Origin of the sequence: Vibrio eleionomae, from assembly GCF_009874545.1 — a bacterium.
Classification (GTDB): Bacteria; Pseudomonadota; Gammaproteobacteria; order Enterobacterales; family Vibrionaceae; genus Vibrio; species Vibrio nitrifigilis.
On sequence record NZ_WEKT01000012.1, the window covers coordinates 1 to 57,671 of the forward strand.

A 57,671-nucleotide genomic window follows, 5' to 3' on the forward strand; every position below is an offset into this window, starting at 1 on the left:
AATAAATGTGGCATAGATCTAAATAATAATATATTTAATAGTATATCTATACCATTTATTAATTTGTAGTGATAAAAAGAGTCAATAAAAATTACAAAATATTACAATAGTTGGCTTTGGCTGTTATAGATAGGTTCAAATTACTCATCTGTTCGTATTTATAGTATCTCATGCGTTTTATCACATAGGAAATAACAATGATGTTACCTTCTTTATTCACCAAAAGAGCGGTTGGTTTGGCAATCAGCTCTGTATTCGCTATTGCTCCTGTACATGCAGCATCTTTATATACCAATGAAGCGTTAACTGAAGCAAATATTGGTTATGCTACACAAAATGGCGGCACCACAGGTGGTGCTGAAGCAACAAGTTCTCATATTTATCTTGTTAGCAATATCGACGATTTTAATACTGCACTTGAAGAAGATGACGGCGAAGCGCGAATTATTCAAATCAGTGGCACTATTGATATAAGTGGTGGCGAAGAATACACCAGTGAAAGCGACCAAAAGAAACGGTCACAAATTAAAATTCCATCAGATACCACTATTATTGGTGTTACAAGCGATGCCGGATTCACCAATGGTTCATTGGTGATGTCACATGTAAACAATGTCATTATTCGTAATATTAGTATCGAAACACCGGTTGATGTCGAGCCTCACTTTGAAGAAGGGGACGGTTGGAACGCTGAGTGGGATAGCATGACCATTACCTATTCAAAAAATGTTTGGGTCGACCACGTCTCATTTGATGATGGTTCGTATACTGATGCTGATTATACGGAAGTTGATGGTTATGAATATGTTCGCCATGACGGCATGTTAGACATTAAACACGGTAGTGATTATGTGACTGTGTCATTTTCTGTGTTCCAAAACCATAATAAAACCATGCTAATTGGGCATAGCAAAAGTAATAAATCTGAAGATAGCGGCCACCTTCGAGTGACTCTAGCTGATAACATTTTCAGCAAAATAACACAGCGTACTCCGCGTGTTCGCTATGGTAAAGTTCATGTGTTTAATAACCTATTTGAAGGTGATTATAAAGATGATACTTACCCATATATGTATTCTTTTGGTCTAGGTTACGATGGTTCTATTATTTCTCAATACAATATCTTTGATATCGATAACCTAAAATCAAGCAAACAGTACAAAGTGGTTAAAGTGTATAAAACAAACTCAGAGCTAAGTGAAACAGGTTCTTTATTTAATGATGAATCTTTGGATCTTTCTGATGCTGATATTCCAGCAGAAGCATCTTGGAGTGTTCCATACAGTTATACACTGTATTCAACAACTGGGTTATCAACTTATCTAAAAGCAGCAGCTGGCGCAGGTAATTTGTCTCTTTAATGACCATTAACGTGTGTTGATATATCTTTATTTGAGAGGGCTTTTAAAGCCCTCTTTTTAATAGAAGATACTAAAATGGGTCAGACGTATATACCCAAATGACCTCAAGATGCAGGATTCAGAGTTTCATCAACGAGCCTAGGTCAAGCTCAATCACGGCAGGAATGGTCATTCCCTTTTAACGTGATTGGGCGCAGAAATAGGTTTGTTGATGAGCTCCCGAAGGGCGAGTTTTATTCGCTCCTAGGCTGTGTTACTGATTTTCTACGTAGAATGACTATGTCTTCAAATCAGTGCCTTGCCTAAGAGCGAATACATTCTCGCTGAAACAGCTTGCTCGCGAATACCCAGGCCATTGTCTTTGATTGTCAGGGTTATTTTATGATCGTCATAGTCACCAAGAATTTCAACGCGCTTGTCTTCCTTTTCACTTTGTACACAAGATTGTACGGCATTTTTAATTACTTCTTTGCACAATCGGTCTATTTCGCGCGGAATACCTAAAAAGCGAGGCAGGTTTTGCAGGCCAGGTGAGAGGGTTATTTTAACGGAATTATCTTGATACACTTGGTTGATGGCTCGATCGATGGAAGGAAAGAGTTCCACCGGAATTAAACTTTCTCGTTTTTCATTACGATCAGTTGAATAGTGCTGAAGCGCTTGAACAATATCGTGAATTCTATCAACACAGTGAACGGCATCATGGATACTGTCATGTATGTCTGAATCGATAAAATCAAAATCGTTCATTTTTCGCCATTGATCGATCGCTTGTGAGTCGGATTTATCCAGATGTTCGTTAATTAATTCATCTTGTCTTTTTATCAGTTCTTGATATAGCTCTATGTAGCTTAAACAAACATTGAGGTTGCCACTGATCACGCCTGCAGGATTATTAATTTCATGAGCAAAACCTGAGGCCATGATACCTAGAGACGCAATTTTTTCCGTTTCTACTAATTTAGTTTGGGTTTCTTTTAATGCTTTATTGGTATCGGTTAATCGTGAGTTCACCAGGACTAATTCGGAGGTACGCTTGGCAACCTTATCTTCTAGGCTGTCGTTGATGCTTTCAAGTTGCCTTTGGTAGGTCTGATTTTTCTCTTTGGTTGCTTTGAGTTCTGCAATCATATCGTTAAACGCTTGCGATAAGCTCGATACTTCATCTTTTCCTCTGGTATCTAAATTGATATCGAGATCGCCAGCGGTGACTTGTTTAGCGGCAACATTTAATTGATTAAGCCGCTGCGTCAAAATATAACCGAGAAAATAAGAGAAGATGGCCACCAGAATGATCTCTGAGGTGATAATGATTAAGCTCCAGTGTTTAGCGTTATCTATAGTATGGTTGAGCGCTTTCATGCTAAAACCTATCCAGATAGTACCAAAATGGACGCCGGAAGAGCTTAAAGGGATAGAAACGTCATACACGCCATCTTTCACATCAGTCACACTTTTTTCTAGCATCGATTGACTGAATGTGGCAGGGAAATCCCCCGCGGTAGATAAGACTAAGCCATTTTCATTGAGCACGGCAACGTAGTCAATGCCTTCATTTTGCATTAAGGTTTCGGTGAAATCGTTGAGTGTCGCTAAATCGTAGCTTAATACAGGGTTTTCGATTGCACTACTGTACAAACTTAAGGTAGAAGCGACTCGTTGTTCTAATCCATCGTAGTTTGTAGACGTAAGATATTTGAATGTTAACGTCAATAAGACTGTTAATGAAATCAGCTCAATAAGTGCAATCCCTATGATGGTTTTAAAGCGTAGAGACATCCCAACATATACCTTATATGGCTATTTACTGATAAGTTGCTAGTGCATTGATATTAAGTGCTCTGATAGAATCCCAGTCACTGTCTTTTGCGTTGACTAAGTTAGGGAAACCTAAATTACGAAGTAGAGCACGTCCTTTTTCGGTAGTATTTAAATCAAGTAGTGCCATCTTAATATCATTGACAATTTTAGGATCAATATCACCTCGATAAGCGAATGCATGGGGTGTGTAACCTTTACTTGTCCATAATACTTTTAACTGATTGCGTACCGCTTCCGGCGTATTATTGAAGGTTCGAATCACGCCGCCTCCTGCAATAAAAAATCCTTTTGCAACATTAAGATATACAGAATCGTGCGAGGAAACAAACTGTGCATCAAAATGAATGTTTTCACTGGACAACTCTGCACTAGTCACTAGTGTAGCAGCGAACGCAGCGGGGGATGGGAAGGCAATCGTTTTACCATCTAATTCTTGAATTGATTTGATTGGCGTATCTTTTCGTACCACCAAAATACCTTTTAGCTGTTTATTACCTTGACGCAGCATGGCTTGATAATTAGCTCGATCATGGAATACAACATAGTGGTAAGGGTTCATATAAGCAAAATCATACTCACCATTGGCCAACCTTTGCTCAAACTCAGGGATGTCTTTTGCGGTACGAAATTGCACGTTATACCCTGTTTTTTCAGAAAGATATTTAAGCAGTGGTCCCCAATTTTTTACCAGTTCAATAGCGGATTGTTGTGGCACGATCGCAAATGAAATGTGCTGAGCAGAGACGGGAGTCACGATTAAACAACACACTAACCACCACAATACTTTCATGTTTCATCCTCGATATTATGTTCGCTACTTATATAGATTAGTGCATGTGGCAGTGTTTTTCTTGGTTTGCCAATAAGATAAAGCCAAGTAATGTGGCTGTGCTAACGTTTATTCTCAAAATTCACTTAAAGCGAAAGGACTGTGCTACTTTTTGCGCTGTTAGTACTACTCGTCGGTGCGTTGGAAAATACCATAAGCAATTGTCTGCCACTGTTGGTGTATCAGTTGTTGGTGCCGCCAATGAAAAGTTCGCGGTGTAATTTCTGACAGGCAGATTTGATTGGCAAGGTGCTCTTTATCATAGAAGTCTTCAATAACCTCATTGTTTGCTGCGTAACCGATGCGGGTATGAGTGTCGTTGTTAAGTGGATCGCACCACTGCACATGCCACTGTTCGGTTTCAGGGTTGTAGCTACGTAGCGTTGTTGCTTTATATGAGTGACTGTTTGTTGAGGAGTCTTCATTGATAGTCGGCGTTACTAGCCATACATCTTGAATGGCTTGCCCTTCTAATACCCAAGCAATATCTATCGTTATATTCAAACTCGATGAACCGTCTGTCTCTGAACGTATTTTCCCTTGCCATGAGCCGATAAACTGCCCGTATAGGTGCTTTGCTGCAAGATGAGGTTGGGACGCAATAGGGGAGTAAAGCGCTTTGATCATCGAATTATCGATATCACACATAAGTTAGTCCTTTGGTTTTATATACCCAAGTCACCTTAAGATACTGTTTTAGCGAGAATGTATTCGCGCTTACGCAAGGCACTGATTTGAAGATAGAGTCGTTCAACGCTTAAAATCTATCATTCTATTATCAAGGTAAAAAAACGTATGAAACGTGATATGAAACAGAACTTGGCATGATGAGTGATAGCAAAACTGGCAAAGATTAAGGGAACAAAGCCCCTCGATTTGAATGCAAGCTCAATATCGTGGTGAGTCGATATATAAAAACATCGGCGCTTAGCGCCGATGTTCGAGTGGTAATGCATCTATTTTTATTGTTTTGTTACTGAACGTTGTCAGTGAATTGTTTGGAACACTTATACGTGAATGGTACTGTCTTTAGGATTAACTGCACCACTTGCTGCTTTTTGGCCGCCAGTAGAGCCAGGGTAATCAGTTGAAGCAACACTGACGATGTTGAAATCTGGGTAAGAGTTTGCACCATGTTCCGCAAAATCTAGACCGTTCATTTCTTCTTCTTTAGTAACACGCATTCCGATGGTGAGGTCGATACATTTGAATAGAATCAAACCGGTACCAAATGCCCAAATAAAGCAAGCGATAATACCTATTAATTGCACGCCAACAACTGACCAAGAGAAACCACCCATATCGAAGATACCAGCAGCTAATGTACCCCAAGCACCACACACACCGTGCGCCGAAACCGCACCGACTGGATCGTCAACTTTAATACGATCAAAGAACTGAACAGAAAGGACAACCAATACACCAGCGACAATACCGATAATAACAGCTGACAGTGGTGATACGTTTGCACAACCTGCAGTAATACCTACTAAGCCGGCAAGTGCCCCATTGAGAGTCATACCCACATCACTTTTACCAAATTTCATCCAAGTAAATAGCATGGCTGAAACGGAACCAGCAGCTGCTGCAAGTGTTGTAGTGACAGCGATGGCGGCGATAGATGTGTCCCCAGTTGTGGTTGAGCCAGGGTTAAATCCGTACCAACCGAACCACAGTAAGAAAACGCCAAGTGCGGCTAATGGGATGTTATGACCAGGAATTGGGCGAGGTTTACCATCTTTGGTGTATTTACCAAGACGTGGGCCAACCACAATCGCGCCAGCCAGTGCTAACCAACCGCCAACGGAGTGAACGACTGTAGAGCCGGCGAAATCGATGAAGCCTAGGCCTTCTAACCAACCGCTACCGTGGTATAAGCTACCCCAAGCCCAGCTACCAAAGATAGGATAAATCAGCGCAGAGACAAAAACGGAATAAATAAGGTAAGCGCTAAATTTAGTACGTTCTGCTACAGCACCTGAAATAATAGTGGCTGCTGTTGCACAGAATACAACTTGGAACATCCAAAATGCGAAATTCCATGGTGCGTCATCACCGGTTGCACCGCTGAAGAAAAAATCAGACGTACCGAAGTATCCGTTAGTGGTGCCGAACATTAAGCCGAAACCAATCGCCCAAAACGCTAATGAACCGATACAAAAGTCCATCATGTTTTTCATCATAATGTTCGCTGCATTTTTGGCACGAGTTAGTCCGGTTTCCACCATGGCAAACCCGGCCTGCATTAGGAACACTAGAAATCCAGCTATCAGTGTCCATACAAAGTTCAGGTTGTTCTGCACTGCATCTGCGGTAATTGGATCGTCTGCGGCCATCGCAGCGACTGGCAGACAGAGCAGGCAGCCGACTAACATCCTGTTAAAAACGATTTTCATATTTTATAGCCTCTCTACTGATATATAAAAAGTGTTCGTTCAAATGATAGGTAATTAGCACGCATGCATAGTTGATTCCCAACTTGTGTCAAATAGAAAATAAAAAACAAAATAAATATTTTAAAAATAATTTACATTTTTTAACTTAATGAAAAATAAAAGAATAAAAATTCACCTAGGAATATATTTTTTTGGTGCAATACACCTTTTTATTGGACCAATCTCACTATTTTTTGGGGTGTTATGAATGCAAATGCACAAAATGGGTGCATTTTTGTTCAGTTATGGACGAAATTGGGGAGACACTAAAATAGTGTGATTTTACCGTGGGATAGACCTAGAGAGTGCTTTATCTTGGCGCAGTAGATTGTGCCGTTTGAACAAAAAAGAGTCGAATTAGAGAGATATATAGCACAAGGTGCACGTGAGATAGGCAAACGCCTGATTAAGAGCTAGATCATAGGAATTACAGAAGGTGCGGTTTAGCATTGCGGATCATGATATGCTCTCGTCACGAATAGATGGTTGATGCCATTGCCTTTATCAATTGAGCCTTGGGCGAATACATTCGTTATCGGCTTACGTTACGCACAGAATTTTGCATGAAACTTCCCTGTTTCGGGCAGATCCTTTAATTCTATATGTGACAATTTGATAGTCATCATTGGCATGGTGTAATTTGGTTTTGTAACCGGTTACGTTAAAAGCCACGGACACAGATAATTTAATACCCATCCTAAAGGTAGGAGTGAATACATGACGGTTAAAGCAGTCGCTGTCGATATGGACGGCACGTTTCTCAACCCGAATCAGAGTTACGATAAAGCTAGGTTTAATAATTTATATCAGCAACTTAAATTGCAAAACATCGAATTTATCGTGGCCAGTGGTAATCAATATTACCAGTTGGCTTCACATTTCCCAGACATCGTTGACGACATTTCCTACGTAGCAGAAAACGGGGCGTTACTGTATTTACATGGTCAAGAATTGTTCCATGGTGAGATGAGCCAAGACGTGTTGAACAAGGTTTATGACATTTTAGATGCCGATCCGACCATAGACTATGTTGCTTGTGGACTCAATGGTGCCTATGTGCTGCCACGAGTCAGTAAAGAGTTTGCTGACATTGCTACTCACCATTACGCTCGCCTCGATACCGTAACAGATATCCGTGCTATACAAGACGTGATGTTTAAGTTTTCGATTAAGACAACCGTTGAACATGCTGATGAACTGATTGGTGAACTGAACGGGAAGTTAGGGGACGTTGTACATACAGTCTCTAGTGGGTTTGGCTTTATTGATTTAATTATACCGGGACTACATAAAGCAAATGGCCTAACTAAAGTGCTGAATAAAATGAACATCTCTCCTGAAGAATGCGTCGCGATAGGGGATAGCCTTAACGATAAAGAAATGCTTGAACTGGTGGGGTATTCATTTGCAATGGGAAATGCGGCGGAAAAAGTCAAAGCCGTTGCCAAATACCAGACTCAATCAAACAGTGAAGATGGCGCGCTTAATGTGATCGAAAAAATTGTACATGGTGATGCGCCGTTTAATCGTCAATAAAGTGTTGTCTGCTCTGCTCTTTAGAATTTAAATACGCAGATCTGTCTGCGCCCCAAGTGACCTTAAGATGTCGGTTTAGCGAGAATGTGTTCGCTCTAACTCCTGCATCTTGAGGTCATTTGGGTATTATCCCTCCGCAATAAATATTAAACCCACCATCATTGATATTTCTAATAGCGTGTTTCTATTGGTTGTTGCTTGAAACTGTTATGTGCATCAAGTTTATGAGCTCTTTTTAGAATCTTACCTCTATTTTTCATGCAGAACTGGTCTTCTCAACTATTCTCTTCGAATAAATGCCGTAATTCAGAGGGTTGCCTAAATATTATCGGTAGTTAGTTTAGGCGGATACGCAGGGTCGTATACAAACATTCGAGGTGTTCCCATTAATCAATTCGTTACTCTATCAATTACAGAGGCCTGGAATTGTTGTATTAAGTGTGCACCAGAAATAGCGGCTTTATCGGCAATTTTGTTCCAAAGGATGAAAATACCCATTTAATTATCCAGTTGGGTAATTAAATGGTGTGAGTCATGTTTTTACAATGAGTTTAACTGAATACAAAAAAGCACTTTTATATGAATTCTTCTGTTTGCTTATGGATTGAAATAATGCTGCAGCTAGGTAATACGATGGCATCGGAGTTATGAACTGTATGGTAATTCGTGTGAATGTTAGGTCTACGCTATTAATGATGAGTGGTTGTCTATTGAGTCCACTTACACAGGCGAAAAGTGAAACATTGGAACAAACGGGTGATATTTTGCAGTGGGCCATTCCGGCTGGTGCTGGATTTATCTCCGCAGCTAAGTGGGACGGTGAAGGGTTGGGGCAATTACTGGAAGGGGCACTGTGGACATCGCTTTCAACCCACGTACTCAAAGTAGCCATTAATGCTGAACGTCCGAATGGTCGTGATTATAGTATGCCTTCTGGGCATACATCAGCAGCAGTGCAAGGGGCAGCCTATTTACAATTTCGCTATGGTTGGGAATATGGCGTGCCCGCTTATGCTTTAGCTGGGGTGGTGGGCTACTCTCGTGTTGACAACAAATATCACTATTGGCGTGATGTTGCAGCTGGCGCTGCTCTGGCTACCGCAATCCAGTATGCAATAACGGTTCGTGGCGCAAGTATTGCTAATCTTGCTGTCGCTCCCACGTTTGATGGCGATAGTGTCGGCGTTTTTGCATCGATGAATTTCTGATGTCAATCTCAGTGATAATAAGCATATAGTGGTATAACGTTTTCGTGCAAATGGAAAAACAAAGGCATCGCTTAGGTGTGAAAGGGACAGTATGAAAAAACTTTTGTTAACGACATTAATGGTGGTTGTGTCTGCTCCAGTAATGGCAGATTCATGGATTTACGGTGGTGTTTCTGCTGGTAGCTCTGAATTTAGAGATGATAATTCCATTGCCCACTCATTTTTTGTAGGAACAGGGATCATGCCTTGGGTTGGTCTTGAAGGGGGATACGCTGATTTTGGTAAGTTTGATTTAGGTGGAGGAAAAGTCTGGACTGAATCTGTCTATGGAGCGATTAAACCTAACTTAAATTTCGGACCATTACAGCTTTATGCGAAAGTTGGGTTGAATTCTTGGGTGACTGAAGGGGATGATGATACCAGCTACGACGATGATGATGGTTTAGATGCGATGTGGTCCGTCGGTGTTGATTACACGTTTATGGGCCCGGTAGCTTTAGGGTTGGAATACAGTAACTACACTATTGGAGATCACGATTTGAACACGATTAATGTCACAGCGACTATCTATATGTTCTAAAACCTTTCTATGTTGCTACGCGTGGTCATCTGATCAATATGAATAAGGCGAACCTTTCGATTCGCCTTATTGCGTTTTACATGACATAGACAATCATGAATTGACGACTTAGCTACGTGCTTCTTGTAATGATTCATCCAAGGCGCCCACTAGCCAGTCAATATCTTGTGTTTGGAATGCAAGAGGTGGACGCAATTTCAAGACATTTCCATGAGGACCTGCGACTGAGGTTAATACACCTTTATCACGTAGTCGTTCAATGAGATCGAGTGCCAAGGCTTTATTTGGCGCCTTGCTTTCTTTGTCTGTAACCAACTCAAAACCAATGAATAACCCGGCACCACGTACATCGCCAACGCATTCATAACGATCAATGAGTTTACTTAATTCCGCTTTTAGCTGATTACCTACCGTTAAACTATGTTGTTGCAGTTCTTCAGTGCGAATCACGTCTAACACGGCTTCAGCTGCCGCCATGGCAACCGGGTTACCACCAAAGGTATTAAAGTACGGGATTTGATCGCTAAAGGCGGCTAACACATCGGCTTTAGCAAATAGTCCTGAAACAGGAATACCGTTGCCCATAGGTTTACCTGTGGTCACAACATCCGGCACGATATCATGGCGGGCAAAGCCCCAAAAGGCTTCACCGGTACGAGCAAACCCTGGCTGAACTTCATCAGCAATAAAAATGCCACCATTTTGGTGAACGACATCAATCGCAGGTTTGAGGAAGCCTGGCTCTCCAGGTAACACGCCGTCAGATGAGAAGATAGAATCGGCTAGGAAGCCAGCAAATTTAATTCCGTTGGCTTTCATATCATCGATCTGCATTTGCATTTGCTGTGCAAACCAAGCACCCACATCTTTGCCTGCTAATCGGTAATGATCGGGTGTGGCGATTAAACGTGTTGTCGCAGCCAGCGGTTGACCAGAACCTAATGCTGGTGAGCAACCAGAAGTCAGTTGACTTGTTCCGTGATAGGCTTCTTGAGACACAATGATCCCGGTACCACCGGAATAGGATTGAGCCACACGGATAGCCAAGTCATTCGCTTCGGAACCAGTACACATGTACATGGCTTTGTTTACTGCTTGTGGCATTGTTCCCAAAATGTCTTCGCTGTAATTTAAGATGCGTTCATGCAGGTAGCGGGTATGGGTATTGAGACTACGCATTTGTTGATTAACCGCTTCAATCACCGCTGGGTGACAATGACCAATGCTGGCAACGTTGTTGTACACGTCAAGGTATTTTTTACCGCTGGCATCCCAAAGGTATTGGCCTTCACCTTTTACGAGATGAACTGGGCGACGATAGAATAAGCGGTACGATTCGCCCAATAAACGCTCGCGTTTATCCGTTAAAGCGCGTGTTTCGTTATCAAGTGAGTCCGCGTCTTCGGCGCGAAAACTGTTGGTATCCATGATAGTGGAACGTACGACCATAAGTCCTCCGGTCTTTAAATCAGTCACTGGCGCATTGGGCGTCGTGAGAAGTGGTGCGTAACTCGTGACATTGTCACGGGTTACGCCAGTTAATAAATTATTGAATCAGAGTGTTCATCGTTATTGATTCGCTGCTGCCAGTTCGGCATCAGCCGCATCTTTGCGCTGCGCATGAGTAGTTAGAAAATAGCCGTAGCCAACGGCCATCATGGCGGCAAAAATGATGGCGATAATAGGGTTAAACCATACCATTGCAATCAGACAAACGACTGACAGTGCTAGCGCGATAGCCGGTACAACAGGGTATCCTGGCGCTAGGTAGCTGCGTTTCATGTTCGGTTCTGAGCGGCGAAGTTTGAACAGGCTTAACATACTCATGATGTACATGACGATGGCGCCAAATACGGCCATGGTGATCATCGCTGCGGTTAAACTCATACCTTGTAGGTTAATCACACCATCACTAAAGATGGCGATAATGCCGATAACACCACCGGTGAAAATCGCGCGGTGCGGTGTTTTAAATGCCGACAGTTTGCTTAGACCAGCAGGGAGGTAACCGGCTCGCGACAATGCGAAGAATTGACGTGAATAGCCCAAGATGATGCCATGAAAACTTGCGATTAAACCAAATAAGCCAATCCAAACCAGCATATGTAACCAACGTGAGTTATCGCCTACGACCATCTTCATTGCTTGTGGCAGGGGATCGTTAATGCCTGATAAAGCCTGCCAATCACCCGCACCACCTGCAAAGATCATCACGCCAATGGCGAGAACGACAAGCGTTAAGATACCAGTGATATAGGCAACTGGGATGGTGCGTTTCGGATTTTTCGCTTCTTCAGCGGCCATTGCAGCCCCTTCAATGGCGAGGAAAAACCAAATAGCAAATGGAATCGCAGCGAAAATGCCAGTAATAGCGGCACCACCAAAGTGATCAAATCCAGCCCAGCCTTTTGCTGTGAAGTTTGCCATACTGAAATCTGGAGCCACGACACCCATAAAAATCAGCAGCTCTATGACGGCGAGCACTGTCACACATAGCTCAAATGTGGCAGCCAGTTTAACGCCCAAACAATTGAGCGCCATAAATACAACGTAGGCTCCGACAGCGGCAAGTTTTGGATCTAAGTTAGGATATTGAACGTTGAGGTAAGCACCAATTGCCATCGCAATCGCAGGCGGTGCAAAGACAAATTCGATTAGAGTAGCAAGTCCTGCAATCAATCCTCCGGTGTCGCCAAAGGCGCGGCGACTATAGGCAAAAGGCCCACCCGCTTGAGGTATCGCTGCTGTTAATTCGGTAAAACTGAAGATAAAGCAGGTGTACATTGTAGCAACGATAGCGGTCGTAATTAAAAAGCCAAGTGTGCCTGCGACACCCCAGCCATAACTCCAGCCAAAGTATTCACCGGAAATCACTAAGCCAACGGCAATGGCCCAGAGATGAATTGTCCCTAATGTGGGTTTGAGTTTTTCTGTCATTGCGAGTCTCCATTTCGTGTTGAGTGCTGCGTATGGTGATAACCTCTCCATCGGTTACCTACGTCAGCGTAATGACCTTTTCATCTTGCTTAGCCAGACAGAAAAAAACTTGACCTGAAAAGAACCATTCGTTCATTTCAGGTCAACTTTGTTACTCAGTTGACTTGAAGTGTTCACGAATCAGATTTATTGGTTATTTCAAGTCAAGCCAAGTGAAGGTGGTTCGCTTCATGCTAATGATGAATCAATAAATGAGGGATGATTAGCCATGTTGACGGAACAAAAATCACCGCTAAAACCACACGAAATAAATGAAGCTGAGCAATACGATACCTTGACTGATGAGCAAGTGATTGCTTTGGCACAGATTGTTATCAATCGCTATGGACCAGACCAGCAGGGAGAGATTTCTTTGTTGTGTCGATCTGAAAATGCGACGTTAAAAGTACAAACGGATACAACCCAATACGCACTGCGTATTCACCGCCCCAATTATCACGATAAACAAGATATCCGAAGTGAACTTCATTGGCTTAATGCGCTACAAGAGTGCGGTATGGTGGTGCCTAATGCGGTCGCAGATGCCAACGGTATTTTGGTGCAAGAAGTACAAGTTGATACCAATGAAACCCGTTATGCGGTGTTATTTGAGTGGATTGCTGGCGAAGAGCCGACCACCGATGTTGATCCCAAAGCGTTCGAGGAATTAGGACGAATCATGGCCCGCTTGCATCGTCAGGCCATTCATTGGCAGCGACCCACTGAGTTTAAGCGTATTGTTTGGGATCATGAATCGATGGTGGGGAACAGAGGCCACTGGGGGCGATGGGATGCCGTTGAAGGTTTAACGGCTCAGGACATTCCGATCGTTAATCGAGTTTTGGAGGATGTGGCGCAAAAACTGAAATTTTACGGTAAGGCACCTGATCGTTACGGTTTAATTCACGCTGATTTACGTTTAACCAATCTTTTACTTCACCCAGACGGCACGCGTGTGATCGATTTTGACGATTGTGGCCTTGGTTGGTTTATGCATGATGCGGCAGCGACTGTCAGCTTTTTTGAGCATCACCCAAATATGGCTCAATGGATGGATGCTTGGTTAACGGGTTATCAATCGATACGTCCGTTAACCACCCATGATATCAATATTTTGCCGGTCATGATTATTCAGCGCCGTATTCAATTAATGGCTTGGGTAGGTTCGCATCAACAAACAGACATGGCTCAGAGTTTAGGAAGTCACTGGGTGCGTGAAACCATACGTTTGTGTGAGGAATATTTGGCCGACCAAACACAGTTATTGCGTAAAGCTGGGTAAGCAATCGAATCGACTGAACCAATGGGGCTGAAAGAGGAATAACATGAACAATGGGTGTGCATGTTATTCCCATTTATAGGGAAGTCGGTAAATAATCGCGCAGACGTATTTTTCTAACTCTTTGAATATATGAAAATTTCATGGTGGCGTGTTTCTTGCAATGCACCAATAATGTGCCACAAAGAGCTGAGAAAGCGTCATGGAACCATTAAGCATTACGTCTAATCACGTTGTTGATGCTATGCATCTGGGAGCCAAAGCAAACCAAGGTGTTTTGGCTGCCGCAGCAACGGGTCTTGAATCCTTCATTTTACAAAATGGGGGAGATATCGATACGATATTGGGACGTAGTGGGGTTAATCCAGAAATTCTGCAGCAACCCACATCCAGTTTAAGGCTCGCCAATTATTGCCAAGTGTTGGAGCAAGCGGCTCAACAAACAGGTTTTGAACACTTTGGTTTATATTACGGCAAGCAGTTTATGCCACAACAGCTCGGATTAATCGGTTATATTGGCTTATGTTCTGCAACCGTTGAAGAAGCGCTGAAAAACCTTACTCGGGCGTTTCATTGGCATCAACACGACACATTTACTCAACTGGTAGATTTAAAAGATGCGTGGCGTTTTGATTATCAAATCCGTCATGGCGCGATATTAACGCGACGTCAAGATGCGGAACTAACCATGGGTATGGTATTGAATTTGGTACGTCAGGGAGCGGGTGCTATCTGGGCGCCAAGAGAAGTACATTTTGAACACCCATCACCCGGTAATTGGCACGAGCACTGTAAAGTATTTGATGCACCTGTTTATTTTAATCAACCATTTAACTCAATAATCATTCCAAAGTCTGTGTTACAGCGACCGATGCCCAATCATGACCCTTTGTTGTTGCAATTAATGCTTGAAGCACTTAAAAAATTAAACGTTAGTGAGCCACAGCAGAGTGTGGTGGAGCAAGTCAAATCAACCATTCAACTGAGCCTACCCAGCGGTGAGCCTGAAATGGAGCAAGTCGCGGACCAAATGGGCTATTCACGTTTGACGCTGCAACGCCGTCTAAAACAAGAGGGGGTGACCTTTCGTCAGTTGTTAGAATCGGTGCGCTGTGAAATGGCAACCAGTTATTTGCAACAACCAAAATTGTCGATCACTGAAATGGGACTGTTACTTGGTTATTCGGAAACGAGTGCGTTCTCGCGAGCTTTCCGCCGCTGGTTTGGTGTGAGTCCAAGCCAATACCGTAAAGGCGATTGAGTTACGTTATACCTAAATGACGTCGATTATCGTTCAACTCTCATTTTTGACATCCGTATATTTTGAACGGGGTAGCTTTATCGATGTTATGAGTTGGGGGAGTGGACGTGGGGATAAAAGAGGTGAGCAAGTCACCTCTTTCTATTTTTCCATTACTTGGATTTGAGCCGCAGGTTGATTTTTGCGGGTGATCCATTTACTCGTTACGAAATCAAAAAATTGGTAAGTGGCGACACCTTTCCCTTCTTTTTCATTGAGCGTCAAGCTGATTAGCTTAAAGATGCACGGGTCTGCAGGGCCGATACCATCTTGTAACTTTCTATGGCTGTTATCGTAAAAATAGCCATTACCAGCCATACGCAGCGTTTGCGTATTCTCGAATGACTCTTCACACTGATTGCCTTTGAAATAGGCTTTACACAAACATTCGTTTGCTCCTTTTGTCGTGACAATGGCGGTGCCATGTACAACGAATTCATCGGCAATCAAAAATAAGTAGCAAATCGGATCGTCAATCGCTACATCTAAAGGAGCGATGCAATAGCGCTCGAAGTTTATATTATCTGGAATGTTTACATTCATGAATCTAAGCCTTAATTACCCACCAATGTTAAACAGAGCTGTGCGTAGATGTCTTCGCATCATTGATACATTTCGTAACTGCTTAATATCTGACTGTCATCATAGCGGTCCAGAAAAATTGTTCAGTATCATCTTGGTATCAAATTAATGATACTGCGTATTATAAACGTGGTTTGAGCGTTCAGAGGATGGAACGATGGTCAAATTAGTGTTTTTGTGACATTGTCACTATTTTACGAGGGCTACATTACTCGGGTTATGAGACGATCGTTAACGTATAAACCTGTATTTCTGAGTGCGAACGGTGTGTTATTTAGATTAGAGGTATCAGTAAGTGAAAGTTCGCCAATCTTGCGGCTCTTCTTTACGGAGTGTTAGTACTTCAGCCCCGCTCGCAGTCACTAATATAGTATGTTCAAATTGAGCGGATAGTGAATCATCACAGGTGACCACCGTCCAACCATCTTTTAGGGTGATGACACGGTTTGTTCCCAAATTAACCACGGGTTCAATGGTAAATGTCATCCCTTCTTGGAGAACCAACCCGGTGTGAGGTAATCCGTAATGCAATATTTGTGGTGCTTCGTGCAGTACACGTCCAATGCCGTGGCCACAAAATTCACGCACCACACTGCAATTGTTTGCTTCGACAAAGGTTTGGATGGCATGGCCAATATTCCCTAACTGATTACCAGGGCGTACTTGCTTAATCCCTTCCCACATTGCCTGATAGGCAATATCAGTCAGGCGGCGAGCATCCTCTTTAGCATCAGGGAAAACATAGGTTTTATTGGAATCAACGATAAAGCCGTTTTTCTCTAAGGTAATATCGATATTAACAATGTCGCTACTGAGGATATTGCGCTCTTCGTCTGGCATGCCGTGACAAGCCACATTATTGGGCGATACATTGATAGCAAACGGATAACCATAAGCTCCAAGACTGGCAGGGCGAGCGCTCAACTCATGACAAATATACTGTTCGACTCGTTGATTAATCTCTAAAGTGTTGGCGCCAATGACCATCCATTGATCGAGTTGGGCAAAAACATTAGCCAATAACCGGCCTGATTCACGCATATGTTGAATCTCGTAACCGGTTTTGATAGAGACTTCTGGCCTCACAGGATTGTCCTTATAAATCGTATTGCTATACGTATGTATGATAATGTTTTGTTACTACAGTTTGTGAGTATAAAGTGGGACTTAACAACAAAACAATTATTATTCTTCCATATTATGACTGGCTATCAGACTCATAATGAGAACGTTAACTTGCACTACAAAATTGTTTGGCTTAAGAAAAGTTTAGGTCTAAGTTGGTAATTTGTGTAGGAAATTCTAATAAACGCAATGAACGCGGCTGCAACCCATGATGGTATTGTGTTTATGGTAGGTATCAAATGATGCGATTAATTAATATTTTTAGTAAAGGCACTTTGGTCTTAATCAGTGGTGTATTGACCAGTTTAAATGTTTGGGCGCAAGACAGTTGCCAGTTGGCAAATAATTATGATTCTTACGTACTCGCCATGAGTTGGCAGCCTGGCTTTTGTGAACATGTCTCTTACCAAGGGGTAAAGCAGGAGTGTGACCATCTTAATCAAGGTGATATTACCGTTAATCACCTCACGATTCACGGGTTATGGCCAAACAAACAAGCATGTGGCATTCATTATGGCAACTGCTCTGATTCACCTTTAAATTTGAAATCTGACACGGTCAAAGCGATCGCCCCTTGGATGCCGAATTTTTACTATTCAACGTCGTTTGGTACCCATGAATGGAATAAACATGGCTCTTGTCAGAGTTTGGATGATGATGATTACTTCCTGTTAGCAAAACAGCTGGTAGAAAAATTCGATGCTAGTCATTTAGGGGACTATTTACGTACGCATCTTGGGCAGAATGTCCAAACAAAACAAATGCGTACAGCATTAGATGCAACACTGGGTCGCCGTGTGGTGAGTCGTATGCGTTTATCGTGCAGTAAACAAGGTGCGCAACGTTATTTAACCGAAATACGGGTTCAGTTACCCAAGGTACTGAATACCCGCGGTTCGCTTGATGACTTAGTGCAAGGCGCCACTCAAGCCACTCGCTTTGCTGGAAATTGCGGAAATCATTTTTACATAGAAGATTCAGGGCGTGAATAACATTAAAATTGCAAAGTTATATTCAAATGTATCGATGCTAATTCTCTGATATGGTGACTTTTTAACAATTTGTAACCATACCTCAGCGATCCCAAAATGCTTGACCTGCACTGGTTGAGAAAACTCTGAACCCTGTATTTTGAGATCATAGGAGTATGAATTATCTAATACAGAGAGAGTTGAATGAAAACAGCGTTAGTGACAGGGGGATCGAAAGGGATCGGGTTGCAGCTTGTACTGCGTTGGCTCGAAAAAGGCTATCAAGTGATTACTTGTTCCCGAGATAGCCGCACATGGCAGAAAGAAGTACGCGCCAATTCAGATTTAAGTCGAGTCGATTATACTGAACTGGATATTAGTGATGACACGCAGCTTATCGCATGGTTTAAAACAATTGAGGAACGCTATGGCGCGTTAGATGTGGCGGTGAATAATGCATCACCCATCTTGTCGTCCAATGGCGATTACCGCCATGTGGAATTAAGGGCATTAAAAGAGACATTGGATTTGGATTTTTGGGCACAAGCGATGTGTTTGAAATACGAATTGAACTTGATGTCAGCGGGAGCCAGCTTAGTCAATATGAGTTCCGTTAATGGATTGAGACCGACACCCAATGCATCAATGTACAGTGCGACGAAGCATGCAATTGAAGGATTAACCCGATCTTTAGCGCTCGAAAACATCAGTAGGGGCGTACGGATTAACGCTGTCGCTCCTGGAGTAACATGGACATCTCGCTGGGAACTGAAAAAGGGCGCGAATCCTAACATTCGTCAAGATGTAGAAAAAGAAGTGCCACTTAAGAGGTTTGCTCAACCTAAAGAAGTCGTGGATGCGATAGAGTTTTTACTTTCTCCGCAAGCGAGTTATATCGTTGGTCACACCTTGGTAGTTGATGGTGGCTTATCATTAGCAGGGTAGTCTCTTTAATCCTGCTGTCGTAAGGAAGTGAATTTGTATGAAAGACTCTCAATCTAACGTAAAGTCACCTTGTATTAGACGCTGTTGTCTTGATGAGCATGATGTCTGTGTTGGTTGTTTTCGTACATTGAATGAAATATTGGCCTGGAATGAAGCGAACGCTCAAGAGCGCCAAGATATTTTGCAATGTTGCGCGCAGCGGGCGAAAAATAGGCCCCATTTTTCTTAGTTTGCCCCATTTTTCTAATTTCATAGATATATATCAGTTCGGTCATTTGTGTATAGCTTAAGATTATTAGCTGGTGGTTTTTCATAATTAACTATCATAACTAATTCGATGATTTTTCGTTGTGAGATAAAAAACTATCTGATACTTTGACAAGCATGAATACGAATATTATATCCTCACTATTAACCAATCTTTCTTGGTGGCGCTCTTAAATAGAGCGACGCTAAACGCCTGTGTTTATACGTCGCCGGAAGGTAACGTATAAACTAACATTTCTCTACGATATCTCCGGCGATCCCAATTTGGAGATGAATTATGGAAATGACAACTGCACACAAAACCTCGACTCAGCCGATAAGTCACACCGCAGTGAAAACCACTATTTTAACCGGTGATAGAGCGACAGGACCTTTGCACTTAGGCCACTATGTGGGTTCCTTAAAACAGCGAGTCGAGCTTCAATATACCCATGACCAAACGGTGTTAGTGGCCGACATGCAGGGCTTGACGGATAATGCTAACGATCCTAAAAAGGTCTCAGCGAATATTTTAAATGTGGTCGCGGATTATTTGGCTGTGGGTATTGATCCTGAGTTGACCACCATCTGTTTACAATCACAGTTACCCGCATTAGCGGAGTTGACCATGTATTACAGTAATGTGGTCAGTGTTGCGAGACTGGAGCGCAATCCTACGGTCAAAACGGAAATTCAAAGCAAAGGGTTTGGTCGATCTATCCCAACCGGATTTTTAACCTACCCCATTTCTCAAGCTGCGGATATTACCGCGTTTAGAGCCACCTGTGTTCCGGTGGGAGATGATCAACTGCCCATGTTGGAACAAACTAATGAAATCGTACGTAAGATCAACAACCTGGCGGGTAAAGAGATTTTGGTTGAGTGCGAGGCGATGTTAAGTAATGCGTCACGTCTACCCAGTACTGATGGCAAAAATAAAATGTCTAAATCGATGGGGAACGCGATTAACCTTGGCGCGAGTGAAAAAGAGATACGTCAAGCTGTCAAATCGATGTATACCGATCCTAATCACTTACGAATTGAAGATCCCGGTCAAATTGAAGGGAATATCGTGTTTACCTATCTTGATGCTTTTCATCCTGACCAAGCTTTAGTGGCAAGCCTTAAAGAGCATTATCAAGCGGGAGGATTGGGTGATGGGCAAACCAAAAAAGTGCTTGAAGCGTGTTTGCTTGATATGTTGTCGCCAATTCGCCAGCGTCGTGAACGTTATTTAGCGGATAAAGGTGAACTCATTGCTGTATTGCGCCGCGGCAGTGAAAAAGCACGCGAACGAACCCAAAAAGTCCTATTTGATGTGCGTGATGTGTTTGGTTTGAATTTATTTTGATAAAGCCACATACCCTAAGTAAGAAGTGAAACTTGCTTTTGTTCGTTGATAAAGCTTTAAATCTGCCATTTGGAGATCATTTAGTGATATTTAGGACAATTTTTACAATCAACCATTATGTCAGGCTAGTGAGGGGCATTGAGCATGATTGCGTAGATTGTGTCCGAGCAAAGTGCGGCTAAAATAATATTAAAATCAGTAATGTTTGGCTGTTGTTAAATATTTTATTTGTATCTATCGCTGCGTGAGTTGTTAAACTGTGCGGTAATGGCGCTCAATAAGTCGATTGTTTAGACTCTCATCACTCATTTCACCATGATGTTTCTATGGTCTGGAGGCGTATGAGACTCTATACACTCGATAGTTTAAAAGCAGTGGCGGCATTTTCCGTCGTCACTTTACATGTGGGGCTGTTTGATGAATTCAGTCAGTTTTATGCGGAAATTATCCGCTTGTCAGGACGTTGGGCGGTGCCATTCTTCTTTATGGTGACTGGCTATTTTATTGGCATTAAAAACGCCGAAAGTCAGTTGTCTCATTCGGTGCTGAAAATAGCCAAAGTATTTGTTGTCTCCTCGTTACTCTATCTTCCTTATTATTTTATTCACCATGATTATAGTGTGAAACAAGTGGGTGAAAGGGTACTGTCTGATACCATAATTATTTCCGGAATGTCCTTTCATCTTTGGTACTTATCATCGCTCATCTTTGGCTTACTGACGTTTAAATTATTGCATCAAAAGTTATCCCAACGTGGCTTGTTGATGATCAGTATTGCGATTGTTCTGTGCTACTTTACCGTGGATCTGCTGCCAGATCTGACGGATAACGACAATTGGGTGCGTCACTTTATATCGGTCCCATGTATTGTATTTGGCTATCTCGTCAGCAAAATTGATCAGGAAAGAATCAACCTGCGCCTGTGTGGCATCGTGCTATTAGTGAGTGTTGTGGGTATATATCTGTTGCCTTATGCACTGGATGGGGAGGGGACTCGGTCTGTCATTCAGCGCCAGTTCCCACTGTTTGTTATTCCCTTCTGTTTGGCCCTGCTGCTCATTGCCGTGCGGCTCAATGTGAATAACAATGCGTTAGCGCATATTGGTAAAGATTACTCTTTAGTGATCTATACATGCCATCCTTTATTGATGGCACTTTTGAAGTATCAACTGTTACCTTCTGATTGGCAACCTGACTGGTTAATTGCCATTTTAACTTTTGCTTTAGCGGTTAGCTTTGCTATCGCGTTAAAAAAAGTCTGTTTACCTGCTTATCGATTGCTAAATGGTCAATAAGGTGGGTCTAATGATTCTGAACAAACGTTTCGAATACGTGAGTCTTATTCATTGTTCGAAATGTTGGTTTTAGAATAAAACCACTAATGAATCATGGGTATTGATAATATTTGACACAATTCTCACTTTAACTTCGCCTTTTGCTAATTTATTAAGAAATAAAGTGTGTATTGGCTCTAATTCTTCAAAGCCTAATAAAATAATGTTTTATTTATAATGTATTGATTTTTATGTATAAAATAGTGTTCAGAATACGCCTGTACGCCCGAAAGTATTTGCGCTATAGCGTGAACTACTTCAAAATTAGGATGTTAGTATTTCTTCCTAGTTGAGAATGAGGTTTTGATGAAAGTCGCGGATCTTTTGAAGCATCGTGCTGAAAATCTAGTGAAGCACACTGAATTCAAGCAATGGATGTCCCCAACAGTTCGTGAGTACTGGGGTGAGTTTTTAAATAAGGCGAATAATCGTCAACTGTTTTCGTGGGTGCGTGATTTTAAACAATCTGCCAACGAAGATGTTGTTGCGCCAGACCCAATTGTACTGAAACCTGAAGCTCAAGAACTCTATGATGAGTTATCAGCTCAAATTGGGGAAGTCATCCATACTGGTGAATGGATGACGATTGATCAGGAAAGAATCAATCAATTTGCACAAGTTACGGAAGACCTGCAGTGGATACACACTGATCCGGAAAAAGCAGCAGAGCAGTCTCCTTTTAAGACCACTATTGCTCATGGGTTTTTAACATTAGCAATGTTGCCTAAGCTAACGGACAGTGTCGACCCTGAGAATCCTTTGTTTCCTACGGCCAAGATGGTTGTGAATATCGGATTGAATTCGGTGAGATTTCCATACCCAATTAAATCGGGCAGTCGCATCCGAGCAGTGAGCACTTTATCTAAAGTCACGCCTGTTCGAAAAGGATTGGAAATAGAAAGAGAAATTAAAGTTGAGATTGACGGTATTCGTCGTCCTGGCTGCGTTGTCATGTCTGTGATTCAGCTGCATTTTTAATCACTCTCTATCTGCTTCAAACACATCATATAAAAAGAGCGCTTCACAATATGAGCGCTCTTTTTTGTTTGTATGGCACGGGTTACTCTTGTTTCGGCGCTGGGATATAACCATATTGCGCGATGGTTTTTTGCGCGTCACTAGAGGATAGATACTGCAGAAATTCATTAGTGGCCACCGTATCTTTATTTGGGTAATGCAGGATAAGAAATGGGCGAGCTAATGGATATTGATTAGCGGCAATGGCGATGGGAGTCGGCTGCTCTCCATTAATACTGATTGGTTGAATAGAATCATCAATAGAGCCTGTTGAAATAAACCCGATTGCTTGCGGGTTGTGGGAAACTAAGGTTTTCACCATACCATTACTGTTAACCACCAGAGCTCGGTTGTCGATAGTGGAAACCATGTGCTCATTAATGATTTTTGTGAGTCCCAATAGTGTTTCAAAACTGTATCGTGTTCCTGATGCCACTTCGCGAGTAACAAGAGCGATTTGCTTATCTTGTCCACCAAGCTCCTTCCAGTTGGTGATTTCGCCTTGATAAATACGATAGAGATCGTCTTTTTTAATGTCTTTAATCGGGTTTTCTATGTTCACGACCACTGCAATACCATCGAGTGCGAGCGTGTAGACAGTTAATCCTGCATCTTGTTCGCTTTCAGTCAAATAACGAGAACTCATCGCTAGTTGAGATACTCCCATTTTTAGTAGTTGTATACCGGCGGTGGAATCTACACCATGCACGGCAATAAATGTGCTGGGGTGTTGTTTGTTAAAATGCTCCGCGAGCACATCCATCAACCTTGCTACAGACGTTGAGCCAGACACGTTAATTTCGTTCGCGGTTGCAATAGAGGGGGCGCTAACGAGTACCAGACAGCAGGCGATAATGAACTTCAACATAAATGAACTCCAACACAGTAATAGAGATTTCGCTATCGGTAGAATCTGAGATAACGATGAGTATGTTATCGATTAATCATAGCTGCTAACTGAAATGAAATCCTCATACCATGCGGGTATAAGTCGAAGACGCAATATCAATCTATTAATTTGTAACAGATGTCGTTGATTAAAATGTCCTTTATGACGATACTGCTTATTTAGTGCATAACGAAAGAGGTTGAATCATGGCGGTCGTGGACCTAATACAACGTCAGATTGAACGGCGAGCTGAATTGGTGTGCCAGAACCGAAATCAGAGCTTGCCTATTGAAATGGGTAAGTCGGGTTTTGAGTCGATAGAGCAGGGGGTTCACTTTGTTCAACATCACTACAAGCTGGATTCGACTCGTTGTGATTACAGTTCTCTTGTTGCTAAATTGGTTTGGCAACAAACAGATAATCAGTGGGCCTTGTATGTTGCCGATAACGACGATGATGCGGGCAGTGTACAGTGGCGCCCATACCCCTATTTATCCAAAAGCAGTGATTTAACGGCGCTGATTCGCGAAGTGGAGAAAGACCCCAAATCCATTTTCTGGAGTTAGTATACCCAAGTAACCTCAAGATGCTGTTTCAGCGAGAGTGGTTTCGTTCTTAGGCAAGACGCTGATTTGAAGACATAGTCATTCTACGTTGAAAACTATATCGTCGCTCAACAGCCAATGACACACATACGTTAATGCGCATTGGCTTGTTATTTTCCTTTCGATATCGTTACTCATTCTATAAGTCAACGCTCTTAGCTGACTCACAGAGCTGTAGTTGTCATTCTTCGTAGACAATCGATAAAGTGGTTATCAGGATTGGTATCACTATGAAAAATCGGTAGTATACCCGCGTACAGAATTTTCATCATTGGTATCTCTGAACCTCTATGGTTTCTAGTAAAGCAATATCAACTGGTGTTGTGTTGACAGCCAATGTAACCCTATTTTAGGCAACGAATATGACCAAAACCCGCATTCTAATCTCTCAATCGACCAATCCCTGGTTCAACCTTGCCGTAGAAGATATTATTTTTCGCTCGATGTCTGCTGATCAGCGGGTACTCTTCCTATGGCAAAATGCTGATACCGTTGTCATTGGTCGTGCTCAAAACCCGTGGAAAGAGTGTAAGACGGATAAAATGGAACAAGATGGGGTGAAATTAGCTCGCCGACAAACTGGCGGTGGGGCGGTGTTTCATGACTTAGGTAATACCTGTTTTACTTTTATGGCGGGAAAACCTGAATACGATAAAGCGGTGTCGACCCAAATTGTACTCAACGCGCTCGCAAAGCTGGGGATTGATGGTGAAGCAAACGGCCGCAATGATTTAGTCGTTAAAGATGAGAACGGGATTCGCAAGTTTTCTGGTTCTGCTTACCGTGAAACTATTGACCGTGGCTTCCACCATGGCACCATTTTAATGAGTGCGGATATGACGCGGTTGGCTAATTATCTCAACCCAGACCCGAAAAAACTGCAAGCCAAAGGAATTACTTCGGTAAAATCTCGGGTGATTAACTTGAATAGTATCGTTCCAGAGATTGATTACTCGATGATCTGTGATGTGATGATGCAGGCCTATAAAGAATATTACAACAGCGCTGATGTTGACGTGGAATATATTTCTCCTGAAGCCTCATCCACCTTACCGGAGTTTGAGACAAAGTTTGCCAAACAGAGTAGTTGGGAGTGGAATTTCGGCAGCACTCCACAATTTAATCACCAGCTCAATGAACGATTTGGATTTGGCGGGGTAGATGTTTATCTTGATGTGGTCCATGGTGTGATTGAAAAAGCGCAGCTGTACACGGATATGTTAGACCCTTTACCCATTGAACATTTCGCCGCGCAGATGCAAGGCGCTCAGTACAGTGAAGTGGGTATTCTGCAAGTGAAACAACACGTCATTGCACAATACCCTGCTGAACAAGAAATATTGGACGAACTTTGCGCCTGGTTGATTACCCAAATTAGTTAACATTGTCGCGACCTTATTTCCCCAAGTTTTATCGTTGAGCTTGGGGCGTTTTTTTAACAGGAAAGAAAAATGATAATACATTCACCGCGGGTCATCTTGCGCCCTATTAGCGTTGATGATACGGATGAATTTTATGCATGGGGATGCCAGTCCGATGTTACGCAATTTAGCTTATCAGCATACCGTTATCCTCAATCGAAAAGGGATGTAGAGCAGTGGCTTACATCAATAAACCAAGATAAACGTACGATTTCTTTTGGAATAGTTGAACCGCACAACCAAACCTTAATTGGGTTCGCTGGGATCGCTTCGATGAGTACCCTTAATCGCAGTGGCGAGTATTTTATCTTAATAGGTAATAAAGAATATTGGGGGCAAGGATTAGGCACTGAAGTGACAAAACTGGTGGCACGTTATGCTTTTAAAGATATTGGGTTACATCGGTTAAGTTTAACTGCATTCGCTACAAACCCTGCAGCGATTAAGGCCTATGAAAACGCCGGTTTTCAACACGAGGGAGTTTTACGTCAGTCTGGTTTTCGAAACGGAACATTTCACGATAAAGTCATGATGTCATTGTTAGCAACAGAACAACCCGCAGAGTAATGACCCACCTCGTATTATTGAGCTTTGCTTGTGTTCGCTGGTGAAGCTCTGCATTCTGTATTTCACGACCATTTGAGGGATATACTCATTAAATTGCCTCTGTTAACTGATTGCTTACTTGTTCAGTTGATATTTGTTTTTGACTTCAACGTTCACAAAAAATTCTTATTTTAATGTACCAATAAATAATGAAACCGCGTTCATGGTCTGTTATTATTCGCGGCTTTATGCGCACGCCGCTCCATATCAGACAAAAAGTTCAAATTTTAAATAGGGACTTTTTATCTGCTAAGCAGTTAATGGTTAGATGTGGTGTGCTGAATTTTTATAATCTCCCTCTTAAGAGGGGATAATGTTGTATGTTGAACCTGTCGTCAGGTGTATTCATTAGTTGCAGCATTTAGCAGTGTAAATAACCCTAGGAGATGGCTAATATGAGCGTTAGCGTCGAGTGGCAAAAAGACTACCAATTTGATGTCGTGACTGATCAAAATTTTACTTTTACGATTGATGCCAATAGCGAAAAGGCACCGAGTCCAACGGATGTACTACTTTCTTCATTGGGTAGTTGTTGCGCTAGTGATGTAGTAGCAGAGTTGCGTGCTAGAGGCGCAGAACTGTTTGGTTTGAAGACCACAATGTCTTACAAGCTGACGGACACAGAGCCACGTGTATACGATAGTGTGAATTTACACTTTGTCATTAAAGGTACTGGAGTCAATGAAACGATGGTGACAGAGGTAATAGAAAACTCGATCGAACATCAATGTCATGTGTGTCGTATGTTGAAATCTTCTATGAGTATTACCTATACCTATCATTATGTGAAATTAGCGGCCTAATTTATTCGGTAATCTAGCGTAATAACGTCAACATAAATCCTCCGTAATCTATCAAATACCCTCACATTGAAGTCAGCAATGTGCGGGTATTTTTACACATTGTTGTCGAGCAGTACGCTTTTCTGGCCGAACTGCAGAAAACTGTTTGGCCTATTACTGGGTTTGGCATTTGCAATTGAGATGATTAATGTCATGTGTTATTACCACACCTTAATGATGCGTTAATTCCTGTCTACGCAAATGAGACCAAGATACAGCGTCCAGAGCATTATCAACTCCCCTAATAATGGGAGGTTAGATCATTACTGATATACAACAGTTGGCATTTAATAGCAGCCTGTATAGCATAGCCGCGTTTAGCCCTTATACGGGGTTGAGTTACACTTCACATCGAATCAATCTTTTGAGACACATTAACTAACTTCTTGTCTTGTATGATTAATATCCTTCTGGCCCTATTTTTTAACACTGGCCCCATAGAAGAGATGATTGGCCTTAATTTCATTTTTTTTTGGCTCTATGCCAATCTTCTCCTGTCAGTAATAGTGAAAGCATGTTGTTTAGTAATACTAATTGTTATGAGCATTCATGACATAAGGATAAGGTCCACAGGAGGTGGTTATGAAATTAGTAAATCAACAGCTTAAACGTATAGGCCAATTAACTCTTCTCTCTCTTGCATTAGGTAGCTTCGCTGCACACGCCAATGATCTTCCCCAGATCAAGGAAAGTGGCGTATTAAAAGTCGCAACTGAAGATAACTACGCACCATTTAACTTCATGAATGACGGTAAACCTGACGGTTTTAACAAAGACATGCTTGATGAGTTAAAAGTGTATGCCAAGGACAAAGGCTTTAAAGTACAACAAAGCATTATGCCATGGACAGGTCTGCTTGCTGCCGTTTCATCAGGTCAATATGACGCTGCGATTACTGGCGCGAATGTCACCGATCAACGTTTGAACGTATTTAACTTTGTAAACCCTCTTGCGACTGCGCAAAACTACTTTGTCAAACGTAAAGGTGATGACAGCCTTGATAAAATTGAAGATTTAGCAGGTAAAACTCTAGGTATTCAAGCGGGTAGCGCACTGTTAGCTCGTCTTCCTGAACTTGAAGATATGTTAAAAGAAAAAGGCCTTAAATTGGGTAAAGTGGTGCAATACCAATCTTACCCAGAAGCTTATGCCGATTTAGCTAATGGCCGTTTAGACTATGTTATCAACGCATTGATTTCTATCAATGACTTAGTGAACAAACGTCCGGACGTGTTTGAAAAAGGTCTACCGGTTTCCGGAAAAGGTTTTGTCTCCTGGCCTGTTCCTAAAAACAGCCCAGAACTTTTGAAATTCCTAGATGGATTCGTCGAGCATCTTAAACAAACTGGCAAACTGTACACACTACAGAAAAAATGGTTTGGACAAGAGTTCCACGACGTTCCAGCTCAACCGATTACTAACGTGGCTGAATACCACAAGTTAGCCGGCCTTAAGTAAGTCTCGATCACGTCAATCATATCAAGAAAACCATCCGGCTCAGCCCTTGGGCCGGAATATCAGAACAAAAATAAGGAGCACGACTAGATGGATTTGAGTGCTTGGATTCTATTATTGAAAGGTGCTGTGACAACAGTTTGGATTTCCGGTGTCGCGATTATTATCGGAGTATCACTAGGGTTGTTGATTGCCATTGTTCGTCAGAAGAAAATTCCTATTATCGACCAATTACTGGCTCTATATATCAGTATTGCTCGTTCCACCCCATTAGTAACATTAGTTTTGTTTATTTTTCTTGCCATGCCGGCGTTAGGATTACAACTTAATGTTACCGTTGCCGCCATTATGTCTTTGGCATTAAATACGGCAGCATTCAATGCCGAAATCTGGCGCTCTGCAATTCGTAACTTCTCAAAAGATCAAAAAGAAGCAGCGTTTGCCTGTGGTATGACGGAATGGACTTTTTTCCGCCATGTCATGTTACCTCAAATTATCTCGGTAAGTTTGCCTCCTTTAGTGAATGAAATGTCTTTCCTGATTAAAGGTAGCCCAGCCGTCGCTATTATCGGCTTAGTCGATCTAACTCGTGTAACCAACCGGATTTCTTCAGTGACCTATGAACCACTGTATCCAATCTTAGGGGCTGGCTTGATTTATATGATTATCGTTGGCCTGCTAGTGAAAGCACAATCAGTTGCCGAAATTAAAGCTCGCCGTTTAGCGATGTAAGGAGAGTCAAATGAATGAATGGGCAGAAATATGGAATGCTAGGGATCTTTTCCTACAAGGGTTTGAAGAGACTCTGTATCTATTTGGTATTGCGGCCGTCATTGGCTTTTTCTTCGGCATATTATTGCTTTATATTTTAGATGCTGAAATTCCATATTTAAGTCGCGGTGTACGTTTTTTCATGACATTTATGCGTACATTGCCATTTCTAATCCTTGCGTACTTATTGTATTACGGATTAGGTCAATTTGGTTTTCGTATGGAAGCGGAAACCGCAGGTTTGGTGTCACTGATTGTTTACCATGGAGCCTACTTTTGTGAGATTCTCCGAGGCCAACGTTTGGTGATGTCTAAAGGTTTGATTGAAGCTGCACATGCACACGGATTTCGTCATCACCAAACCTTTTTCTACATTGTTTTACCCAATGTAGTGCTTAACGCACTACCTCTACTGGGCAACCAGTTGATTATTACGCTCAAAGATACAGCATTCCTCTGTATTATTACGGTACAGGAAATTACCGCATCGGCGAATAGTGTTCAGTCAACTTACTTTATACCGTTCAAGGCATTCCTCGTTGCTATTCTGCTTTACTGGATTGTTGGCCTAGCGATAGAAAACGGCATTAAATTACTTGGACTGATTGGTAAGAAAAAAGGATTTTATCATGCATAACGACTCTGCAATTGAAGTACAAAAACTTTCAAAACAATTTGATGGTATTGAAGTATTGCGAGATATCAACCTAACCGTTAATCGCGGTGATGTAGTGAGTATCCTCGGCTCTTCAGGTTCAGGTAAATCAACGTTATTACGGTGTATGAACTGGCTTGAGACACCAGACAAAGGCAAAATTTATGTGGGTGACGAGCGCATTGGTGTTCGCGATGAAGATAACTTGCCGATGTCTAATAAACAACTAGCCAAAATACGTGAACGAGTAGGCATGGTATTCCAGAACTTCAATTTGTGGCCACATTTAGACATTTTACACAATGTGATGCTGCCGCTGTTGAAAGTGAAACATATGAAAAAGCCAGAAGCAGAAAAAGTCGCTCTGACTCAGCTGGAAAAAGTAGGGATGTTGGATAAGAAAGACGTCTATCCTATAACGTTGTCTGGTGGTCAAAAACAGCGTGTCGCTATTGCGCGTTCTTTGGCACTTAGCCCTGACGTCCTACTATTTGATGAACCGACGTCTGCACTTGACCCAGAAAGGGTGGGTGAAGTTCTTGGTGTGATGAAACAGTTGTCTCAGGAAGGCTATACCATGGTTGTGGTGACGCATGAAATGGATTTTGCTCGTGCTGTCTCCGATCAAGTGGTGTTCCTGGAAAAAGGCAAATTGATTGAGAAAGCACCACCAGAAGAATTCTTTAATAATCCAAAATCGGATCGGGTCAGACAGTTCTTAACGTCTTTCGCTTAAATTTGATTGAGTAAAAACCGCCAAGTGTGACTTCACTTGGCGGTTTTTTGTTTGGCCCAGCAAAGCTGGAAAAGTCGTCCACTTGAAATAAAGCGGAGTCACCCTGAATAAGGGAAAGACAATCCCAATGGCAAGTTAGAATTTAACAGTTTTGTTTCTAAGTTGAATAGCCTAATTCGAGAAGTTGTGAGCTTAAGTACTCAGGTAAAAGGCATTGCTGAACAAACGAACTTACTGGCTTTGAACGCGGTAATTGAGGCAGCATGTGCTGGTGAGCATGGGCGAGTTGGTTGGCAAGTTGAATCTATAACGATGAAAGGGCTTGCATTTGCTAGCCCTTCGCTATGAATCTCAATCGGTTTACGAGGCCGGATGGATAGTGTGAATTCAGTGTTGGCTACGATGCTATTTCGTCCAGCATAATCAATTCCACGTCATGTTGTTCAATTTGTTCAAGCAGATTTTGGGGCGGTTTTTTGTCGACGATTAGGCAATCTATCTGCTCCCAACCACAAGATTGATACATTAGCTGGGTATTGAACTTAGCCGATGTACTAATACAGATCACTTGAGTCGATTGCTCTGCCATGGCGAGTTTAAGCCGTGCATCCATCTCGCTATTGGTGGTTATCCCTGCGTCCGAGAGCGCGCTAACGCCAATAAACGCGCGGTTGGCACGATATTTACGGATATGTTCAATCGTCATTTCACCTAAAATGGTGTGAGAGTAATCATCAAATCCACCACCGAGTACGCATTTGCGAATTTGCGTTTTGTTGGTCAGTTCGGTCACACATTCCAGTGAGTTAGTGATGACACTCGATTCCACGTCAAGAAAACTGGCTAGTAAGCTATTAGTTGTCCCAGCATCCAAAAAGACGACGTCATTTTTTTCTATTAAAGAAGCGCCAAATTCAGCCAGTTGTTGTTTGCCAGGGTCGGGTTCACTACGTTGAGAAAAGGAGAGATAGCTTTTGCTTTCGTTAAGAATCGCTCCACCACGAATACGCAAAATTCCCGGCTGAGATCCTAACTTCACTAAATCACGACGGGCGGAGTCGTAGGATATATTAAAGTGTTCACAGATAAACTCTAAGGTCACTTTACCGTGATTACGAATATAGGTTGCTAGTTCGATTAAACGCTCGTCTTGGGTCATTGCTGGTTACTCATCACTTATCTTTGCAGATTATCATAAGGTTTTGTAAGTGATTGTGCACTATTTTTATCTTTATACTGGTTTGTAAGTGGTATTAATAGATTACATTGACTTATGCCTTAAGATGTTGGATATTGGCACTTAACGTATTCGTGAATGTAAGTGAAGGTAAGTTTTTATGCGTATAGGTGTGGTAGGGGCAGGTAACATCGTCAACATGTGTTTGGATGCTTTGGCACAAATCGATGACGTAGTGTGTGAAGCGTTGTGCGTTCGCGAAGCGAGTAAAGCCAAAGGGCAACAGCTGTGTGATCAATATGCGATTAACAAACTGTATACCGATTACGCAAGCATGCTGACGGATAGCCAGATTGATTTTATCTATATAGGCATTCCTAACAATATGCACTTTGACTATGCGCTTCAAGCCCTGAACGCAGGCAAACATGTCGTGTGTGAAAAGCCATTTACCACCACAGTAGATGAACTCAAGACATTGACTGAGTTAGCAAAACAGAAAGGACTGTTTTTGTTCGAAGCCATTACGAATATTCATTCACCTAACGTGAAGCTATTTAAGGAAAAATTGCCGCTGATTGGCGATATTAAATTGGTTCAAGGTAATTACTCTCAACTTTCAAGTCGTTATGCAAGCTATCTGAAAGGGGAAGTCCATCCTGCTTTTGATCCGAAAGCATCGGGTGGTTCGTTATACGACATTAATATTTATAACATCCACTTGGCTTGCTTCATGTTAGGTGCGCCAACCTCGATTCAATATACGTTTAATCGTGGATTCAACGGTATCGATATGTCGGGTGTGATGATGATGCAACACGAGCAGGCAATCTCAATCTGTGCGGGTGCAAAAGATTCCGACAGTGAAGGGCGTTTTGTGGTTCAAGGCGACAAGGGCTATTTGGCGATCAAAGGCATTCCGAATGTGGCTGCTTCGTTTGAACTCTGCTTGAAAGGTGAGGAAGTACAAACTTTCAACGTGAATTATGCAGAGAACCATATGGTTTGCGAATTCGAGGACTTTAACCACATGTTCAAAGAGAACGACTTGGAAGGATGTTATCGCTATCTTGACCACTCATTAGAAGTGATGAAGGTATTGCAGGTGGGTAGAGAGCAAGTTAACGCCGCCTGATAGCGTTGTGACGGGAGTAGTGACTTGCCACTCCCGTTAGTTGCCTTGTCGCGTTTAACCACGCTTAAGTGCGGGTAACACGTGTGTTCCCATTTCATCAATCACCGACTGTGCACTGCGCTGCGACGGTTTGAGATTAAGAGCCACATGGCTGACTCCTAACTCTTGATGTTTCAGCAGGCGTTCAATGAGCGCATGACGACCAATTCGCACCACGTTGTAAAAACGTTGGTAAGGTGCGTCCGGATTGTCGGCCAAATCAAAAAAGGTCGCGTAGCCATATTTGGGTGGGGTTTTATCCTCAGCCGCTATTTTTAATGAAGCGTTGATCTCTTGGATCGCACGTTCATCATCGACAGACCAAATCCAAGCATCCATATTTTGAGCTAGCCACTCGATTGGTTGGCGTGAACGTCCTACGGCCATCATTGGAATTCGCCCATGAACCGGTTTGGGATGAAGGTCTAGGTTTCCGGTTAAGTTACCGTAAAACTGACTATTCATTCGCGGATAATGCTCTGTATGCAGACATTGAATCATCTCGATTGAATCCCGATAACGTTCTGCACGCTGTTCAAACTCCACGCCGAACGCTGGGTATTCTGTCGGACGGTCTCCCGTGGATAAGCCCAAAACGAAACGTCCATTGGTTAGCATATCGACAGAAGCCGCTTGTTTCGCAACCGAAATTGGATCGCGTAATGGCAATACGATGCCTGCCGTTCCTAAGGTAATCTCTTTGGTCAAGGCACTTAAATATCCCGCATACACAAACGGATCGAGAAGCTGTGCTGCATCACCAAAGTTTGGGTCGTAAAACGGAACGTCCCGTAGCCAGATACTTGCAAACCCGGCATCTTCGGCGGATTTAGCAAGCTGTTGATGATCATTCAGCGTTGGAAATGGCGAGTTAGGATACGCTTCGATAGGGGTGAGCAGTCCTATCGATAGCTTGTTATCGGCAAACACTCGGGTAAAACTGCGTGGCAGTACCCTATTATTATCATTCATGAAGGTGACTCGCTTAATGTGTTTATTGTTCCGGCCAAACCACGTCTAGCTCGCTATGAGCAATACGCCATTCGCCATTCACACGAACATATTGATCCACATAATGACCTAATAAAAGGAATGGGTGCTGTGCTTGTTCACGGTCAGTCACAAAGTCCAATAGGTAGCAGCTACCATGGGCATGATCTTCATCGACCAAAGTAATGGTGTGGTTTGTCACGGCATGGACAAAAGGGAAATGCTGACGTTTTTTGGTATCAAACAGATGGTAAGCGTCTTTGAGGCTTTGTTTGATTTCTTCAATCCCTTTCATCGATCCGACAGTCACTTTGACTTCGGCATCTTCGATAAAGACTTCATCCATTTTCTCTGCTTGACCGCTGTCTAACAGTTGGCTGTAACGTAGACGCAGTTGGCGGATCTCTTCGCGATCAAGTAACGCATTGATTCGTTGTGTGTTATTGGTCATGACCTATACCTCATCTATAAAAGTGAACGATTTATCGTATGAAATGGCCATCTAACATCATTGGTGTGATAGACATTGGTAAACCGATAAATCTTGAACATGACTATTGTATTATTTTGTTTAAAAATGATAATGGAGTTTAATTTCCATTTATTTAGTCCTGTGGTTCTGTAATGAAATTAAATGAAACCCAATTCTCTGGCGTGATTGAATACGTTGAAACCTTAAGAACTGGCTCGTTTACGTCAGCGGGAGAGAAGCTTGGTTTGACAGGCTCTGCCGTCGGTAAAAGCGTGACTCGCTTGGAGCAGAAATTAGGAACTAAATTATTGCATCGCACCACGCGCAGTTTGACACCCACTCCCGAAGGTCAGCGTTATTTCGATGGTTGGATTGCGATTTTGGATGAAATCGAAAGCCTAGAGCAAGGGGTCGTCGCGGGGAGTATTAAAGTCTCTGGGCGACTGAATGTACATCTGCCTGCCGCATTCGGGCGTCGTCATGTGATGCCGGTGTTGTTGGAGTTGAGCAAAACCTATCCTCAGTTAGATTTGGCCGTGGCATTTAGTGAGCGTCGTATTAACTTAGTGGATGAAGGGGTCGACTTAGTGGTACGCATTGGTGCTTTAGAAGATGATGCCGATTTGGTCGCAAGATGTTTAGGTCGCCAACGACTTGTGGTCTGTGCCAGCCCCGAATACCTCAAACGCAAAGGTACACCGCAATCGGTCAACGAACTCTCTGGGCATGATTGCATTTTGGGTAGTCAGAGAAGCAATCAACCCGCGTGGTTATTTAAACGGCGTAATGGCGAGGGCTTCTCGCAAGTGATCCGTGGGCGATACAGCTTTACTGATGGTGACGCGATGTTGTCGGCGGTGCTGGAAGGTATGGGACTGTCTCAGCTGCCTACTTGGCTTATAAAAGACCATCTTGCGACGGGGGCTTTGGTGACGGTATTGGATGATTTTGCTGGTGCAGAAATGCCAATCCATGCGGTTTGGCCCCGTTCTCGATATTTAAAACCAAGACAACGAGTGGTGATTGATGCTTTAGTCGCTGACGCAGAAAAGGCGACGTCTGTGTATCGAATGTAGTTTTTTAGCGAGCTGCTAAATGGCCAATGCCCTAAGGCATTGGCGTCGGATTATTTCACCAGCGAATCCAAAAGCTGATGCCACTGCTCTTGTTTTCCATAGAATTGCTCGTGAGGCAATTTAATGAATTGATTGTTGATATTGGCAATTAAAGTCGGGTAACCAGAGACAGACCAGTGTGCCATCAATTCATGGCTATCTATTATCTCTAGCTCAATGTGGTCGGCGCTCTCTTGCATTTTGCGTTGCCATACAACTTCATCCAGCCCAAAGCGCTGTGCCAGTAAAGTGAGGGTTTCTTCATCAGACACCACCAAACCTTCTTGATAATGAGCCGTTTGAATGGTTTTGATCATTTTATATGCTTCGATACCCATCGATTGTGCGACCGAGATGGCGCGAATCGGTAAGTAGGAATCCAAAATGAAAGGCTGCTTGCTTTTTAAGCGCTCAATGTAAGCTTCACCGAAAGATGCCCCAGTCAAAGCGGCGATGCGGGGATCGGCCAGCAGAACATGCTGCTTAAAGCCCTCGGTAAGCGCTTTTCTTTCGATCATCCCGCCAGGGTGATACACCAAGGTAAATTGTGGATGTTCGGCAATGGCCTGAATCAACGAGGTCGCGCCGTAACACCAGCCACACATAGGGTCATAAAAATAATGGACTTCATTCATCTTGTTTTCTCCTTAAGATCGATACGCTCGCAGTGTTGTGCTTTGGGCTTGGACACCTGTTTTAGTTGCTGCGTTATGTCACTACTATAGAAAATTGATTCGCTCAGATAAATATATCAATATAGACAATAGTGTTTCTTCAATCGTACAAATAAGATGGATAGATTAACTGCCGCCAAGGTTTTTGTAGACGTAGCACATTCTGGTAGCTTTACCGATACCGCAGACCGATTAAATATGTCTCGTCCGATGGTGACGCGCTATGTCGAAGCGCTGGAAAACTGGTTGCAAATGCGCTTATTGCACCGTACCACCAGACGAGTCACGCTAACAAAGGTGGGGCAACAGAACCTTGAGAAAATCGAGAATTGGTTGAATGTGGGCGAAGCGCTTACTGATGTGGTTGGAGATGCGACCCTGTTATCAGGGCAGATTAAAGTTTCGACCAGTATGTCGTTTGGTTTTGCGCAGTTGGTGCCAGCAACCAAACATTTTATGCAGTTGCATCCTGAGATTAACATCGAGATATTTGTTGATGACTCTCATAACGATCTGGTTGAGCAGCAGATCGATTTATCCATTCGTATTGCCTCTAATCCAGACCGCTCGCTTATCGGTAAACCGATTGGCACATGTCGCTCCTTGCTGGTGGCTTCACCTGAGTATCTCAATCACGCAGATCCCGTTGAAAAGCCAACTGATTTGTTACGGCACTCTTGTTTGGGTTACAAACATTTTGAACGTCATACATGGCATTTAACCAATGGCGAACAGTATGAAGCGATTGAGATAAAACCAAGGTTATCAGCAAATGAAGCGACGGTGTTAAGGCAAGCCGCCTGTGAAGGGATAGGCATCTCTTTACAGCCCACTTATTTGGTGGCAAACGAGCTAGCGTCGGGACAATTAGTACACATTCTTCCCGAGTGGAAACCCAATGACTTACAGATCTACGCGCTGTACTCCTCGCGTAAGCATCTTTCATCCACTACCAGAGCGTTTATTGACTATTTGGCGGACTATTTTCAAGAGTCTTTATCTCTTTAATTAGCAGCAGCTTAGAGATCGATAGCGGATTATGGGTGTATGGCGCTCGAGCTCTTCTTACTTTTAATACTAATGTCATAAGTGGCTTATCTCTGTGGTCTTTTCTTATAAAAAGCGAACTAGTTAACTATCAATAACGTGTTCATAGGCTATGGTTAAATCAGTTTTATAGCTCAATACCTTACGTTACTTCCTTTCACTATCTGTGATGACAACGCTAAAAAGCGATCTGTTTTGGCCCTCTTTTGGAGAGTTTTTAGTATGACTAGGTACGCTAACACATGGTTTAAATCTCTTAAGAATGAGTTGATTAATCGAAAAAACGACAAGCCAACAGTCAGTACTCAGCATGAAAAAATGCCACTGATAACTCAGTTGGGGGCGCTCTTTAATGCGTTGAAATCTGGAGTGATCTTTACGCTGTGCTTGTACGGTATTCTTTTTGTCGCAGCGGGATTATTAGCATTTGAAGGTGAAGGGAGTTTCTACGAACAATGTGATCGTATCTTTACGACGGATATGATGGTGGCGATTGCTTCATTGGGTGCTATTGCAGCGCTTATCTCATGGCTGAGTCATATCTGGGCAATGCCCAATAGGAGGCGAAAATGAGTGAGCATTTAGCGCTTCCTGCCAACTTTGTTCTATTAGAAAAGAAAAGCCAGCAATATTACATTTGCTGGCTTTTGATTTTATCGACCTAAGTACATTGCGGTTTTATCTGACCATGTCAGGCTTAAAAACACGCTTCCAGTACTTGTTGAATTTCTTGTGTAGTGATTGCGTGGTAACCGCCACCAAGAATGATGGTGGATTCTGCAATCTTAGGCAGCATTTCTTTCGTTGCGCCCAGTTCTTCTAGAGACGTCACAATGCCACACTCTTTAGTAAAGGCTTCTAGTGCATCGATACCCGCAAGAGCGATCTCTTCGTCTGTTTTACCTTGTGCAGAAACACCCCAAACTTGAGTCGCGAAGCGAACGAATTTTTCTAGGCCAAATTTGTAGATTAGGCGGTAGTAAGGCAGAGAAATCGCCGCTAGACCCATACCGTGAGCACAGTCAGTATAAGCACCTAATTGGTGTTCAATCATGTGTACTTGCCAGTCTTGTGATTTAGACAGACCAGTTAATGTGTTCAATGCTAAGGTCGCATTCCACATTAGGTTAGAACGAGCTTCGTAGTCTTGTGGATCTTTTAGCGCAACACGTAGGTTGTCGATTGAAGATTTAAGCAGACTTTCGATTACGTAATCGGTGGTGTTCGCGCCTTTATCAGAGAAGTACTGTTCCATCAGGTGAGACATGGTATCGAATACACCGCTGACCATTTGGTATTGAGAAACAGTGAATGTGTACTCTGGGTTTAGGATAGAGAATTTAGGGAATACGTGTGCAGGGAAAACACGACCTGCTTTGTATTTGGTCTCTTCGTTAGTGATAACTGAACCACCGTTCATTTCTGAACCCGTACCTACCATGGTAAGGATAGAAGCAACTGGAACCACTTCATTATCAACGTCTTTGAATTCACACCAGTATTTTACAAACGGGTCTTGATCTTCACAGTAAGCAGAAACAGAAATGCCTTTCGCACAGTCAATAACAGAACCGCCACCGACAGCAAGAATCAGGCTAACGTTGTTTTCACGAACGATTTTTACGCCTTCGCGCATTTTTTCTAGAGTTGGGTTAGGCATAACACCAGACAGTTCAACGACTTTTTTGCCCGCTTCTTCTAGGATAGCGACAACTTTGTCGTACAGACCATTCGCTTTGATTGCGTTACGACCATAAACCAACATCACGGTCTCACCGAATTTAGGTGCTTCTTCTTTGAGTTTTGCTAGTGAGTCTTTACCAAAGTGAATGGTGGTTGGGTTGTAGTAAGAGAAATCTAATTGCATTGTCACACTCTTCTTGTTTGATGAGTTATCAGCCTTTTGGTGTGATGGTGGATGCTCATCACTGGCGACCTATAGTGCCGTTATCAAGGCATTATTATTGGATAAATCTATATCGGATGTATCCGTCGATGTGGGTATATTACGAATAACTAATGAATTGGTTAATATCCAATCATCCTTGATCATTGCCTAAAATTCCAAATCAATGGATCTTGGTTTGCGCAGCCGCTCGATACTCTTTGTCTGAAACTTTTTCTTTCCAAACCACATTTTGGCCTTTTTCATCGGATGCGGTCACGACAAAATGTGTCATAGAAGCATCAGGAGTCGCTCCGTGCCAGTGATCAATACCTGGTGGACACCAAACGGCTTCACCTGAACGGAATTTAACAACTTTATCATCTCTGGTTACTGTCAGTGCCGTACCTTGAGTGACGATCATATGCTGACCTGCGGGATGAGAGTGCCAAGCGGTTCTGGCCCCTTTATCGAAGGTAACGAATGCGCCAGAGTAATGAGCGATTTCGTTAGCTGGGAAAGCCATTTTGACATGAACTTTTCCTGAGAAGTACTCGGCAGGACCTTCAAACTCGCCTTGGTTTTCAGCAGTGTAAAGTGATTGTTCAGCTGCTAGCGCCTGAGTGGCGGTGATGCTAAATAGCATAGCTACGCTAGTCAGTAGCCATCCTTTAATTCGTCGTTGCATGATGATTCCTTATCGATTGATGAACTAGAACGTATCTCAACGTGTTGACTGCAGTCCGTTAAGATATGACTAGCTTAAGGGGGCATCATGTAAGTCGTTATCTTGATAATCCAAGATTGTTGCCTAATTGATTTAACCAAGACATTGTTGTGTAACAATATGTAACAATGATGAACTAGTCGTTCAAACATGGCCATGCTGCGCATGCTTTGTAAATATTCTGTCGTTAAACCTCATTAATTCTTTATTTACACCTCTTTTATGGAATTTTATTCCACAGTCAATCAACTTTTAGCGGGTTTATCTTTACACGATAATTGTGGATATTGTTGCAATCATTACAAAGAGATAGCACATAGTTCCCTGCTCATGTTGCTCTCTCTGAGTCAGAATCAAACCGATGATGTGTCAACATCATTTACACACTTTGCAATAAAAGCGGAAATAACATGATGAAATTGTTCTCTCCAATAACGATGGGAAAACTTGAGCTCAATAACCGTATTGCTATGGCGCCGATGACCCGCGCTCGAGTCAATAACCCATTTGATGCTGCCGACGACGATACCGCGACCTATTTTGCGCAGCGCGCTTCTGCGGGACTGTTGATTACAGAGGGCTCACAAATCTCCAAACAAGGTCAAGGTTTCCTCTTCATTCCAGGTATTTACAGTGAAGAACAAGTGCAAGGTTGGCAAAAAACCACTCAAGCCGTGCACGCCAAAGGTGGCAAAATCTTCATTCAAATTTGGCACGTAGGCCGCATGTCGCACACCTCACTGCAACCCAACAACCAAGCTCCAGTGAGCTCTGTGGCTGTGAAAGCAAAAGGCACCTGTTTTGCTTATGATGAACAGGATAACCCGGGCAAAGTTGACGTATCAGAGCCAACAGCATTAACACCAGAAGGCATAGAAGCCATCAAACAAGACTATGTTAATGCGGCAAAAAATGCGATTCGTGCCGGTTTTGATGGCGTCGAAATTCACGGTGCAAACGGTTATCTGTTAGAGCAGTTTATCAATGCGGGTTTGAACACCCGTGATGACCAATACGGCGGTCAAACCATTGAAAACCGTCTGCGTTTGACACTCGAAGTTGTCGATGACATTGCTGCGGCCATTGGTTCAGACAAAACCGCTATTCGTATAGCTCCATTTGGCCGCTTTAGCGATATGCCGGCGTTCGAAGGTGAAGAAGAGACTTGGTTAGCTTTGGGTGATGAGCTAAACAAACGCAATTTAGCGTACGTTCACCTAAGTGAACAAGGCACCATTGGTGATGCGTTTACCATTCCGAAAGGATTTACGACTAAATTCCGTCAACACTACAAAGGCATCATCATGATTGCGGGCGGGTTTACTAAAGAAACAGCGGAAGAGTATATCCAAAGTGGTGATGTTGACATGGTCGCTTTTGGTCGCCCTTATATCGGAAACCCAGACTTAGTGGAACGAATGCAAAACAATTGGCCATTAGTAGAAGCCGACCGCGCTATCTTTTACGGTGGCGATAGCCATGGTTACATTGATTTTCCTGCATATCAGGTGGAAAGCGCCTAGTTCTTCGCTAATCTTTAAAGCCCCTACAACAAGGGGCTTTAACCGTACTGGAATTTTATAAGGAGGAATTTTATAAGGACACACGTGTTTAGCTGTGCCGAAAAGGTTACAACAGTGTCAGAAATACTCAAGGTATAGATTACGCGGGAATATGAATAACAAGCTGAGACGATGTTGAACCCACAATAGCCGTATACGATGTTCGTACGTACGGTTCTATGAGAGGGATGAGGCGATAACGCCTCACCCTTCTGGATGTTTCAAGTCATTATGACTGACGTTTTACCGTAAATGGCGACCAAGCTTGCGTGGTTGGCATGATCTCTAAACGGTTGATACAGACATGGGGTGGCAACGTTGCGAGATAGAACATCTGTTCTGCTATATCGTCAGCAGATAAGGCGTTTGCTCCTTCATAAAGTGCATCAGAGGCGGCTTGATCGCCTTTTGTTCGCACCAAGGTAAATTCGGTTTCAGCCAATCCAGGTGCCAAATCCGTCACTCGTACACCGGTGCCAAGTAAATCACAGCGTAAGTTGTAGCTAAATTGCTGAACGAATGCTTTTGATGCACCGTAAACATGACTACCCGGATAGGGCCATTGGCCCGCGATCGAGCCGACATTAATAATAGACGCGCCTGCACCTGTTTCGATCAAACTTGGTAGTAATGCATGAGTCACATTGACTAAACCGGTGATGTTGGTATCTATCATGGTGTGCCAATCAGAAAGGTCAACGTTTTGTGCGGCTTGTGGCGCTAACGCTAACCCTGCATTATTTAACAGGGAAGTAATAGGTAAGAAATCCTTTGGAAGTGCTTCAACGACAGCGTTTACAGCCGTCGAGTCACGAACATCTAGAACATGTGTATAAACGTCTGTTAGGGAGCTCAGTTCCTGTTGCAGCGTATCTAAACGCTCTTGTCGGCGTCCACATAAAATCAGTTTCCACCCCGCTTTGGCAAAACGATGAGCAGCAGCGCGACCAAATCCAGAGGTTGCGCCGGTGATAAATACTGTCGAAGTCATACTGGGTCCTTTAGTTGAGCAGTTTAGGTTATGGTGAATTGGTGTTATTAGGATAAAAATACGGGATGTGCGCAAGGCAACATCCCGTGATGTATGATTAAAAACGTAATGCTATGAAAGCCAAAACGTCTCATTCTCTTTGGCCTGTTGACGAATAATTTGACTCAATATTTGAATGCCAACGTCGATATTTTCGGCTTTGATCGATCCAAACCCTAAGCGCATATAGTGATGGGTAAGCTTTTCTGGATTCATAAAAAGAACGTCGCCATCTTCTGCTATTACGCCTTGCTCTCGGGCCAATTTTGCTACTTGTTTACTTGATACGCCTTCTGGTAGGCGGAGCCAAAAGGCACTTCCGCCTAATGTATCTGAGGTAATACATTCAGGAAGGTGGGTTTCAAGTGCTTGGCGCAAACATTGCCACTTCTCACAATAAGCACGCTTAATTTTGCCCAAATAGGTATCAAAGTAGCCCAAGGAGATAAACAAAGCGCAGGTGCGCTGGTTATTGGAAGGTGGATGACGAAACATTAAACGGCGCAATTGGCGCGCTTGTTTTATTAGTTGTCGGTCGGCGACCATAAACCCGATACGTAAACCTGGCGATAACGATTTTGATAAACTCCCAACATAGATCACACGGCCATTTTTATCCAAACTTTTTAAGGAAGGATGCGGTTTTTGGTTGATGTTTATCTCGCTGTCGTAATCATCCTCGATGACAACAAAATCATGTTTGTCGGCATAAGCAAGTAGCTCCTCTCTACGTTTTAGTGACATTGTCACATTAGTCGGAACTTGATGACTTGGTGTTGCATAGACATAGTCGCAACCTGTTAACTCGGGCGTTAAAGCAATGCCTTCATGGTCGATACGTAACCCTTGAACCTTTGCATGGAAGGTTGAGAAAATATGTCGGGCATCTGGATAACCAGGGTCTTCAATCCCCACGGTCGATTGTGCATCAGTAAGCAATTGTGCCAAAATAAACAACGAATTTTGCGTTCCTATCGTTAATAAAATCTCGTCGCTTTCTGCAATGATGCCGCGTTTACTCAACACATTTGTTTGTAACTGCTTAATTAACATTGGATCATCGTCGTCCACGTGATCCGCTAACCAATCTTTTATAACATTGGTGCGTTGAGCTAAGCGGCCACATTCACGCCAATGACTAGCAGGGAAAAGGCTTTCATCCGGTTGACCATAAATAAATGGATAGGGGAAGTCTTGCCAGTTCTCTAACTTAATTCGACTACGCTGTCCTTTGAAGTCACATTTAAACTTTTTGCCCCAATCTGGTGCGTTGTGTGCATTTTGGTGCACACAGGTTGCCAGTTTAATGAGTGGCACTTGTAATGCGTCGATCTCCGGATTGGCAAAAAAGCCACTGCGTTGATGGGAAACGAGAAAGCCTTCATCGACTAATCGCTCATATACTAAAACGATAGTATTGCGTGATACATTGAGCATTTGTGCGAGCTTTCGACACGATGGTAGCGCTTTATCCGCAAAGATCCCTTGATGAATTTTTTCCAGTAGATGTTCTCTGATCTGTTCTTGGAGGCTTCTATCAGGAGAAAATTGAATGTGAATTAGGTGGTCATTCTTCAAAATCAATCCCTCGATTCTTCTTGTTTTTATACGTAAAAGCACAATATGTGCCAAATGCGCATATTTACTCATTGCTTATGCTGATATAAGCAATAAGTAACGTATAAAAGTGGTGCTAAAAATATTGAAAACTGGACCTAATCGGTTGGATAAAATTGCTCTAACGTGAAATTTTCGCGTTCGATATCAATGAGGAGTATGACGAAATGGAATTATCGTCAGTCGCACCGATTGCCGCAATAGACCAATCGGTAGAAAAGGACCAACAATGTGTGTGGCACCATATGATGCAGCATGCGAATCATACAGCACCTATGTTTATAAAGGGTGAAGGTAGCTATTTATGGAACGATAAAGGCGAACGTTATCTCGATGCGGTTGCTGGTGGTGTATGGTGTGTTAATGTCGGTTATGGTCGAACGCGAATTGCTGATGCAGTAAGAGATCAGTTGGTCACTCTCAACTACTACGCCGGTTCTGGTGCCACACCTATTGCGGCAGAATTTGCAGATAAATTGTTGAGTTTTCTTCCTGGAATGAGCCGAGTGTATTACTCTAACTCTGGTTCTGAAGCCAATGAAAAAGCATACAAAATGGTGCGGCAAATCGCTGAGAAGAAATACAGCGGTAAAAAACATAAAATTTTATATCGCGATCGCGATTACCACGGAACCACGATTACTTGTTTAAGCTCTTCAGGCCAAGAAGAGCGCCGTAACCAATACGGACCATTCACTCCCGGTTTTGTCGAAATTCCACACTGTTGTGAATATCGCTCACAATATGGTGATGTTGAAAATTATGCTGAGCTTTCTGTCGCCGCTGTCGAGCAAGTAATATTGACTGAAGGCCCGGAAACCATTGGTGCAATTGTACTTGAGCCTATTACTGCGGGCGGTGGTGTGATTGTTCCTCCTCAAGGTTACATGAAAGGCATTGAAGCGCTGTGCCGCAAATACGATATTTTGCTGCATATCGATGAGGTGGTATGTGGTATCGGGCGCACAGGCAAATGGTTTGGTTATCAACATTTTGATATTCAACCTGATATTGTGACCACTGCCAAAGGATTAGCCTCAGCTTATGCGCCGATCTCTTGCACCGTGGTGACAGAAGAAATCTTTCAGTTACTGAACGATCAACCTCAAGAGCGTGAAAGCTATTTCCGTGACATCAGTACCTTTGGTGGTTGTACTGCAGGGCCAGCCGCTGCATTAGAAAATCTTAAGATCATTGAAGAAGAGCAACTGCTGGAAAACTGTGTCACAGTCGGGCGCTACTTAAAAGCGCAACTCACCTCTCTTAAAGATAAATACCCATTGATAGGCGATGTTCGCGGTGAAGGGTTATTCATTGGTTTGGAATTAGTCACAGACCGTGTAACAAAAACGCCCGTTGATGAGAGTGTGTGCATGAAGTTGGTTGCTCTCTGTTGTCAAAAAGGTGTGATGATTGGCCGAACTAACCGTTCGTTTATCAAATACAACAACACGTTATGTTTGAGCCCAATGTTAACCTTGTCCAAAGAACAAGCGGATGAGATTGTGACCGCTATTGATTACGCATTTGCCAATCTTGCTTAATCGTGTTTAACGGCTTTATCTAACCGAATGGGTGTCTCATCCATTCGGTTTTTCTTTACAAGTCATTGGTTAAAAACAATAAAATAGCCATTTTTATAAGGACACACGCGCTTAGGAGCTAGGAGTTTTATAAGGACACACGTGTTTAGTTGTGCCGATAAAGGTACAAGGGGGTGAGAAGTTCTCAAGGCGTCGGTTACGCGGGAACATGAACAACAAACTTAGACTAGCTCGCGTCTTAACATCGAAATACATTAATAAATTGAGTAGATTCACTGAATTAGAGTAATTTATCTAACTTTGGATTTATTATGCTACAGTATTAATATCAATTTAACTGCTGTGGACGCCTATTATGTTTGTGAATCAGGTATCTATAAGGAACCAAGCGTGTGATTTGTATGGGGAACTTATAGTACCAGTGAATGCAGATTCAATTGCTTTAATCCTTCCTGATTCAGGCAATATCGATCGTAATGGTAATAAACCAAATAATAAGCACAATTGCTTGCAGTGGTTGGCTGAAGCACTTGCAACGATGGGGTATGCTTCGCTGCGTTATGATAAACGCGGTGTAGGAGCAAGTAGCTTTCATGAGCTGGATTATCAACAGATGAGTTTTGATGATTTACTTCAAGATGCAAAATCATGGGTGGAATTTATTGCTTCTCGTTATTCTGAGCTACGTAATGTCATATTAGTGGGTCAGGGGGAAGGGGCTCTGATCGCCACATTGGTCGCTCAGTTGCCCATGGTTAAAAAGGTGATTGCTATTTCCGCTCCGTCTCTTAACACCTATCAATTGCTTTCTCTACAAGTTTCTATGTTTCCACGCCCGTTTCGTACCCAAGCTGAGACGATGTTGAACCATCTCTCTCAAGGAAGATTGGTGACAAATGTCCCTGAAGCGCTTGAAGCTTTATTTAGCGTTAATCAGCAACCGTATCTTATTTCTATTATGCATCATGAGCCTTCGCAAATGGTCGCAGGGTTAAATGTCCCTCTATTACTTGTTTATGGCAGTCATGATATTGAAGTCGGAGAGTTAAATGGGTTAGCGTTAGAAGAAGCCCAGCCTAATGCCGTTTATCATTGTATTACTGGAATGAATCATGTGCTAAAAACAGTCGGAGAAGATTATGATTCAAATGCGGCTTCCTATCATAATCCCTATTTACCCTTATCGAGTGGCTTTCTTCGCGTGATTCGGCGGTTTTTATCAAGCTCACACGATGTGTCATTGAGAGCCAGCGGTCCAAAGAAGTTGGACCGCAGCTAATTGATGATTGAGCTAGGCTGGTTGATTGAGCTCTAAATCCTGCATCTTGAGGTCACTTTGGTATAGGTGACACGCAACCCAATGGTTACGGTTATCGTCGTTTGTCGCTAATTGCGGCGTATGCTTAGCGCATTGCTCGGTGGCTTTAGGGCAACGAGTACGAAACGTACATCCGCTTGGTGGAGCCAATGGGGAAGGGACGTCACCTTGTAGTAAGGTTTTCTGTTTGCGCTTGGTCGGATCTGGGATTGGGATTGATGCGAGTAACGCCTGCGTATAGGGATGTTTGGGGTTGCTGTAGAGTTCATTGGCAGGCGCTTTCTCTACCATACGCCCTAAGTACATCACTCCAACTTCATCACAAATATGTTGCACCACCGCAAGATCATGAGCAATAAACAGAAATGAAATACCTTTAGTGCGTTGCAGATCTGCAATCAGATTGAGCACCTGTGCCTGAACGGACACATCCAGCGCGGAAACGGGTTCATCAGCGACGATAAATTTAGGTTCAAGAATCAGTGCCCGAGCGATTCCAACCCGTTGACGTTGGCCACCGGAAAATTCGTGAGGATAACGGTTCAGCGCCTCGGGGCGTAAACCGACAATTTCCATCACTTCTGCTATTTTGGCTTCACGCTGCGCTTCAGTACCTATACGGTGTATATCCAATGGTTCGCGCAAAATATCATGGATGGTCATTCGCGGACTTAATGAGGCAAACGGGTCTTGGAAGATCATTTGCATCTCTTTCCGTTTATGTTTGAGTTCATCTGCACCGAGATGTACGACATCTTGACCGTTGATATTCACTTCACCGCCTGAGGGCTCTAACAGCCGTAAAAGACAGCGGCCTAGGGTTGATTTGCCGCAACCTGATTCACCGACAAGCCCCAATGTTTGACCCTGTTTAATTTGAAAGCTTACGTTATCCACAGCCTTGAGTAATAATTCTTGGCGATTGAACAGAGATTTTTTGCGTACGTTAAAGGTTTTTGTGAGTTGTTTAACGTCAACTAAAACAGTATCGGTATTCATGCTACGCTCTCCTCTAAATGAAAACACGCCACTTGATGATGTGAGAACGTCGTATCGTTTAACGGCTGCCTCGATGCCACGTGTTCCAGAGTTGGCGATTGTTCCTGACACTGATCGCTTGCCTTAGGACAGCGGTCAGCAAAACGGCAGCCACGCGGAAGATGAAACAGATCGGGAACCATGCCTTCGATAGTGGGTAATTGGGCAATTTTTTCTTCTCGTACGACCGGAATGGAGGCCAGTAATCCTCGCGTATAAGGGTGTTGTGGCGCGGCAAATATGGCTTCGACAGAGCCTTGTTCAACCACTTCGCCGCAATACATCACAACCACACGATCACAGGATTCTGCGACAACGCCAAGATCGTGAGTCACTAGCACCACCGACATATTCATTTCGTCTTTAAGCCGCACAATCTCTTGCATGACTTGAGCCTGGATAGTGACATCAAGGGCTGTCGTTGGTTCATCGGCGAGCAGTAATGCCGGATGACAGGAGAGGGCCATCGCAATCATCACACGTTGACGCATGCCTCCAGAGAGATGGTGAGGATAGTCGTTGATGCGTTTTTCTGGCGCGGGAATGCCGACCGTACGTAGCATTTCGATGGCACGCTGTTTTGCTTCTTTGCGAGAAATATCATTATGATTGCGCAGCACATCGATCATTTGCGTATTGATTTTCAGCACTGGGTTCAGCGCCGTCATCGGTTCTTGGAAAATCATGGATATGTCATTGCCACGAATGTTACGGTACTGTTTTTCTGTTAAGCCAACAAGCTCTTGCCCCTGAAATTGAATGCTTCCACCAGCAATCGTTCCGGGCGGAGAAGGTATGAGCCCCATCACTGCCAGTGATGTGACGGACTTACCACAACCTGACTCGCCCACTATCGCGAGCGTTTCACCGGGATAAACGCTAAAGCTCACTTCATTGATGGCTCTTGCGATACCTTTGTCCGTTTTAAATTCTACGCACAGATTCTTTACATCCAGTAACGGCGTTAAAGTCGTTTGATTCATTAGGCTACCTTCCGTGGGTCAAGGGCATCTTGGAGCGAGTCTGAGAACATATTGAATGCCAATACCAAGATAAATAGCGGGATAGAGGCGGCAAAAAAGTTACAAAAGTGACCGGATGTTACCTCTGTACTCGCTTCGGCAATCATCACACCCCAACTGATGCTGTCTTTTACCCCTAGGCCTAAAAAGCTCAGAATCACTTCGCTTTTAATCGCGGTAATAAACAGTAAAGTCATATCAACGAGTAGTAAGTGCAAGGTGTTTGGTAGCAGGTGACGGAAGATAATACGCAAGGTAGGCACCCCCAGTGAGTGGGCAGCTTCGGTAAATTCCATGTTTTTTAGCTTGATCACTTCAGCGCGAATGACGCGAGCGGTGCTGGTCCAAAAAGCGACGATCATCGCGATGTGCATGGCGTAAGGATTATCTTGTAGAGCCACCGCAATCGCGGCCACTAACAGGAAGTAGGGAATACAGTCGATACTGTTCATCAACCACAGCACAAACTCATCTAACCAAGTGTTGGAGTAGTACCCCATCAGAGCACCAAATCCACCACCTAAAATAATGGAGAAAAAGGCGACACTCAAACCAACTTGAAAGGCGGTTTTGGTGCTGTATAAACTGCGTTGTAAAATATCTTGGCCATTGATGGTTGTGCCAAACCAGTATTGCATACTCGGCCCTAAGCGACCGTTGGCCAGTAATTCATCCCAGTGCTGACCAATCAGGCCGCACCATACCAGTAAAGCGATGACAAAAAATATCAGTACCACCGTCAAACTGAGCATGCCGATTTTATCGTGGCGAAATTTCTGAAACGCTTTGCTCCAAAGCGACTCTCTTTTGGGGGCGACGTTGATGCCCCTGTGTGTCATTACATCTGTCATATTGATTCTCCGCCGTTTCATAACAAGCTGAAACGTAATGGGTAATGCGGTTATTATTGTTTATTTAATTGAGGTCTATCCTTGGGTCGACCAATTTATAAATGACATCCACCACGCTCACGACCACGATGTAAAGCAGTGTGACTAACACTATCACGGCTTTTAAAATCGGCAGATCGCCTGTGGTAATGGCGTTATAGGTAATCAGACCAACGCCAGGAATGCCAAAATAACTTTCTAGCAGCAGCGAGCCGCCAACCAGAACAAAAGGAATGGAAAAAATAACGCGGGTAATAATTGGGATCAGCGCATTTTTTAATACGTGTTTGATCAATATTTGTAATGTGGAATGACCGAACGCTCGCGCCGTGCGAATATGATCACGAGTCATCTCTTCCACCAGAATCGCGCGATAAAAACGTGTGGTATATCCAACTGATACAAAGATAGTACACAGTGTCGGTACGGTGACATAATAGAGGTAGTCACCAAAGGTCTGAGTTGACCAACCATACACCGGAAACCAATTGAGCCCATAGCTCGAACAGAAGAGCAACTGAATCCCGATAATCGCGATGATATAAGAGATACTCATACCAACCACTGACGAAGACATCACCAGTTTATCCAACCAGTTTCCGCGATTATGAGCGGCGATCAGACCCAAAATGATACTGATAACATGGCCGAGAATAAAACCAGGTAGGCCCAACATCAACGAAATAGGAATGGTGCGTTCCAGGATAGTCGTGACCAGTTCACCACTGGAATCGGAGTATCCAAAGTTAAACGTCACGATCTGTTTGAGATAAGTTAAGTAGCGCGTCCAAAAAGGTAAGTCATAACCGAGTTGATGACGAACTTCCGCAATCTGAGCGACCGTCGGGTTGCGTCCTAATAAATCATAGGTTTTGTCTGGGCCGAAGTAGACCATAAGCACAAAACTAATGAGTGTGACGCCGAAAAGCAGCGGAAGGCTGTAAACCAGCTTCCGCAGACAATATTTGATTGTTTCCATCACACTCTCTTACTACTTCACTGCTACGTATTTAAAGTAGTTACCTAGAATGCTAGATTCTGGCCACATGACGGCGTCTTTATGCCATAGTGCAACGCCTGTGCGAGAGAAGCTACCAATACCGACACAATCATCAACCAACATTTTGTTCATTTGTTTGTATATGGCTGTGCGCTCAGGGCTTGGCTGCATAACTGAGGATTGTTTGAAGAGTTTGTCGTACTCCGGGTTGCTGTAGTTGGCACTGTTTGCGCCGGGTGAACGGTTTGGCCCATAGAAGAGTTGCAGAGTGTTTTCTGCATCTGGGTAGTCTAGGCTCCAACCCATAGGGACTAATTGGGTTTTGCTATTTTTAAGGTCCTTATTAAAGTCACCAAATGTAGCGTAGGCTTTAAACTTAATTTTCTCTTTGGGATAGCCAATTTTAATTAAATTACCGCGAAACTGCTCATACATTTGTTTGTCAATGACGCTGGAGACGGCTGGGTAATGAATCACAGGCAGGTTATGTTTATTCCAACCGTTGTCTTTTAATAACTTCTTCGCAAGCGCGATATTTTGCTTAATCGCGTCTTGACCCATATTCGGATCAAAACCATCGGTTCCCGGAACAATAAATCCAGCATAAGCGTGTCCTAAACCTAAATAGAAGCGTTGAATACGTTGTGGCCAGCTAAATGAATGAACAATGGCGCAGCGCAGGGCTTTATTTTCTTTATTGGTTTTCGGATTGTTGCTATGGCCGAAATAGTCATCATCAAAGTTAAACATATTAAATACCATGCCGGTTTCTGTCGCGACGCGGTAATTGTATTTTTTAGCAAACTCAGGTTTTAATTTGACGGGATCGCGAGAGGCAAGTACGAGATCCATCTGCTCATTGCGTAATGATGTATTTTGGATTTCATCGGATTTCGTGAATGAGTTCCAACGTGCAGACCCTTGTTTTATCCAACTGACCTCGACTTTATCGACAAAGGGCATCGCTTTGCCATCTAATTGATCAATGCCAGTAAAACCGTGCACTTTCGGGTCGTAACCTTCTGCTTTTGCGTGGAAGATGTCTTTGCGATAAGTGGGGTTACGTAGCAGCACAGTTTTGGTGCTGTTGGTCGATTGCATCTTAAATGGCCCACTGCCGACAGGGTGTAAACCAAATTCACGCCCATATTTTTCGACGGCTTCATGCGGTACGAACGCGGCATATCCCATGGTTAACGTATAAGTAAGCTGTGGGAAGGGTTGGGTGAGATGTATCTGAATGGTGTGGTCGTCAAGTGCTTTCAAACCGGAAATCGGTTTACTGTAATCCGCGCCGGCTTTTTTCCATTCATCTAGCCCTGCAATTTTCCCTTCCCAGACCCAAGCGCCCTGAGCGCGATTTTTGGGGTCGTAATTGCGCTTCATGGAATAAATAAAATCTTGAGCGGTGACTTCACGACCTTTGCCGTTTTTGAATGCAGGATCATCGCTAAAATGGACGCCTTGCTTGATTTTTATGGTGTAGGTTAGGCCATCTTTGGAGACTTGGGGCATACCGTCAGCCAAGTTTGGTTCAACTTGAAATGGGCGGGCGAGATACTTGTATTCATATAGGGTATCGTAGACTGCAGTAACAATTTCATTGCTGTAAACGGTGCCAGATTGAACAGGATCGAAGGTGCTGGGGGTACCACTGTCTGAAAAACGAAACACTTTTTCGTCACTGGCGTGTGCGCAGGTGGCGGCAATAAGCGCTGCCAAAGGCAGTAGCTTGAGTGCTTTCATACAAACTCCTTTTGTATTTAATGCAAATTGTATTAGCGTTCATTAATTGTCTGATTAAATTCCATTTATTGATATTAAAATCGGATTTATTAATGACTAAAAAAATAGTATGCTATCCAGGTGGAAAGTAAGCTATTTAGTATTTATAGATTAATTAGCTGGCTAATTTAGATAAAGATGCATTTAATAATGGACGAATATTCAAGGTTATTTGAAAAAAGAAATGATTATTTTTGTGCGGCGCTGTGAATAATTATTCAAAGTGGTTCCCTTAAATTAGGGAAGCACTTTGGAAAATGCTAAAGCATTTTTTCAATTTGCTGGCGAATGACTGGGATCATTTGACTACCGATGGAGTGACCGACTTCATTCGATGTGAACGCTTCAGGAGTGGCACCTGCGGCTTGGAGCCACTGATAACTTTCCTGAGCCTTACTGATGTCAATAACAGGATCATCATTATCATGGATAAAAGTAATTGGTGGCCAGTTATCTCGTTTGTCTACCGGGCCGGAAAGACGCCCCGCGATAGAAATGACCCCTTTCACTGGAAATCCGGCAGCAGCGGCATGCAAAGACATAATCGATCCTTGAGAAAATCCGACCAGAATGGTGTCTTCCAATGGCCCATAACTTTCTAATACTTCTTTGAGTTTTGGTAGTGCCATCTCTACACGCTGTAAACGATTCTCCTCGGTAACCCCACTAATTGAGAACCATTGGCGGCCGTATGCTGAGCCATCAAAAGGATAGGGCCCGTCGGGGGTGAAGGCATCTAAGCCCAACTCGTCAAGATGAAGCATGTTGATTAGAGGGGAGAACGTTTCACCATTTGCTCCCACTCCGTGTAAAAATATAACCCTTGCCATGTGGACTTCCTTTTTAATTCTATAAGCTATTATCGCGACAAATCGTCGCTATTTTACTGAATTTAACAACGCGTTTACGTGTTTAGGTCCTATTGGACGAATGCCCGTAGGGTTCAATGTTTTAATTGAATAGTATCCACGTGTAATGTGATCCATATTAACCGTTTTCGCGATGCCTGGTAATTGGTAAATACGCGCTAAGAAGGCACTTAAATTTGGGTAATCGGCAATCTGCTTCAGATTCGTTTTGAATATCCCGTGGTAGGCTGCATCAAAACGAATCAAGGTAACAAAGGCTCTAATATCGGTTTCTGTTAATTGGTTACCAAAGAGATAATGTTGTCCTTGAAGACGTTCTTCTAGCTCATTAAGCATGGTAAACACGCCGTTGACTGCTTCATCGTAAGCTTCTTGTGATGAGGCAAAACCTGATTTGTACACCCCATTATTTAACAGATTATACAAGCGAGGATTCAGCTCGTCGATTTGACCAGCAAGCTCTGCTGGATAAAGATCGTAATCATTATTGGCCAAATCACCAAAGGCGGTATTAAACATACGTAAAATATCGGCACTCTCGTTATTCACCATGACATTATTCTTCATGTCCCACAGTGCGGGGACTGTCGCGCGACCGGTAAACGTTGGATCAGCACGGGTGTATAATTCATGAATGTATTGGGCACCAAATAATGGGTCTTCATCCGCTTGATCATAGCCGCCGAATTGCCACCCTTGGTCGGTCAGTGTCGGATTAACTATGGTAATAGGAATATGTTGCTCCAACCCTTTTAGCGTTCTTGCCATTAAAGTACGCGAGGCCCACGGACAAATATAGGCGACATAAAGGCGATAACGACCAGATTCTGCCTTAAATCCCGCTTCACCTGTTGGACCCGCACTCCCATCTGGTGTGATCCAATTACGAAACGAGGACACTTGGCGTACGAAGCGTCCTTTATCATCTTTATTTTGTACCGGTTGCCAATTTTCAGACCATTTGCCATTTACTAACATTGCGTTACCTTACTTCTCGCTACCTATGCAAGTACGGTATCACGGCTATATTGACTATAAAATGGTGATGATGTTGAGTTATCATCCCCAAAACGTTGATAATTATGAGTGGTTATACCCAAATGACCTCAAGATGCAGGATTCAGAGCTTCATCAAGGAGCCTAGGTCAAGCTCAATCACGGCAGGAATGGTCATTCCCTTTTAACGTGATTGAGCGCAGAAATAGGTTTGTTGATGAGCTCCCAAAGGGCGAGTTGTATTCGCTCCTAGGCGGTGTTACTGATTTTTAACGTAGAATGACTATGTCTTCAAATCAGTGCCTTGCCTAAGAGCGAATACATTCTCGCTGAAACAGCATCTTGAGGTTACTTGGGTATATAAGCGGATATTATTTAACCCGATACATATCCAAGAACACGCCGCTTGCAGTACGCTGGGCGGTACAGATAAACACGCTTTCGGTTAACCATTTTAAGGAGTCATCATATACTTCAAAGGTTGGCACCGTTTTGAAATAGATATCTTGGGCTGGAATCTCATTGAAAAAACGCATATCTTCTGCAAATAGTTGATCACGCCACTGTTCAGGAATTCGGCGTATTCCATTGTTTTCTATATAAAAGCTTGCACCGTTATGGGTTTTAATTGCGTAACGTGCAGATAAATGACACAACCCATCACTGTCGATCACTTGGCTATCAATACCACCGGGTAAGACTTCACCAGTAATTTCTCCAGAAACGACACCTGATGCGATTGGAATCAATTGACGTTTGCCATAGACCTTATCGCAACTCACAACGTGTGGTTTATCAACTTGAATTTCGATACGAAAAGAAAACTCTAACTCTGGTGTCATAATACCTCTCTATTAGAATCTATTAAATGATAACCCTACATATTCAACTATAATATCGTTTTAATTCAGTTGGTTATGCTATTGAAAGTGATTGTAATCTAGTTTGCTAAATTAGTGCAAACTTCCTTTAACGAGGACACGCACCTTAACCAAATATATCGGGGACAGTCGCTTTTCATTAAGGACAGTCGCATTAACGTCATTGTTTTAACGGATATAAATTCGCAAAAGCGCTAACGATTCGGTTTTCTTTGATGGTAAGGAGAGGAAAATCGGCAGGATTTCATTATTAAATATCCATCAAGCGAATTTGGAACGGTTTTAGCTGATATAGACGGCTTATGAGTTGTGTTAGAGCGTTAAGAAATGTGTATACCAACCATGCGTTTTCTTTTTAGCTTGGTTTTTGCTTGGTTAAGTTGATAAGAGCTTCCAACCCAAAGGTAAGATTTCTTTTCCAAATTGGTACACAAAGAGAAGTATTCTTGATGTGATAGTTTTAATCGATCGAAGATTTCTGGGTAATTGTCGTTTATATATCCAGGCTTATTATTTCTGACTTGTCGGCCAACCCAATCTAACAATTCGAGGTAATCCATGAGATGAAAGGGGATGGCATACTGGTTATGAAGCTCCTCTCCAACAAAATCTGCTAAAGGTGGAGTAGACATCTTCCCCTGCTTTAAATGGTTTAGTCTGAGTTTTATAGAGGTAAAGTCCGATTGCTCCGGTGTAGCAGCTAATTTCGCTCTGACAGGGTTGAGATCGACGTAGGTCATTGCTGCCATTAATGCTTTTTCATCGAGTAACGCTTGTGATTTAAAACGGCCTTCCCAAAATCGACCGGTGCATTCATCTTCTTGGTTTGCTTGCACCGCAATTGCATAATTGAGTTCTTTCATAAACCAACTCAATGACGACAAACGTTCACGCCATATTTGAATAAGTTTCTTACATGCTTTGAGTGCAGATTTTGAAATGTGTTCTCCAGATATAAAGCGTTGAATTAGTGGGTGCATTTTATGCTCAGTGCACCAACGTTCAATGACTTGATGATCGCTCAAGGTTTGTGCTGATTTATTATCAATATAGGCAACAAGGTGGTAATGATTACTCATGACAGAATAAGCACAGATTTGAATACAATAGATTGAGGCCAACGTGAGTATTCTGTTTTCGATCCAAGCGCGGCGATGTTCGTAATTCCTACCTGTTAGCTCATCTTTACCGCATAAAAAGGAGCGTCGAACACAGCGAGAAACGCAGTGATAATAGGGAGTAATCTCTGGGCAAATGAGTTGGGAACGCGCTGTCGTCATGGCTATTCAGTTGAGATAAATAAATCTCATGCTGCCTAACAAACAGGGCTCAGACGAACCGTTGGACGTCAAATTTCGAGTGATATCAGTTTGTTTACATCTTTGGTTTATGTTGATTACATTTAAAGTGTGATCTGGTGTGTCTGATTAACTGTTATTATGCGTGTCCTTTAAAAAACATCTTTTAAAAAAGAGTGTTTTAAAACATAACCGCAATAACTGAAAACTGGCTATTTACAGTGATTATGGCGATAATCAAGGACTTAAACACTAAAAGTAGTATTGTGGAGACGGTATTGAGTATTCATTTTTTATTGGGTGGTGCACGTAGCGGTAAATCAAGTTATGCAGAGGCGTTAGCTTTTGCGCAATGGCAAAAGCAGGGCGGGACATTACATTATATTGCGACTGCAACACCTTTTGATGATGAAATGAGGCATCGAATTGAAATGCATCAAGAGCGTCGTGGCTGTGAATGGTCTAATCACGAGTGTCCTCGTAAATTATCCGATAAGCTCACGGAATTTTCGAGTCAGGATATAGTGTTAATTGACTGTTTAACCTTATGGCTCAATAACGTTATTTATAATGATGGCGACACAGCAACGCCAGAAATGATAGAGCAAGAAGTTAAAACATTAGCGTCAGCTTTAAGTGTGTGTCCTGCAAAAGTGTATTGTGTATCAAATGAAGTTGGCTTGG

General features: G+C 42.9%; 55 protein-coding genes (1 of these 55 running past the window's edge). 29 read left to right on the plus strand and 26 right to left on the minus strand.

What is annotated here, in order from left to right:
- The first annotated feature begins 197 nt into the window (after positions 1–197).
- Positions 198–1,361 (plus strand): pectate lyase family protein, encoded by a 1,164-nt coding sequence (locus tag F9817_RS08805; RefSeq protein WP_161154598.1) that lies wholly within the window; start codon positions 198–200, stop codon positions 1,359–1,361.
- 285 nt (positions 1,362–1,646) lie between these two features.
- Here the strand turns inward: F9817_RS08805 and F9817_RS08810 are convergent, their stop codons facing one another.
- The 4 genes from F9817_RS08810 to F9817_RS08825 all read right to left on the minus strand — a co-directional run bounded on the left by F9817_RS08810 (position 1,647) and on the right by F9817_RS08825 (position 6,407).
- Positions 1,647–3,140 (minus strand): HAMP domain-containing protein, encoded by a 1,494-nt coding sequence (locus tag F9817_RS08810; RefSeq protein WP_161154599.1) that lies wholly within the window; start codon positions 3,138–3,140, stop codon positions 1,647–1,649.
- 25 nt (positions 3,141–3,165) lie between these two features.
- Positions 3,166–3,972, minus strand: a complete 807-nt coding sequence (locus tag F9817_RS08815; protein WP_161154600.1) for a phosphate/phosphite/phosphonate ABC transporter substrate-binding protein — start codon at positions 3,970–3,972, stop codon at positions 3,166–3,168.
- 165 nt (positions 3,973–4,137) lie between these two features.
- Positions 4,138–4,659, minus strand: a complete 522-nt coding sequence (locus tag F9817_RS08820; protein ID WP_161154601.1) for a hypothetical protein — start codon at positions 4,657–4,659, stop codon at positions 4,138–4,140.
- Positions 4,660–5,018: 359 nt separating this feature from the next.
- Positions 5,019–6,407 (minus strand): ammonium transporter, encoded by a 1,389-nt coding sequence (locus tag F9817_RS08825; RefSeq protein WP_161154602.1) that lies wholly within the window; start codon positions 6,405–6,407, stop codon positions 5,019–5,021.
- Positions 6,408–7,163: 756 nt separating this feature from the next.
- Between F9817_RS08825 and F9817_RS08830 the strand changes: the two genes are divergently transcribed.
- From F9817_RS08830 to F9817_RS08840, 3 genes are all read left to right on the plus strand, one after another.
- A complete protein-coding gene (locus F9817_RS08830; RefSeq protein ID WP_161154603.1) occupies positions 7,164–7,982 on the plus strand; it encodes a Cof-type HAD-IIB family hydrolase in 819 nt (272 codons plus the stop codon).
- A 710-nt stretch (positions 7,983–8,692) separates the two neighbouring features.
- Positions 8,693–9,190 (plus strand): phosphatase PAP2 family protein, encoded by a 498-nt coding sequence (locus tag F9817_RS08835; RefSeq protein ID WP_230389661.1) that lies wholly within the window; start codon positions 8,693–8,695, stop codon positions 9,188–9,190.
- Positions 9,191–9,281: 91 nt separating this feature from the next.
- Entirely contained in the window at positions 9,282–9,770 is a 489-nt protein-coding gene (locus tag F9817_RS08840) for an outer membrane beta-barrel protein (RefSeq protein ID WP_161154604.1), read from the plus strand.
- 108 nt (positions 9,771–9,878) lie between these two features.
- Here F9817_RS08840 and F9817_RS08845 read toward each other — a convergent pair whose 3' ends face one another.
- Both F9817_RS08845 and eat read right to left on the minus strand, forming a co-directional pair.
- Positions 9,879–11,219 (minus strand): aspartate aminotransferase family protein, encoded by a 1,341-nt coding sequence (locus F9817_RS08845; RefSeq protein ID WP_161154605.1) that lies wholly within the window; start codon positions 11,217–11,219, stop codon positions 9,879–9,881.
- A 120-nt stretch (positions 11,220–11,339) separates the two neighbouring features.
- The gene (gene eat / locus F9817_RS08850) at positions 11,340–12,707 is read right to left on the minus strand and encodes an ethanolamine permease (RefSeq protein WP_161154606.1); all 1,368 of its coding nucleotides are present in this window, start codon (positions 12,705–12,707) and stop codon (positions 11,340–11,342) included.
- A 268-nt stretch (positions 12,708–12,975) separates the two neighbouring features.
- Here eat and F9817_RS08855 point away from each other — a divergent pair, with 268 nt between their 5' ends.
- Together F9817_RS08855 and qhpR are read left to right on the plus strand one after the other, a co-directional pair.
- Complete coding sequence (locus F9817_RS08855; RefSeq protein WP_161154607.1) at positions 12,976–14,028, plus strand: phosphotransferase enzyme family protein; 1,053 nt, start codon at positions 12,976–12,978, stop codon at positions 14,026–14,028.
- Positions 14,029–14,227: 199 nt separating this feature from the next.
- A complete protein-coding gene (gene qhpR, locus F9817_RS08860) occupies positions 14,228–15,286 on the plus strand; it encodes an AraC-like transcriptional regulator QhpR (RefSeq protein ID WP_202436404.1) in 1,059 nt (352 codons plus the stop codon).
- A gap of 141 nt (positions 15,287–15,427) precedes the next feature.
- Here the strand turns inward: qhpR and F9817_RS08865 are convergent, their stop codons facing one another.
- Together F9817_RS08865 and map are read right to left on the minus strand one after the other, a co-directional pair.
- Positions 15,428–15,868: a hypothetical protein gene (locus tag F9817_RS08865; protein ID WP_161154608.1), complete on the minus strand. Its 441-nt coding sequence runs from the start codon at positions 15,866–15,868 to the stop codon at positions 15,428–15,430.
- Between the two features lie 327 nt (positions 15,869–16,195).
- Positions 16,196–16,993, minus strand: a complete 798-nt coding sequence (gene map, locus F9817_RS08870; RefSeq protein WP_161154609.1) for a type I methionyl aminopeptidase — start codon at positions 16,991–16,993, stop codon at positions 16,196–16,198.
- Positions 16,994–17,271: 278 nt separating this feature from the next.
- Here map and F9817_RS08875 point away from each other — a divergent pair, with 278 nt between their 5' ends.
- From F9817_RS08875 to F9817_RS08900, 6 genes are all read left to right on the plus strand, one after another.
- Positions 17,272–18,024 carry a ribonuclease T2 family protein gene (locus tag F9817_RS08875; protein ID WP_161154610.1) on the plus strand — a complete coding sequence of 251 codons (753 nt, stop codon included), beginning with the start codon at positions 17,272–17,274 and terminating at the stop codon, positions 18,022–18,024.
- Between the two features lie 183 nt (positions 18,025–18,207).
- Positions 18,208–18,948, plus strand: coding sequence for an SDR family NAD(P)-dependent oxidoreductase (locus F9817_RS08880; RefSeq protein WP_161154611.1), 741 nt, complete (start codon positions 18,208–18,210; stop codon positions 18,946–18,948).
- Positions 18,949–18,985: 37 nt separating this feature from the next.
- The gene (locus F9817_RS08885; RefSeq protein WP_161154612.1) at positions 18,986–19,177 is read left to right on the plus strand and encodes a DUF1289 domain-containing protein; all 192 of its coding nucleotides are present in this window, start codon (positions 18,986–18,988) and stop codon (positions 19,175–19,177) included.
- Positions 19,178–19,498: 321 nt separating this feature from the next.
- A complete protein-coding gene (gene trpS / locus F9817_RS08890; protein WP_161154764.1) occupies positions 19,499–20,545 on the plus strand; it encodes a tryptophan--tRNA ligase in 1,047 nt (348 codons plus the stop codon).
- A gap of 341 nt (positions 20,546–20,886) precedes the next feature.
- Positions 20,887–21,840 carry an acyltransferase gene (locus tag F9817_RS08895; protein WP_161154613.1) on the plus strand — a complete coding sequence of 318 codons (954 nt, stop codon included), beginning with the start codon at positions 20,887–20,889 and terminating at the stop codon, positions 21,838–21,840.
- Positions 21,841–22,185: 345 nt separating this feature from the next.
- Positions 22,186–22,857: a MaoC family dehydratase gene (locus tag F9817_RS08900; protein ID WP_161154614.1), complete on the plus strand. Its 672-nt coding sequence runs from the start codon at positions 22,186–22,188 to the stop codon at positions 22,855–22,857.
- Positions 22,858–22,939: 82 nt separating this feature from the next.
- Here the strand turns inward: F9817_RS08900 and F9817_RS08905 are convergent, their stop codons facing one another.
- Positions 22,940–23,764 (minus strand): phosphate ABC transporter substrate-binding protein, encoded by an 825-nt coding sequence (locus tag F9817_RS08905; RefSeq protein ID WP_161154615.1) that lies wholly within the window; start codon positions 23,762–23,764, stop codon positions 22,940–22,942.
- Positions 23,765–23,991: 227 nt separating this feature from the next.
- Here F9817_RS08905 and F9817_RS08910 point away from each other — a divergent pair, with 227 nt between their 5' ends.
- From F9817_RS08910 to F9817_RS08950, 9 genes are all read left to right on the plus strand, one after another.
- Entirely contained in the window at positions 23,992–24,351 is a 360-nt protein-coding gene (locus F9817_RS08910) for a DUF3024 domain-containing protein (protein WP_161154616.1), read from the plus strand.
- Between the two features lie 401 nt (positions 24,352–24,752).
- On the plus strand, positions 24,753–25,772 hold the full coding sequence (lplA, locus tag F9817_RS08915) for a lipoate--protein ligase (protein WP_161154617.1): 1,020 nt from the start codon (positions 24,753–24,755) through the stop codon (positions 25,770–25,772).
- 69 nt (positions 25,773–25,841) lie between these two features.
- The gene (locus tag F9817_RS08920) at positions 25,842–26,378 is read left to right on the plus strand and encodes a GNAT family N-acetyltransferase (protein ID WP_161154618.1); all 537 of its coding nucleotides are present in this window, start codon (positions 25,842–25,844) and stop codon (positions 26,376–26,378) included.
- A gap of 434 nt (positions 26,379–26,812) precedes the next feature.
- A complete protein-coding gene (locus tag F9817_RS08925; RefSeq protein ID WP_161154619.1) occupies positions 26,813–27,220 on the plus strand; it encodes an OsmC family protein in 408 nt (135 codons plus the stop codon).
- 621 nt (positions 27,221–27,841) lie between these two features.
- Positions 27,842–28,717 carry a transporter substrate-binding domain-containing protein gene (locus F9817_RS08930; protein ID WP_161154620.1) on the plus strand — a complete coding sequence of 292 codons (876 nt, stop codon included), beginning with the start codon at positions 27,842–27,844 and terminating at the stop codon, positions 28,715–28,717.
- Between the two features lie 87 nt (positions 28,718–28,804).
- Positions 28,805–29,446: an amino acid ABC transporter permease gene (locus tag F9817_RS08935; protein ID WP_161154621.1), complete on the plus strand. Its 642-nt coding sequence runs from the start codon at positions 28,805–28,807 to the stop codon at positions 29,444–29,446.
- A gap of 10 nt (positions 29,447–29,456) precedes the next feature.
- Complete coding sequence (locus F9817_RS08940; protein WP_161154622.1) at positions 29,457–30,122, plus strand: amino acid ABC transporter permease; 666 nt, start codon at positions 29,457–29,459, stop codon at positions 30,120–30,122.
- Entirely contained in the window at positions 30,115–30,876 is a 762-nt protein-coding gene (locus tag F9817_RS08945) for an amino acid ABC transporter ATP-binding protein (protein WP_161154623.1), read from the plus strand. The genes F9817_RS08940 and F9817_RS08945 overlap by 8 nt, the downstream gene beginning before the upstream one ends.
- A gap of 186 nt (positions 30,877–31,062) precedes the next feature.
- The gene (locus tag F9817_RS08950) at positions 31,063–31,224 is read left to right on the plus strand and encodes a methyl-accepting chemotaxis protein (protein ID WP_345789720.1); all 162 of its coding nucleotides are present in this window, start codon (positions 31,063–31,065) and stop codon (positions 31,222–31,224) included.
- 49 nt (positions 31,225–31,273) lie between these two features.
- Here the strand turns inward: F9817_RS08950 and F9817_RS08955 are convergent, their stop codons facing one another.
- Positions 31,274–32,035: a DeoR/GlpR family DNA-binding transcription regulator gene (locus F9817_RS08955; protein ID WP_161154625.1), complete on the minus strand. Its 762-nt coding sequence runs from the start codon at positions 32,033–32,035 to the stop codon at positions 31,274–31,276.
- Between the two features lie 178 nt (positions 32,036–32,213).
- Here F9817_RS08955 and F9817_RS08960 point away from each other — a divergent pair, with 178 nt between their 5' ends.
- Positions 32,214–33,188 (plus strand): Gfo/Idh/MocA family protein, encoded by a 975-nt coding sequence (locus F9817_RS08960; protein WP_161154626.1) that lies wholly within the window; start codon positions 32,214–32,216, stop codon positions 33,186–33,188.
- A gap of 54 nt (positions 33,189–33,242) precedes the next feature.
- Here the strand turns inward: F9817_RS08960 and F9817_RS08965 are convergent, their stop codons facing one another.
- Both F9817_RS08965 and F9817_RS08970 read right to left on the minus strand, forming a co-directional pair.
- The gene (locus F9817_RS08965; RefSeq protein ID WP_161154627.1) at positions 33,243–34,199 is read right to left on the minus strand and encodes an LLM class oxidoreductase; all 957 of its coding nucleotides are present in this window, start codon (positions 34,197–34,199) and stop codon (positions 33,243–33,245) included.
- A 22-nt stretch (positions 34,200–34,221) separates the two neighbouring features.
- Positions 34,222–34,668, minus strand: a complete 447-nt coding sequence (locus F9817_RS08970; protein WP_161154628.1) for a nuclear transport factor 2 family protein — start codon at positions 34,666–34,668, stop codon at positions 34,222–34,224.
- Between the two features lie 173 nt (positions 34,669–34,841).
- On the opposite strand from F9817_RS08970, the gene F9817_RS08975 reads away from it, so the two are divergent.
- Positions 34,842–35,765, plus strand: coding sequence for a LysR family transcriptional regulator (locus F9817_RS08975; RefSeq protein WP_161154629.1), 924 nt, complete (start codon positions 34,842–34,844; stop codon positions 35,763–35,765).
- Between the two features lie 50 nt (positions 35,766–35,815).
- Here the strand turns inward: F9817_RS08975 and F9817_RS08980 are convergent, their stop codons facing one another.
- Positions 35,816–36,439: a DsbA family protein gene (locus F9817_RS08980; protein ID WP_161154630.1), complete on the minus strand. Its 624-nt coding sequence runs from the start codon at positions 36,437–36,439 to the stop codon at positions 35,816–35,818.
- A 156-nt stretch (positions 36,440–36,595) separates the two neighbouring features.
- Here F9817_RS08980 and F9817_RS08985 point away from each other — a divergent pair, with 156 nt between their 5' ends.
- Together F9817_RS08985 and F9817_RS08990 are read left to right on the plus strand one after the other, a co-directional pair.
- Positions 36,596–37,486 (plus strand): LysR family transcriptional regulator, encoded by an 891-nt coding sequence (locus F9817_RS08985; protein WP_161154631.1) that lies wholly within the window; start codon positions 36,596–36,598, stop codon positions 37,484–37,486.
- A 261-nt stretch (positions 37,487–37,747) separates the two neighbouring features.
- The gene (locus F9817_RS08990) at positions 37,748–38,098 is read left to right on the plus strand and encodes a hypothetical protein (protein ID WP_161154632.1); all 351 of its coding nucleotides are present in this window, start codon (positions 37,748–37,750) and stop codon (positions 38,096–38,098) included.
- Between the two features lie 124 nt (positions 38,099–38,222).
- Here F9817_RS08990 and F9817_RS08995 read toward each other — a convergent pair whose 3' ends face one another.
- Both F9817_RS08995 and F9817_RS09000 read right to left on the minus strand, forming a co-directional pair.
- Positions 38,223–39,392, minus strand: a complete 1,170-nt coding sequence (locus F9817_RS08995) for an iron-containing alcohol dehydrogenase (RefSeq protein WP_161154633.1) — start codon at positions 39,390–39,392, stop codon at positions 38,223–38,225.
- Between the two features lie 202 nt (positions 39,393–39,594).
- Positions 39,595–40,098, minus strand: a complete 504-nt coding sequence (locus tag F9817_RS09000) for a (R)-mandelonitrile lyase (protein ID WP_161154634.1) — start codon at positions 40,096–40,098, stop codon at positions 39,595–39,597.
- A gap of 449 nt (positions 40,099–40,547) precedes the next feature.
- Here F9817_RS09000 and F9817_RS09005 point away from each other — a divergent pair, with 449 nt between their 5' ends.
- A complete protein-coding gene (locus tag F9817_RS09005; protein WP_161154635.1) occupies positions 40,548–41,660 on the plus strand; it encodes an alkene reductase in 1,113 nt (370 codons plus the stop codon).
- Positions 41,661–41,928: 268 nt separating this feature from the next.
- Here the strand turns inward: F9817_RS09005 and F9817_RS09010 are convergent, their stop codons facing one another.
- Both F9817_RS09010 and pdxR read right to left on the minus strand, forming a co-directional pair.
- Positions 41,929–42,690 carry an SDR family NAD(P)-dependent oxidoreductase gene (locus F9817_RS09010; RefSeq protein ID WP_161154636.1) on the minus strand — a complete coding sequence of 254 codons (762 nt, stop codon included), beginning with the start codon at positions 42,688–42,690 and terminating at the stop codon, positions 41,929–41,931.
- 111 nt (positions 42,691–42,801) lie between these two features.
- On the minus strand, positions 42,802–44,307 hold the full coding sequence (gene pdxR, locus F9817_RS09015) for a MocR-like pyridoxine biosynthesis transcription factor PdxR (RefSeq protein WP_202436405.1): 1,506 nt from the start codon (positions 44,305–44,307) through the stop codon (positions 42,802–42,804).
- 206 nt (positions 44,308–44,513) lie between these two features.
- On the opposite strand from pdxR, the gene F9817_RS09020 reads away from it, so the two are divergent.
- A complete protein-coding gene (locus F9817_RS09020; protein ID WP_161154640.1) occupies positions 44,514–45,890 on the plus strand; it encodes an aminotransferase family protein in 1,377 nt (458 codons plus the stop codon).
- 421 nt (positions 45,891–46,311) lie between these two features.
- Entirely contained in the window at positions 46,312–47,169 is an 858-nt protein-coding gene (locus tag F9817_RS09025; RefSeq protein WP_161154642.1) for an alpha/beta hydrolase, read from the plus strand.
- A gap of 12 nt (positions 47,170–47,181) precedes the next feature.
- Here F9817_RS09025 and F9817_RS09030 read toward each other — a convergent pair whose 3' ends face one another.
- From F9817_RS09030 to F9817_RS09070, 9 genes are all read right to left on the minus strand, one after another.
- Complete coding sequence (locus tag F9817_RS09030; RefSeq protein WP_161154644.1) at positions 47,182–48,207, minus strand: ABC transporter ATP-binding protein; 1,026 nt, start codon at positions 48,205–48,207, stop codon at positions 47,182–47,184.
- On the minus strand, positions 48,204–49,229 hold the full coding sequence (locus F9817_RS09035) for an ABC transporter ATP-binding protein (protein WP_161154646.1): 1,026 nt from the start codon (positions 49,227–49,229) through the stop codon (positions 48,204–48,206). Before F9817_RS09035 ends, F9817_RS09030 begins: the two co-directional genes overlap by 4 nt.
- Entirely contained in the window at positions 49,229–50,119 is an 891-nt protein-coding gene (locus F9817_RS09040; protein ID WP_161154648.1) for an ABC transporter permease, read from the minus strand. The genes F9817_RS09035 and F9817_RS09040 overlap by 1 nt, the downstream gene beginning before the upstream one ends.
- A 64-nt stretch (positions 50,120–50,183) precedes the next feature.
- Entirely contained in the window at positions 50,184–51,137 is a 954-nt protein-coding gene (locus tag F9817_RS09045; protein WP_161154650.1) for an ABC transporter permease, read from the minus strand.
- Between the two features lie 12 nt (positions 51,138–51,149).
- Positions 51,150–52,904: an ABC transporter substrate-binding protein gene (locus tag F9817_RS09050; protein ID WP_161154652.1), complete on the minus strand. Its 1,755-nt coding sequence runs from the start codon at positions 52,902–52,904 to the stop codon at positions 51,150–51,152.
- Positions 52,905–53,203: 299 nt separating this feature from the next.
- Positions 53,204–53,806 carry an alpha/beta hydrolase gene (locus tag F9817_RS09055; RefSeq protein WP_345789721.1) on the minus strand — a complete coding sequence of 201 codons (603 nt, stop codon included), beginning with the start codon at positions 53,804–53,806 and terminating at the stop codon, positions 53,204–53,206.
- 15 nt (positions 53,807–53,821) lie between these two features.
- Positions 53,822–54,790, minus strand: coding sequence for a glutathione S-transferase family protein (locus F9817_RS09060; RefSeq protein WP_161154656.1), 969 nt, complete (start codon positions 54,788–54,790; stop codon positions 53,822–53,824).
- A gap of 389 nt (positions 54,791–55,179) precedes the next feature.
- Positions 55,180–55,650: a DUF3237 family protein gene (locus F9817_RS09065; RefSeq protein ID WP_161154658.1), complete on the minus strand. Its 471-nt coding sequence runs from the start codon at positions 55,648–55,650 to the stop codon at positions 55,180–55,182.
- A 359-nt stretch (positions 55,651–56,009) separates the two neighbouring features.
- Entirely contained in the window at positions 56,010–56,969 is a 960-nt protein-coding gene (locus F9817_RS09070; RefSeq protein ID WP_161154660.1) for a transposase, read from the minus strand.
- Between the two features lie 296 nt (positions 56,970–57,265).
- Between F9817_RS09070 and cobU the strand changes: the two genes are divergently transcribed.
- On the plus strand, positions 57,266–57,671 hold the 5' portion of the coding sequence (cobU, locus tag F9817_RS09075) for a bifunctional adenosylcobinamide kinase/adenosylcobinamide-phosphate guanylyltransferase (protein WP_161154662.1). It continues 137 nt past the right edge of the window; 406 of the gene's 543 nt are visible here — the first part of the coding sequence; its start codon is at positions 57,266–57,268; its stop codon lies beyond the right edge, outside the window.

Coding starts and splice junctions, on each gene's coding strand:
- F9817_RS08960 (WP_161154626.1), top strand. CDS start 32,214: ATGCGTATAGGTGTGGTAGGGGCAGGTAACATCGTCAACATGTGTTTG.
- F9817_RS08930 (WP_161154620.1), top strand. CDS start 27,842: ATGAAATTAGTAAATCAACAGCTTAAACGTATAGGCCAATTAACTCTT.
- F9817_RS08820 (WP_161154601.1), bottom strand. CDS start 4,659: ATGTGTGATATCGATAATTCGATGATCAAAGCGCTTTACTCCCCTATT.
- F9817_RS08905 (WP_161154615.1), bottom strand. CDS start 23,764: ATGTTGAAGTTCATTATCGCCTGCTGTCTGGTACTCGTTAGCGCCCCC.
- F9817_RS09045 (WP_161154650.1), bottom strand. CDS start 51,137: ATGGAAACAATCAAATATTGTCTGCGGAAGCTGGTTTACAGCCTTCCG.
- F9817_RS08855 (WP_161154607.1), top strand. CDS start 12,976: ATGTTGACGGAACAAAAATCACCGCTAAAACCACACGAAATAAATGAA.
- F9817_RS08925 (WP_161154619.1), top strand. CDS start 26,813: ATGAGCGTTAGCGTCGAGTGGCAAAAAGACTACCAATTTGATGTCGTG.
- F9817_RS09020 (WP_161154640.1), top strand. CDS start 44,514: ATGGAATTATCGTCAGTCGCACCGATTGCCGCAATAGACCAATCGGTA.
- eat (WP_161154606.1), bottom strand. CDS start 12,707: ATGACAGAAAAACTCAAACCCACATTAGGGACAATTCATCTCTGGGCC.
- F9817_RS08995 (WP_161154633.1), bottom strand. CDS start 39,392: ATGCAATTAGATTTCTCTTACTACAACCCAACCACCATTCACTTTGGT.
- F9817_RS08945 (WP_161154623.1), top strand. CDS start 30,115: ATGCATAACGACTCTGCAATTGAAGTACAAAAACTTTCAAAACAATTT.
- F9817_RS08940 (WP_161154622.1), top strand. CDS start 29,457: ATGAATGAATGGGCAGAAATATGGAATGCTAGGGATCTTTTCCTACAA.
- F9817_RS08975 (WP_161154629.1), top strand. CDS start 34,842: ATGAAATTAAATGAAACCCAATTCTCTGGCGTGATTGAATACGTTGAA.
- trpS (WP_161154764.1), top strand. CDS start 19,499: ATGACAACTGCACACAAAACCTCGACTCAGCCGATAAGTCACACCGCA.
- F9817_RS09065 (WP_161154658.1), bottom strand. CDS start 55,650: ATGACACCAGAGTTAGAGTTTTCTTTTCGTATCGAAATTCAAGTTGAT.
- F9817_RS08910 (WP_161154616.1), top strand. CDS start 23,992: ATGGCGGTCGTGGACCTAATACAACGTCAGATTGAACGGCGAGCTGAA.
- F9817_RS08840 (WP_161154604.1), top strand. CDS start 9,282: ATGAAAAAACTTTTGTTAACGACATTAATGGTGGTTGTGTCTGCTCCA.
- F9817_RS08885 (WP_161154612.1), top strand. CDS start 18,986: ATGAAAGACTCTCAATCTAACGTAAAGTCACCTTGTATTAGACGCTGT.
- F9817_RS08980 (WP_161154630.1), bottom strand. CDS start 36,439: ATGAATGAAGTCCATTATTTTTATGACCCTATGTGTGGCTGGTGTTAC.
- F9817_RS09010 (WP_161154636.1), bottom strand. CDS start 42,690: ATGACTTCGACAGTATTTATCACCGGCGCAACCTCTGGATTTGGTCGC.
- F9817_RS09070 (WP_161154660.1), bottom strand. CDS start 56,969: ATGACGACAGCGCGTTCCCAACTCATTTGCCCAGAGATTACTCCCTAT.
- F9817_RS08920 (WP_161154618.1), top strand. CDS start 25,842: ATGATAATACATTCACCGCGGGTCATCTTGCGCCCTATTAGCGTTGAT.
- F9817_RS09060 (WP_161154656.1), bottom strand. CDS start 54,790: ATGTTAGTAAATGGCAAATGGTCTGAAAATTGGCAACCGGTACAAAAT.
- F9817_RS08935 (WP_161154621.1), top strand. CDS start 28,805: ATGGATTTGAGTGCTTGGATTCTATTATTGAAAGGTGCTGTGACAACA.
- F9817_RS08990 (WP_161154632.1), top strand. CDS start 37,748: ATGACTAGGTACGCTAACACATGGTTTAAATCTCTTAAGAATGAGTTG.
- F9817_RS08825 (WP_161154602.1), bottom strand. CDS start 6,407: ATGAAAATCGTTTTTAACAGGATGTTAGTCGGCTGCCTGCTCTGTCTG.
- F9817_RS08965 (WP_161154627.1), bottom strand. CDS start 34,199: ATGAATGATAATAATAGGGTACTGCCACGCAGTTTTACCCGAGTGTTT.
- lplA (WP_161154617.1), top strand. CDS start 24,753: ATGACCAAAACCCGCATTCTAATCTCTCAATCGACCAATCCCTGGTTC.
- F9817_RS08955 (WP_161154625.1), bottom strand. CDS start 32,035: ATGACCCAAGACGAGCGTTTAATCGAACTAGCAACCTATATTCGTAAT.
- F9817_RS08845 (WP_161154605.1), bottom strand. CDS start 11,219: ATGGTCGTACGTTCCACTATCATGGATACCAACAGTTTTCGCGCCGAA.
- F9817_RS08830 (WP_161154603.1), top strand. CDS start 7,164: ATGACGGTTAAAGCAGTCGCTGTCGATATGGACGGCACGTTTCTCAAC.
- F9817_RS08810 (WP_161154599.1), bottom strand. CDS start 3,140: ATGTCTCTACGCTTTAAAACCATCATAGGGATTGCACTTATTGAGCTG.
- F9817_RS08895 (WP_161154613.1), top strand. CDS start 20,887: ATGAGACTCTATACACTCGATAGTTTAAAAGCAGTGGCGGCATTTTCC.
- F9817_RS09050 (WP_161154652.1), bottom strand. CDS start 52,904: ATGAAAGCACTCAAGCTACTGCCTTTGGCAGCGCTTATTGCCGCCACC.
- F9817_RS08985 (WP_161154631.1), top strand. CDS start 36,596: ATGGATAGATTAACTGCCGCCAAGGTTTTTGTAGACGTAGCACATTCT.
- F9817_RS09005 (WP_161154635.1), top strand. CDS start 40,548: ATGATGAAATTGTTCTCTCCAATAACGATGGGAAAACTTGAGCTCAAT.
- F9817_RS08875 (WP_161154610.1), top strand. CDS start 17,272: ATGATGCGATTAATTAATATTTTTAGTAAAGGCACTTTGGTCTTAATC.
- F9817_RS08970 (WP_161154628.1), bottom strand. CDS start 34,668: ATGACCAATAACACACAACGAATCAATGCGTTACTTGATCGCGAAGAG.
- F9817_RS08805 (WP_161154598.1), top strand. CDS start 198: ATGATGTTACCTTCTTTATTCACCAAAAGAGCGGTTGGTTTGGCAATC.
- F9817_RS08815 (WP_161154600.1), bottom strand. CDS start 3,972: ATGAAAGTATTGTGGTGGTTAGTGTGTTGTTTAATCGTGACTCCCGTC.
- F9817_RS09000 (WP_161154634.1), bottom strand. CDS start 40,098: ATGCAACGACGAATTAAAGGATGGCTACTGACTAGCGTAGCTATGCTA.
- F9817_RS08865 (WP_161154608.1), bottom strand. CDS start 15,868: ATGAATGTAAACATTCCAGATAATATAAACTTCGAGCGCTATTGCATC.
- F9817_RS09035 (WP_161154646.1), bottom strand. CDS start 49,229: ATGAATCAAACGACTTTAACGCCGTTACTGGATGTAAAGAATCTGTGC.
- F9817_RS08900 (WP_161154614.1), top strand. CDS start 22,186: ATGAAAGTCGCGGATCTTTTGAAGCATCGTGCTGAAAATCTAGTGAAG.
- qhpR (WP_202436404.1), top strand. CDS start 14,228: ATGGAACCATTAAGCATTACGTCTAATCACGTTGTTGATGCTATGCAT.
- F9817_RS08880 (WP_161154611.1), top strand. CDS start 18,208: ATGAAAACAGCGTTAGTGACAGGGGGATCGAAAGGGATCGGGTTGCAG.
- F9817_RS09030 (WP_161154644.1), bottom strand. CDS start 48,207: ATGAATACCGATACTGTTTTAGTTGACGTTAAACAACTCACAAAAACC.
- F9817_RS09040 (WP_161154648.1), bottom strand. CDS start 50,119: ATGACAGATGTAATGACACACAGGGGCATCAACGTCGCCCCCAAAAGA.